Origin of the sequence: Microbispora bryophytorum, assembly GCF_006874465.1 — a bacterium.
Taxonomy (GTDB): domain Bacteria; phylum Actinomycetota; class Actinomycetes; order Streptosporangiales; family Streptosporangiaceae; genus Microbispora; species Microbispora bryophytorum.
This window is the reverse complement of the sequence record NZ_VIRL01000004.1, coordinates 114537-172207: the sequence shown is the minus strand read 5'-3', so window position 1 is coordinate 172207 and position 57671 is coordinate 114537. Positions and strand designations below refer to the sequence as shown.

Genomic DNA, 57671 nt, shown 5'->3' with positions numbered 1-57671 from the left:
ACGCCGAGATGCCCATCCCGCAGCCGTCCGAGCTGGTCACCACCCCCGCGCGGCCGAAAGACAGGAAGCCCTCGCCGGGTCCCTCGGCCCACCGGCCGAACGTGGGGCCGAAGCCGTCGGCCTCCCCCGCGCGCACCCGCCGGGCGCAACCCTCGCCCTCCCACGCGTCGACCCAGGTCAGGCCCACCCACAAGGTCACCACGCCGACGCAGACCACGCCTGCGCCCGCGAAGACCACGCCTGCTCCGGCGAAGACCACCGCGGCGCCCAAGCCCAGCTCCACGGCTAAGGCCACCCCGACGAAGACCGCGGCGCCCAAGCCCAACCCGTACACCGCCGCGGGAGTGTGCGGCGGCGGCTACGCCGTCGTCGACTCGCACTCGTACGGACAGGCGACGACGTACCTGCTCTACAACGCGTCCAACGGCTACAACTGCGTGATCACCATGTCGAAGTACGTCGTGGCCGGGAAGATCAAGATGAGTGCGGTGCTGAAGGTCCAGGGCGGATCGTCTTCGACCGACTCCGGCAGCTACACGACCTACGCCGGTCCGCTCCGGCTGGCGGCCAAGGGCAAGTGCGTCATCTGGGGCGGCGGCTACGGTACCGCCGCCTGGAGCAGCGCGTGGTCGCACTGTGGCTGATCCGCGAGGCGTCGGGGCCGGCTCAGTCGGGGCTGATTGAGTTGGGGTTGTTGAGTTGGGGCGGATTCGGACGGGGCGGAAACCGGTCCGGAGTCCGGCCCCGGCTCGTTGACGTGACGGCGGCTCACCACGGAGGATCATCACGTGACAGAACTCGGTTCGGTGGCGCCATGACGGTGCTCGTGAGCCGGCTGGACGCCTCCAGCGGCGAGTACGGGACGCGGCGCGAGGCCATGCTGGCGAAGCTCGCCGAGCTCGATGCCGAGCAGGCCAAGGCCGTCGCCGGAGGCGGGCCCAAGTACGTCGAGCGGCACCGGGAGCGCGGCAAGCTGCTCCCCCGCGAGCGGATCGAACTGCTCGTCGACCCCGACTCGCCGTTCCTGGAGCTGTCCCCGCTGGCGGCCTGGGGCACCGAGTATCCCGTCGGCGCGAGCGTCGTGACCGGCATCGGGGTGATCGAGGGCGTCCAGTGCGTCGTCACGGCCAGCGACCCGACCGTGCGCGGCGGCGCGTCCAACCCCTGGACGCTGCGCAAGACGCTGCGCGCCGCCGAGATCGCGCTGCGCAACCGCATGCCGTACGTGAACCTGGTGGAGTCGGGCGGCGCGGACCTGCCGTCGCAGAAGGACATCTTCATCCCCGGCGGCCAGGTCTTCCGCGACCTGACCCGGCTGTCGGCCGAAGGCATCCCGACGATCGCGCTGGTCTTCGGCAACGCCACCGCGGGCGGCGCGTACGTGCCGGGCCTGAGCGACCACGTCGTCATGGTGCGGGAGCGGGCCAAGGTGTTCCTCGGCGGCCCGCCCCTGGTGAAGATGGCGACCGGCGAGGAGTCCGACGACGAGTCGCTGGGCGGCGCGGAGATGCACGCGCGGGCCTCGGGGCTGGCCGACCACCTCGCCGTCGACGAGTACGACGCGCTGCGGATCGGCCGCCGCATCGTGCGGCGGCTCAACCGGCGCACGAGCGGGAACGTTCCCGCCTCCGGCTACGCGGCCCCGCTGCACGACGAGGACGAACTGCTGGGGATCGTGCCGGAGGACCTGAAGGTCCCCTTCGACCCCCGCGAGGTCCTGGCCCGGGTGGTGGACGGCAGCGACTTCGACGAGTTCAAGCCGCTCTACGGGCCGAGCCTGGTCACCGGGTGGGCGAGCGTCCACGGCCACCCGGTCGGGGTCCTCGCCAACGCCAGCGGCGTGCTGTTCGGCGCGGAGTCCCAGAAGGCCGCCCAGTTCATCCAGCTCGCCAACCAGTCGCGTACTCCGCTGGTCTTCCTGCAGAACACCACGGGGTACATGGTCGGCAGGGAGTACGAGCAGAGCGGCATCATCAAGCACGGCGCGCTGATGATCAACGCGGTGGCCAACTCGACCGTGCCGCACATCACGATCGTCATGGGCGCCTCCTACGGCGCGGGCAACTACGGCATGTGCGGGCGGGCCTACGACCCCCGCTTCCTGTTCAGCTGGCCGAGCGCCAAGTCGGCCGTCATGGGGCCGGCCCAGCTCGCGGGGGTCATGTCGATCGTGGGCCGGGCCGCCGCCCAGGCGCGGGAGCAGGTCTACGACGAGGAGGCCGACGCGGCGATGCGCGCGGCGGTCGAGGCGCAGATCGAGTCGGAGTCGGCGGCGTTCTTCCTGTCCGGCCGGCTGTACGACGACGGGGTCATCGACCCCCGCGACACCCGTACGGTGCTCGGGCTGTGCCTGTCGGCGGTGGCGGGAGGGCCGGACGCGGGCCGGGCCGGCTACGGCGTCTTCCGGATGTGACCGGGCATGCTCATCGGCAGCGTTTTCATCAGCACCGGTTTCACCGGCACCGTTTTCACGCAGATCGACGGGGATGAGGGGTCATGATCGGGCGGCTGCTGGTCGCGAACCGCGGGGAGATCGCCCGCCGGGTCTTCCGCACCTGCCGGGAGCTGGGAATCCAGACCGTCGCCGTCTTCACCGACGCCGACGCGTCCGCCCCGCACACCGCCGAGGCCGACCAGGCCGTACGGCTGGGCGCCCCCCTGGCGTACCTCGACCCGGAGCGGATCGTCGAGGCGGCCCGCAGGTCGGGAGCCGACGCGGTCCACCCCGGGTACGGCTTCCTGTCGGAGAACGCCGGCTTCGCCCGCGCCGTGCTGGACGACGGGCTGACCTGGATCGGCCCCTCCCCCGAGGCCGTCGCCGCGATGGGCAGGAAGATCGAGGCCAAGGCGCTGATGGCGGAGGCCGGCGTGCCGGTCCTGCCGACCATCCCGCTGTCCCCGGACGGCCCGGTGGAGGTGACGGCCCCCGTGCTGGTCAAGGCGTCGGCGGGCGGCGGCGGGCGCGGCATGCGGGTGGTGCGCGATCCGGCCGATCTGGCCGGGGCCGTCGAGTCGGCCCGGCGGGAGGCGCTGTCGGCCTTCGGCGACGGGACGCTGTTCGCCGAGCCGCTGCTGGAGGGCGCCCGCCACATCGAGGTGCAGATCCTCGCCGACGCCCACGGCACGGTCTGGGCGCTCGGCGAGCGCGAGTGCTCGATCCAGCGCCGCCACCAGAAGGTGATCGAGGAGGCCCCCTCTCCCGCGGTCACCCCCGAGCTGCGGCGCGAGCTGAGCGAGGCGGCGATCCGGGCCGCCCGCGCGATCGGCTACCAGGGCGCGGGCACCGTCGAGTTCCTGCTGTCGGACGAGGGCTTCTTCTTCCTGGAGATGAACACCCGCCTCCAGGTGGAGCACCCGGTCACCGAGTGCGTCTACGGGGTCGACCTGGTCCGGCTGCAGATCGAGGTGGCCGAGGGCGCCCATCTCGCCGCGCTGCCGCCGAGCCCGGTCGGTCACGCGATCGAGGCCCGCCTCTACGCGGAGGACTCCACGGGCCGCCCGCAGAGCGGCGTGCTGCACCGTTTCGAGATCCCCGGCGTGGACGGCGAGTTCGGGCTCGGGGCACGGCTGCGGCTCGACTCGGGAGTGCTCTCCGGCTCGGAGATCGGCGTCCACTACGACCCGATGCTCGCCAAGGTCGTCTCATACGGCCGGGACCGGGCGGAGGCGGCCCGTCGGCTGGCGGACGCGCTCGCGCGGGCGCGCATCCACGGGCTGACGACCAACCGCGACCTGCTCGTGGGAGTGCTGCGGCACCCTGACTTCCTGTCCGGGGCGCTCGACACCGGCTTCCTCGACCGGCATCCCGCACCGGCCCCGCTCGCCGGTCCCGAGGCCGTACGGCTGTCCGCGCTCGCGGCGGCGCTCGCCGGGGCGGCGGCCAACCGCGCGGCCGCCCGGCGCGACGGCGTGCTCGGCGGGCTGCCGAGCGGCTGGCGCAACGTCCCGTCCCAGCCGCAGCGCGCGGTGTTCCACGCCGAGGACGGCGGGCGCCTGGAGATCGCCTACCGGCTGACCAGAGACGGGATGCGGGCCGAGGGCTTCGACGACGTCACGCTTGTGGCGGTGGACCCCGGCCGGGTGGTGCTGGAGACGGCGGGCCTGCGGCACGCCTTCGAAGTGGCCGCCTACCCCGGCGTTCGCCCCGGCGCGGTGCATGTCGATTCCCCGCTCGGTCCGGTGCGGCTCACCCCGGTCGAGCGGCTGCCCGAGCCTGCCGCCCGCGTGACGCCGGGAGCACTTCCCGCCCCGATGCCGGGTACGGTCCTGCGTGTCGAGGTCAAGCCCGGTGACGTGGTCGAGGCCGGGCAGCCGGTGGTCGTGCTGGAGGCGATGAAGATGGAGCACCTGATCGTGTCCCCCGCCTCGGGCACGGTGGCCGCGCTGCACGTGACGCCGGGCGCGCAGGTCGAGGCGGGCGTGCCGCTCGCCGTCATCGAGCCGTCGCCGCCGGGGGAACCGGACGGCGGCCCGCACGCGGACGCCACCGGAACGGCGCCCACGACAGAGCCCACGACAGGGCCCACGACAGGGCCCACGCCCGAGCCCGCGACGGAGCTCGCGACAGGGCCCGCACCGGAGCCGGGTGCCGCAGCCGGCCCGGCGACCGGTGCGGGTTCGGACCCGGATCGCGGCGACCACCCCGGCGCGGACGGCCGCCCGGCAACAACCCCGGAGACAAGCCCGGAGACAAGCCCGGAGACGAGCCGGGAGACGAGCCCGGAGACGAGCGCAGGGATCAGCCCGGAGACCGGCGCAGCGTTCAGCACGGAGATCGGTCCAGAGATCGGCCCAGAGATAGGCGGGGAGATCGGCAGGGAGATCGGCGCGAATCCGGGCGGGGAGGCGACGCAGCCGTGAGCGAGCCCCAGGAGGTGCTGGTACGCCGGGAGCAGGCGGGCGGCGTGGCCACGATCACGCTCGACTCGCCGCACAACCGCAACGCCCTGTCGTCCCGGCTGCTGGGGCAGCTCGACGACGCCCTGTCGTGTGCGCTGGACGAGCCCGCCGTACGGGTCGTCGTGCTGACCGGCACGGGACCGGTGTTCTGCGCGGGCGCCGACCTGAAGGAGCAGCGCGGCGGAGGCGCGCCGGTCACCGCGTCGTTCCCCGACATCATGCTGCGGATCTGGGAGAGCCCGAAGCCGGTCGTGTGCCGCCTGAACGGCACGGCGCGGGCGGGCGGCCTCGGGCTGGTCGCGGCCTGTGACTTCGCCGTCGCCCCGGCGACCGCGTCGTTCGCCTTCACCGAGGTGCGGCTCGGGGTGGTCCCCGCCATGATCGCGGTCACCTGCCTGCGCCGCCTGGAGCCCCGGGCCGCGGCCGAGTATTTCCTCACCGGCGAGGTCTTCACCGCCGAACGCGCCGTGGAGATCGGCCTGCTGACCCGGGCCGTCCCGGAGGAGGACCTCGACGCGACCGTGGCGCACTACACCGGCATGCTGCTGCGCGGCGGCCCCGAGGCGCTGTCGATCACCAAGCGGCTCGTGCGGGAGGTGCCGCTGCTGCCGGTCGAGGAGGCGTTCCGCGCGATGGCCGCGCTGTCGGCCGAGCGCTTCACCTCCGAGGAGGGGCAGGAGGGCATCCGGGCCTTCGCGGAGAAACGGCCCGCTGCCTGGGTTCCCGCCGAGGTCCCGGCCGCGGACACCGTTCACAGGAACGCCGGGCGATGACGGCGGGGGCCGGACGGCCGGGACCGATGCGGGTCGCTAACTGCGGCGGCTTCTACGGCGACCGGCTGTCGGCCGCCGAGGAGATGGTCGAGGGCGGGCCCATCGACGTGCTGACGGGCGACTGGCTGGCCGAGCTCACCATGTCGATCCTCGCCGGCAACCGGCTCAAGGGCCGTCCCGGCTACGCGCGTACGTTCCTCACGCAGATGGAGCAGGTCCTGGGCACCTGCCTCGACCGGGGCATCAAGGTCGTCGCCAACGCGGGCGGCCTCGATCCGGCCGGGTGCGCGGAGGCGGTCTCGGCCCTGGCCGACCGGCTCGGGCTGCGGGCGTCCGTCGCCCACGTCACCGGCGACGACCTCATGCCGCTCGCCGAACCGCCGGTCCACGCGGACACCGGCGAGACCCTGCGGGCGGCCCCGCTCACCGCCAACGCCTACCTGGGCGGCCGGCCGATCGCCGTGGCGCTGGAGCACGGCGCGGACGTCGTCGTGACCGGGCGGGTCACCGACGCCGCCTTGGTCACCGGGCCCGGCATGTGGTGGTTCGGCTGGGATCCGAGCGACCTCGACCCGCTGGCCGGTTCCGTCGTCGCCGGGCATGTGATCGAGTGCGGCTGCCAGGCGACCGGCGGCAACTACGCCTTCTTCGAGGAGGTGCCCGACCTCGCCCACTGCGGCTTCCCCATCGCCGAGCTGTACGCCGACGGGTCGAGCGTGATCACCAAGCACCCCGGCACCGGCGGGCTGGTCTCGACCGGGACCGTGACCGCGCAACTGCTGTACGAGATCGCCTCGCCCCGCTACCTCGGGCCGGACGTGACCGCCCGGTTCGACACCATCCGGCTGGAGCAGGAGGGCCCCGACCGGGTCAGGATCACGGGCGTGCGCGGCGAGCCCCCGCCGGAGACGCTGAAGGTCGCCGTCACCTACCTCGGCGGCCACCGCAACACGATGACGCTCGTGCTGACCGGCCTCGGCATCGCGGCCAAGGCCAGGATCGCGCAGGAGGCGCTCTGGGCCCGTGTCCCCCGCGAGTCGTTCGAGCGGGTCCACGTGGAACTGACCCCGCTCGGCGCGGGTGGCGGCCATGCGGAGGTGAACGGCGGGGACGACGCCGGGACCGCGCTGCTGCGGATCACAGTCATGGACCCCGATCCGCGCAGGGCGGGGCGGGCGTTCTCCTCCGCCGTCGTGGAGACCGGCCTGGCGAGCTACCCCGGCTTCTACGGCCTGACGCCGCCCGGCGACGCCTCCCCCTACGGGGTCTACTGGCCCTCGTCGGTCGACGCGCGGGCCGTGCTCCCGGTGGTGACCGTGGACGGAGTCCGCGTCGAGGTGCCGCACGCGCCGCCGTCCGGTCCGATCCTGGGCGAGCAGGCGGGCGGGCCGCCGCCCGGCGACGCGGCCGGCGACGCGATCCCGCCGTACGCCGGGGATCTCGCGGCCGGGCGGATCGCGCCGCTCGGCACGGTCGCCGGCGCCCGCTCGGGCGACAAGGGCGGCGACGCCAACCTCGGCGTCTGGGTACGCGACCCCGCGCGGTATCCGTGGCTCGCGGCGTTCCTGACCGTGGACCGGCTCAGGGAACTGCTGCCAGAGGTCGGCGACCTCCCGATCGATCGGTTCGCGCTGCCGAACCTGCACGCGCTGAACTTCGTCGTCCGGGGACTGCTGGGCAGAGGCGTGGCGGCCAGCCCGCTCCTGGACGCGCAGGCGAAGGCGCTCGGTGAGCGTCTTCGCGCCGTGGGCGTGCCCGTTCCCCCATGACGAAGGACCGGCCAGCCGTTGCGGCAGGTCGCGGCCCGTGACGGGCCGCGACGTGCCGCCTCACCCGCCTGCGGCCGTCCGTCACTTCCCCAGGGCGGTCTGCAGGTCCATGACATGGTCCTGGGTCTGCTGCAGCAGCGGGCGCAGCGCCTCGGCCACGTCGCCCAAGCCGAGCTCCTGGGCCTGCTCCACGCGCTCGCGGTAGCGGCGCAACTGCTCCTGCTCCAGCTCCAGGTCGAGCCGGAGGGCGTCGGCGCCGTCGGTCGCCACCGGCACCTCGGGAACGCGGACGCTCGGCACGCCGCCGAGGAAGTCGATCTGCTCGGCGAGCGTGCTCGCGTGGGTGAGTTCCTGGCCGAGGTGCTGCTTGAGCTCCTCGATGATCGACAGGTACTCCGCGCCCTTGATCGTCGCCGTGTGCTGCACGTACTGCACGATCGAGCGGTATTCACTCTCCAGGTCCTCGTTGAGCAGGGCGATGAAGCCCTCGGTGTCCATGGGAGTCCTCTCGTCTCGTCGGTCGGAAGGCCCATCACGTACCCGGTGAGGAGGCGGCCGAACGCCGTCCGTCCAGCTTCTGCCGCGAGGACCCGCCACCGTCCGTGCCGCCGTCCGTGCCTCCGTACTCCGCGGCCTCGACCTGCGACCGGCTCCTGCGTGCCGGGGGCGAGGGCCGGCCAGGCCGTCCGCCTATCCCGTCCGCCTATCCCGTCCGGCGCCACCGTAGAGCCAGCGCCACGGCGCATCCCAAGCAGATCACCAGCGAGGCCGCGGACAGTCCGATCGCCCACGAGACCCCCGCGTCCGACCCGGTCCCGGCCGCGGTCGCCGCTCGGGCGGCTGTGGCCGGGGCCGGCGCGACGGCCCCCTTGGCCGTGAGTTCGAGCACCGGCGCGGGCCGCTCCGGCTCCTCGTCGCCGGTGCCCTGCTCCTGGATCCAACGCACCACTTCGCCGTCGCTGTAGTACTGGAGCGTCTTGAACGCCAACTGGTCGGTATCCGGCAGCGGCCCGGCGCTCACCGAGAACTCGTCGTACTCACCCGGCTTGATCGCCGAGTCCTCGCCCGACGCGGTCCAGGTGATCTTGGAGGGGACCTCACCGATCTTCGCGCCGTGCGACTCGATCGGCGTGGCCAGGGTGGTCTTCTCGATCTCGTACGACCAGCCGGGGTGCGGCTTCACCGAGACCGAGGCCAGCGGGAAGTCGCTCGGGAGCCGAACCTCGATCTTGGTGGTGCTCACGTCGTCGTGCTCGTTGGGGATCCGGAATGTCAGCGCGGCGTAGCCGCCCTGGACGGCCGCGTCCGCGGTCACCTTCACGTGCGCGAACGCCGCCGCCGGTAGGACGGCGACCAGGCAGGCCGCCAGCGCCGCGACGACCAGCCCGCGTGCCGCGCGGCGCAACGTGCGCACCCCCCGGGGCGCACCGGACGCCCCGCCGTCCGCCGCTCCGGCCGGATTGAAGCCTGCCGGCACGGCCGCCGCGCCGAGGGTGACCGGGTGCGCGGGACCGGCGCCAGTCGTGGCGGGCGCCACACCCGTCGGAAGTGCTCTGCCGCTCAACGATCCTCCTATCGGCGGGACTCCCACCGCTTCGTTCATCGTGATCTGCCGGGACGTGCTAGCCGAGGCGGGCCAGCGTCGTCGTCATCAGGTCCTTGACCTTCTCCTCGGTGTCGGACCGCTCGCCCACCTTCTTGATCTGGGTGTAGCCGACGTAGAGGACCGCGTTCGCCTTCTGTACCACGACCGTGATCAGGTCGTCATAGGTGTCCGAGCCCAGGCCCGCCGGCGGGGTGTGCACGAGGTGCTGGGCGAACCCCCGCCACCCGTTCAGTTCCAGCGGCCGGCTGCTGGTCTTGTAGTCGCCCACGATGGACGGCGGCCCGCCGAGGATGGTGAACGTCGCCGGGCACTTGGCCGACTCGGCCGTCACGGCGTCCATCGCGTTACCGGCGAGCGTGGTGCTCTCGAAGACCACCGCGCCCTGGGTGACGACCGGGAGGGTCTGCGGCCCCACCTTCGGCGGGGCGACGATGAACCGGCCGGTCGGGTTCCCGCCCACCGGCTCGATCGCCGGTTCCACCGGAACCTTGACGTCGTCGGAACGCTGGACGTACGGGCAGGTGGGAATGCTGTTCGGGGGCGTGTAGATGGTGTGCGAGGCGTGATCGTTGTCCTCGAACGCGGCCGCGCCCTTGCCCAGGTCGGCGGCGCTGACGAAGCCGGAGCGAATGGTTTCGACGGTGTAGGGCGGCTTGGTCGCCGGCTCCGGCGTCCCGCCGGAGCACCCCGCCAGGACAACGGCGGCGATCGCGCCGGCGGCGGCCAGGGCCGCCCGCGGCCCGGGGGCCTTGCGGTCAGCGCCTCGCATATGTGTCACCAGCCTTTCAATGTGCGGTGAACGGGACACGTACGCGTGTCTCGTCGAAGTCAGAAACGCGGATGTCCAGCCGCAGCGCCCACTCCCCGGGGTAGGGGATGGACATCGAGCCCGCGACGTAGTGGCCGGGTTCGGCTGCCGTCACCGTGACGGGCAGAGCCGGTACGGCGCGGTCCCGCGATTCGAGCGCACCGGAGATCTCGGGCACCGGGACCAGCGTGCCGTCCCGCCCGATCAGGTAGATGTCGGCCGTGTTGCCGCCCGGTCTCGCCGGTTCGATCTTCACCTGGATCGACCCGCCGCGCAGTCCGCCGTACGGGCCGGACGCGGTCGCGGCGGCGGGGAACGGGACCGTGGCGTCCACGGGCGGCGCGTAGCTGGTGCGGGCCGGGGCCGTCCCGACCAGGACGGCGGTGATGGACACGACGACGAGCCCGAGCACGACCTCACCGGCGACCGAGCGGCGCAGCCCGCGCAGCGCGGCGCCGGGGTCCCGGGGGGCAGCAGGGGCAGCAGGGGCAGCGGGGGCAGCGGCGGCACGGCGGGCACGGTCGCGCCGCTGTACGAACCGCCGCGCTCCGGAGGCGAGCGCCAGCACGCCGAGCACGACGGCGAGCTTGCCAAGCAGCAGCCGCCCGAAGTCGGTTCCGCCGAGTGCGCCCCACGTCCCCACCTGCCGCCATGACAGGTACAGGCCGGTGCCCGCGATCACCGCGAAGCAGAGCAGCGCGAGCTGGGAGAACCTGGGGAGCGCGGGCTCCAGAGAAAGCAGCGCGGGGCCCCGCTTGGCGGCCGGGGCGAGCACGCAGACCGCAAGTGCGACCAGGCCGCCCAGCCACAGCGCCATGGCGAGCAGGTGCAGGCTGGTCGCCGGGACGGCCAGCCAGATCTGCGTTCCGCTCTGCGCGTGGTCCGCTAGCGTCCAGGTCAGCGTCATGGCGACGGCGCCGGCGGCGGCGACCGCGGGCAGCACGATCCTCCGGGCGGCGCCAGCCGGCTCGGGACCGGCCAATATGGGACCGGCCGGCTCGGGACCGGCGGCGGGCGAGGGGCGGCCCACCGCGATCAGGAAGACCACGCCGAGGACGACCACGAGCACCAGCCGGGCCAGCAGCGCGTAGCCCAGCCGGGTGGACAGCGTCGCGCCCAGTAGGCCGGGGTCGAACACCGTGATCAGCGACCTGCCGTCGGCGTACGGCCCCTGGACGAGCAGCACCACGGCGGTGCCGGCGGCCAGCGCGGCGAACCCCGACCAGACGACCCGCCGGCCGCGCCGGTCGTCGCGGCCGGCGGGCCAGAGCGCGGCCACGAACATCCCGCCGCCGAGGGCGAGGGCCACTCCGAGGTACGCCATGGCGCGGCCGGCCGCGGCGACGACGGGGACCACGGGGTCGGTGTCCTGCTCCACCGGGGCGGCCGTCGCGCTCGGGTGGCCGACGCTGAAGCTGAACGCGCCCGACACCACATGCGAGTCCACGGACGTGACCCGCCAGGACACCACGTAGGTTCCCTCGGCCAGGTTCCGGGGCAGGCTCGCCCGCGCCGTGTCGGTCTTGCCGTCCGCGTACTCCCCGGCGCCGATCGCCAGCTCCTTGCCCGTGGGATCGAGCAACTGGATGGACCGCCCGCCCAGGCTCACCGCCTCGTCGAAGCGGAGCCGGACCTCGGCCGGGGGCGAGGCCAGCACCTGGCCGTCGACCGGCGAGCTCTCCTGGAGGTAGGCGTGCGCGTACGCCGGGGCCGTTTCGGAGAAAAGGCCCACGACCAGGCCGCCGGCCGCCAGGAACACGATCGCCACGAGCCGCGCGACCAGCCGGGCCCGGGGAGGCATCGCACAGGGCACGGCGGCGGGCACGGCGGCGGTCGTCCCCCGCGTGACATGTCGGCGTCGCACCGTCAACCTTCCACTCCGTCAGGGCGGAGCCGGCCCGAGCGGGGACTTCCCGCCCCGGGCCGGCTCCGGCTCCGACGGTTACTTGTCGCAGGAGTTCCAGCAGATCTTGTCGTCCGGCGCGCCCGCGAGCTTGCCGTCGAACCGCAGCACGTCGACGCCCCGGTTGTAGTCCGCGACGTAGACCAGGCCGTTGTGCCAGTAGGCGGCCGACGCCGAGCCGGCGGTCACACCCGTGCCGGACGGAACGCGGAAGTAGCCGACCTGGGTGGGCTTGGTCGGGTCGGACACGTCGAGGAACCGGGTGCCCTGGCCGTACCAGCCGATGGCCACGATGTTGCCGTTCACCGTGAACCAGTGGGCGGAGCAGCTGCCGCTGGTGGCCGACCCCTCCTTGCCCCACGGCGACCAGTGGCTGACCAGGTTGAGCCGGACCGGCTTCTCCGGCGTGGACTTCCAGCCCTCGCCGTCGTAGCTGCCCTTCAACGAAACGATCTTGAACTCGCCCGCCTGCGAGCAGGTGGTGATGTTCTCGTTGGTGACGTAGACCAGCTCGCCCTTGTCGAAGGAGCCGAGCTTCTCCGTGTTGTGGTACGCGTTGTGGTCGAAGTAGTCGAAGAATTCGGTGCCCTGCGGGTTGGTCGGCACGGCCGTGCCACCCGCGTACGGGATCGGGTCGTACGCCGTCGCCACCCGCTTGGTCTTCCGCACCGGGTCGTAGTGGTTGCCCTTGGTCCAGTAACCGCGGACGCCGCCCTCGCCGGAGACCCAGGCGACGCCGTTCTTGTCGACGTCGACACTGTGCACGTAGTCGGTGACGCCGTCGAATCGGCCGAGGTCGAGCGCCAGGTCCAGGGTCTTCGGGTGCTTGGGGTCACGGATGTCGGTCACCCGGATCGGCACGCCCTTCCAGGACGGGTCCTGGCCCGGCGTACCGGTGTTGGCCGGTCCGACCGACCACAGGTAGGAGCAGTCGTTGATGCAGGTGGCCGTGTGTCCGGCCGGGACCGGCTGGAAGACGACGACCTTCGGCTTCCAAGGGTCCTTCACGTCGACGATGTAGACGCCCGACTGGCCGGTCGAGACGGTGCCGCCGAAGCCCCGCGGGTCCCTGCTGAGGAAGACCAGCTTGCGCTTCGGGTCGACGGTCATGTTCTCGCCTTCCCAGAACCTGTCCTGGGTGTCCCCCGGCTGACGGAGCTGGGCCGCCGTGACGGTGGAGACCAGCGCCGGGTGCTCGGGATCCTTCAGCGACCAGACGGCGAGGCCGCCGGTGCCGTTGGCGAACATGAAGTCGTAGCCGTACTTGTCGTAGCCGATGAAGTTGAGCCCTGAATAGCCGCTCACGCCTTTGACGTTGTCCACGAACGTGACGTTGCTCTTGACGGCGGTCGTCGGGACGTTGTGCACGTCATCCAGGATCGGTCCGCCGTGGGCGGAGTTGTCGGACGGGCCCGGAGGGGGCGGCGGGTCGGCGAACGCCGGGCCGGCTCCGGGGATCTGCAGCGCCGCCGCTGTTAACAGGGCGGCAGCGGCCGCTACGAGAGGCTTCACTCTCACAAACCCTCCTTGAGGGGCAGCGAAGCGGACGTAAGCCGCATCGCCGAAGATCGACAGCAAAATGACTCTAATCACTACGAGAGTGGATGTCAGTAGTCAAAGGTTTCAAAAGGGTATCTATCGGAACTCAGTAAATCCCTGGTTTCGGACAGACCGTATCGCCCAATCCATCGAAATTGTCTACACGATGGCAGTCGCGGGACTCGACGTCCACGCCGCCGCCGTCACGGACGTGTCGGCCTGCCCGGCCCTCACCCTGCGCGGCGGCATACGGCCGCAGCTCCACGACCCAGCCCAGGACCGGGGGCCGGACGGGTCAGGCCCCGGGCGGAGCGCAGGGGAGTTCGACCGTGGCGAGCGTCCCGCCGCCCGGCGCGTTCTCGATCGCGACCCGGCCCCCGATGTCCCGTACGGCCCGCTCCACGATCGACAGGCCAAGGCCGGAGCCGGGCAGGCTGCGCGCCGACGGCGAGCGCCAGAACCCCCTCGAAGACACGTGGCAGCTCGTCCTACTCCGTCCCATGGGGCGGGGTGACGGCCCGAGGGCGGGGCCCGCCGGTCAGACGATCGGGGGGCGCCCCGCGCGGGTGAGCCGCGCCACGGTGGCCCAGGACATGGGACGGCGCTGCCCGTGCCCGCCCTTCAGTCCCTCGCGCAGCCCCCGGAACCAGACCGCGAGGTTCGCCCGGGAGCGAATCCGGGCGACGCTGACCACGATCCAGACGGCCAGATAGACGGGAATGAGCGGGGCGGGCAGCCGGCGGTAGGCGAGCCACACGCGGTTGCGCGCGACGAGGCGGTAGAAGGGTGCGTGCCTCGCGGGGTCGGTGGCGGGATGGTGGATGACGACGTCCGGCGCGTAGTAACCGGTGCGTCCGAGGTCCCAGAGCCGCCAGCTCAGGTCGATGCCCTCGTGGAAGAGGAAGAAGTGGCCCGGCCAGCCCCCGGCCTCCTCGTAGTCGGCGCGGCGGATGAGGACGACGCCTTCGGCCATTACGGTGATGGTGCCCGGCCGGGTGGCCGTCCCGGCGCGCAGGCGGGGCACCCATCGGCGCAGCGTGACCCCGGTGCCGGGGTCGGCGATGCGCGGCTGGATGTAGGCCGCCCCCGGGTGACGGCGGGCGACGGCGATGAGCCGGGCGAGGGTGTCGGTGGCAGGCAGGACGGCGTCGTTGTCGAGGAAGAAGACGAACTCGCCGGCGTCCGCCCCGGCGAGGGCGTCAGAGCCGGCGTTCCGCCCGGCGGGAATGCCCTCGTTGACGGGCAGGACCACCGTACGGACCCCGGGGGGCACGTGATCAGGCTGTACGCCGTTGCCGACGATGACCACACGCAGATCGACGTCCCGCTGCGCCAGGAGGGATTCCATCGCCCGTTCGAACGGCTCGGGCCGGTCGTTCATGGTGAGCACCACCACGTCGACGGTGGCCTTCGGGCTGGTCATCCTGTCGCGTCTCCTGGACGGGCTCGGCGCTGATGGAGCGAGCGGGATCTGGTCATCCGCCGTTCCCGTCGCGTTAACCCACCACCCTAGTGGTCGTCACCTGCGGATCCGGGGCCGATCGCGGACGTCCGGGCGGCAACAGCCCCGCCGGACCTCGGCGTCCACGCGTCCGAGTCCGCCCACGCCCCCACGCCGTACGACACCGAGCGCGCTTTCTGAAGCGGCCGGCGATTGTCTGATAGCGCTCTTACGGTGACACACCACGTCACCCCACCTTCCAGGAGCACATCGACAAGCTCCGGTCCTGGGGAGTCGACGTGCTCTCCGGCCCGGACGTCTATCCGCCGCACGAGCCGGGAACCGGCAGCCGCTACCTCCACCTCTCCCCCTGGGAAGGGGCCCTGGACTGCCTCGACCGCCGACAGCTGGTCCTGCCCACTCGGACAAGTCTCCTCGGCGGCCGACTCGTCACCCAAGGCATGATCGTGATGTGCTCACCATTCAGAGAACTCCGACGGCCAGGAGATACGTCTTCTTCGACGTTGACGGCACTCTGATCGATGCCCTGGACAACCAGCGGCGAGTCTGGGCAGCGTGGGCGATGCGGTTCGGCTTGGATCCCGAGGAGGTCTACCGCGTCGCGCTGCGGACGCGCCCGATGGAGACCTTCGCCGTCGTCGCGCCGGACCGGGATCCGCGCGCATGCCTGGCCGTGCTGCACGAGCTGGAGGACCAGGACGTGCGGTCTGGCGTCTACAAGGCTTTCGACGGCGCATCGGAGCTGTTGAACGGCCTGCCGCCGGGCTCATGGGCGCTGGTGACCTCCAACTACGCTCATCGGGTTCGCGGACGCTTCGCCCGCACCCGGCTGCCCGTACCAGCGGTGATTGTGGACGCGGCGGCGGTCGAGCACGGCAAGCCGTCCCCTGCCCCCTATCTGCTGGCCGCCGAGTGCGTCGGCGCCGCACCTGCACAGTGCCTTGTCGTAGAGGACGCTCCTCCCGGCGTACAGGCCGGACTCCGGGCCGGGATGACCGTGTGGAACGTCAACGTGCCCGTCGCGGTCGCTGGCGCGCACCAGCACTTCACGGACCTACGGGATGCGGCAGACGACATTCTGGCCTTCGTCTCCGGTAGTTGACGTAAGCCTCGGCGGCCTCAGTCCATATGAGATTCCCGAACTGCTCGGTGACCGTTCCGCAGAGCGCCACACCTGACACACTCAGTGTCACCGCATGCTCGCATTGTGTACCAATCTCTTGGAATCGTCCAAGTCGGTCATGCAGGTGGGATGCCAGAACTACCGCCTGCATGAAGCGGACCCGCCAGCGATGCCCTACATCGCCGACGGGTCCTTGATCAGGATGGTGGTCCTGACCCATGACACACGATAGGGCTGTCGCCGTCGCCCCTCCGGTGTTCGCCGGGTGGCGGATCATGCGGAGCGACGCCGGGCGGTTGTGGGCGACGCGTGAGCGGCCCTTCCCTGTGGCCGTGGAGGAGGCGGGCGCGCACCGAACGGTCGACGCCGACGACCTGGCGGAGCTGTGCCAGGCGATCGCCGCGCAGGAGAGCATCGCCGAGGGGACGCCCCGATGACGCGTCCGCCGCGGCGCTCGGCGTGTGGGTGGCGGGGAGACCGATCCGGGCGCGCAGCTCGGGATCGTATTCGGCGATAAACCGGGTGATCTTAGCCAGGGAGGCGGGGCAGTGATCAGTTTCGATGTGACCTTCTACACGATCGCAGACCCTCTGTTCCAGATGACCATTCCGGCTTGGGAAGGCTATGAGCCGGACACGGCCGATCAGGTGGACGCCACGATCACCTTTCCCGACGGCTCCCGGCGATACGCGACCTTCATGACCTTGGATGTGGTCCAGAAGATCATGGATAAGGACACGCACCGGAGAGTCCCTTGGCGGAAGGTACTTCTGGTGCTCCGACCTGATCATCATCAGGGACGTCGGCTTCGAGGAGATGGCGGCTGCGATTCGTGACCTGGTGGAGTCAGTGCGCCAGGCCCCGCCGATCGCAATCAACCGAACGACGGCATCGCAACGCACATCGAACGCCTCAGGGTCCCTGTCAGCGCGGTCATGGCAGTACGGCAGCGCCGTGGGTTGACTCAGTATCACGGACACCCGTGATCAGGGGTTCACCCCCGGAAAGCCCCGCCGAAACGAAATCCGACGGGTCTTTCGCAACTTGCCACTGTGCAAGGACGAAGGGCGTGGCAGGAGTACCGAAGTGGCCGATGCGGGCGGGCACCCAGCGGGAGCGCACAGTGGCCGCCGGCCTGGACTGGCCGATTCTTACCAGCCTAATCGCCCCACTTGGATCCGTTCACTAGTCATTATGCCAGCATCATGGAATAACACACAAGAGCCCCTGCGATGAAACCCAGTCCTGGTCGAGGAAACGCCCTGTGATTCTTCCTATAATGATCAGAAATTGCTCCAGGTCCGATACCGGCATCGTGTTGTCGTTTGATGAGTTCGTCCGATAGGCCTCATACTCGGCCTCGTCAAAGATGCTTCTGTACTCGCCGTCGTGGGTGTAGATCGGCTCATCAAGTTCCTCGATTTCGCCGACGTATGAAAGTTCAAACACGCGCTGGCCATGGCGGCTGAGCTCCTCCGCGGACGACGACTGCCCGCCACTGAGGAGAAGGACATGGGACCAGCCGGGTGCATGTGACGTGATCCAAACCCGCTGCGCAGAGCCCACAGGATCGTATGACCTCATAGCGGTTTGAAAGTCGCAGGTTTCTATCGTCTCCGCCGGAAAGTGCAGACGCTGGGCCGCCTCGCGACCATCCTCGATGCTGACCCATTGGGCGCCGAACCAACTGTCGAGCCCGTGCGCCACCAGAAGACGTTGTTGGTTTTCGGCCGGGAAAAGATCCATAAGTTATCCGGTTTCCGTTGCGTGGGAGTCCGAAGGGAGGGTGACGAGAGCGGGCATGATGCCTCTCGTCACCTTTTTGGAACTTCCTTCTCGTCGGATTTCAGGACTCAATGAATGAGCACCCAGAAAGAGTTGCCTTCGTCAACTCGATATTCTGTGTACCATGTTTTAATTCTGGCGCCCTGCAGTCGGTTGTGGTTTTTATCCAGGGCTCGCAAAGAGTAGTTACCCTGGCCAATCGCGCGCTAATTGCATGACGATCAAGAATGTGACCTCGTGGAGGACTACCAGCGAGCGCTGATCGGCCGCATGGTCGGATCGGACCACAGCCACTACCTACGGCCAGAAATCATGCGCTGGCCTTGGCGATCACCCCGGAGCCGGAGCGCCCCCACCAAAGGCTTTATCTATGGCTCCTCGGCTACAGCTGGTGCGGTGACCGCTAACGTTCACGGGGTTCAGTTGTAGCTCGACCAGCCTTCTAGCATTGCCGGATGATCGAGCTTCAAGAGGACAGGGAGATCGCCTGCCCGGCCGCGCTGGTGTGGGCGATCGTCGCTGACTACGGCCAGGATCCACACTGGCGGAAGGGCGTCAAGACGATGGCGCCGCGCCCCGAAGGCATCGTCCAGGTGGGCACGACCACTGCTGAGGTGATGCGGTTCGTGGGCCGGACCTATCGCAACGGCGGCGAGGTCATCCAGGTTGAGCCGGGTCGTTCGTTTGCCTGGCGCACCACCTCGGGGATCGACGCCGAGGGCGGCAGGTTGGTCGAGCCGCTCGGCGAGGACCAGTGCCGCTTCACCTTCCACGTGCGCGTCACCCCGCGCGTGACCTCCGAGAAGTTGCTGGAGCCAGCGCTGAGATGGTTGCTGCGGCGGTCGATCCGCGCCGACATTCGCCGATTGGCTGGCCTTGTGCTTCTTGACCCCGAGGTCACCCGTTGCAGGGCTGCTGGGGACAATCAGCTATTCATGTCGCGTAATCACCCGATCCGGTGAACGTTGCGGTCACCGCACTAGCCGTAGAGATGCTGGCGGACTGTGGTGTCGTTCTCCAGGATGTGATCGATGGTCTCCCAATAGTCGGATAGCCAGGGATGAGCGAGGGCTTCCTCGCGAGTCAGCTTGCGGCCGTAGAACGGTTCATCGGGTGCGACCGCGGCGCCTTTCACCAGAGAGCAGGCTGGGGCGGGCTGCCCTTCCACGGGACCGACGCGACATCCGAAAGTGACGCGGTTTGGGCCAGGGCGGCTGACGGGTTCGTCCGGCGCCCAGGCGTCGTCGATGATGACGTCGATCCAGGCTTCGTGGATTTCGTTGTGGTGGTAACAGGATGCGTAGTAGATCGCATAGGCGCCGTCGTCGTTGTTGATGAACCCGTTTACGCGATCGTAGGGGGTCTGGCAACAGTCGCAGACGCCGGTTCGGATGTTCCTGTCCGGATCGATTCGCAGTTCCACGCTGGCATTATGGGGCGACTTGGAGGGGGTCGCCGGCGGGGTGCTTGGGATCAACAGATGCTGGGCGCGGCCCGAGCTGCTGGCGGCCGGGACCGGTCCCCGGGCCGCATGCCCGGCCGCCGAGCGGGCCCTCACCGCGATCACCGGCCTGGACCATCCCGTCGCCGAGCCGACCCCCGAGCAGTACGCCGCGGCGATGGACCGCTGGAACACGGGGTGCCGTCAAGAAACGGCACCTCATTGATCGACCGGTGCGACCGGGTTTGGCTCTGGGATGCGGCGGACCAAGGAGCCGCGATGGACCACCGGGACCGACAACATCGGTAAATCAGACTCGGCGCGTCCCCGCACGGGCGAAGTTCGGTTCCGCCAGTCGTGGTCCGGCTCCAGCGCCTCGCGGTAGCGCACCGGCCACTTCTCGACGACGCGCTGCCCCCACACCCGGCGCCGCATATCGAACAGGTCGAGGTTCACCGCGTCTCCGTACGTCGCCGCGCGGCCCGGCCGGGCGTCCCGGCTGATGCCGGCTACACCTGTGAAGTTTCAGGATGCGTGCGAGAGCGATGAGGGCGCGGCTCTGGCAGTTCTGACGCTCTCGTCGAGCCACGCGCGGCAGGGACATGCCCTCAGGCGTGCCCCATCAGGTGCGGCCACCCAGGTGCGGCCAGGCGCGGCCACTCAGGTGCGGCCGAGAACGGCCATGGCGGCGTTGTGACCGGGGATGCCGCTGACGCCGCCGCCGCGCCGGGCGCCCGCGCCACACAGCAGCACCCGCTCGTGCGCCGTCTCCACGCCCCACTGAGCAGGCCGCGCCCCGTGACCGCCCTCCTCGCCCTCCTCGCCGTACGGCCAGGACAGGTCGTGGTGGAAGATGTGGCCGCCGGGCAGGCCCGCCTCCCGCTCCAGGTCGAGGGGGGTCTTGGCCTCCAGGCAGGGCTCGCCCGAGGGCGCGCGCAGCAGGCAGTCCTCGATGGGCTCGGCGAGCACGGAATCGATCGAGGCGAGCGTGCGGGCCAGCGCCTCCCGCTTTGCCGACGGGTCCGTGAAAAGGCGCGCCGGCATGTGCAGGCCGAACAGCGTCATCGTGTGCGCCCCCGCCTCCCGCAGCCGCGGGCCGAGGATCGAGGGGTCGGTGAGCGAGTGGCAGTAGACCTCGGCGGGCGGCAGGTCCGGCACCTTCCCCGCGGCGGCCTGCGCGTACGCCGCGGCGAGCTGGTCGCGGCTCTCGTTGATGTGGAAGGTGCCGCTGAACGCCTCGGCGGGGTCCACGGCGGGGTCCGGCAGCCGGGGCAGCCGCGACAGCACCATGTTGATTTTGAGCTGGGCGCCCTCGGGCCGCTCGGGCGTCTCCCCGAGCAGCCGGGCGAGCACGGCGGGCGGCAGGTTGGCCAGCACCTTCCCCGCGGTCACCGCGTGCTGCGCGCCGTCGTCGAACGTGACCTCTCCCGTGTCCGGGTCGACGGCCAGGACCTCGGCGCCGGTGCGGATCTCGGCGCCGTGCCGCCGCGCGGCCTCGGCGAGCTCGGCCGTCACCGCGCCCATGCCCCCGACCGGGACGTTCCAGTCGCCCGTGCCGTCGCCGATCACGTGGTAGAGGAAACACCGGTTGGCCAGCAGGTCGGTGGCCGTGTCGGCGAAGGTGCCGATCAGGGCGTCGGTGAGGACGACCCCGCGAACCGTGTCGTCGGCGAACCGCTCGTCCACGACCTCGCCGATCGGCCGTTCGAACAGGTCGCGCCACGCCTCGTCGTCCCCCACGACCTCGCGCAGGGCCGTACGGCCGCGCAGCGGTTCGAGCAGCGTCGGCGCGACCTGCCGGGCCACGTGGGCGGTCATCCCGTAGAACCGCTCCCAGGCCGCCAGGTCGTGCCGTCCCCCCGTCACCGCCTCGAAGGACGCGGCGGTGCGCGCGGCGTCCTCGTTGTCCACGAGCAGGCCGGTGTCGCCGGCCGGGGTGTAGGAGGCGAAGCGGCGGCGGCGCAGGTCGAGGCGCAGCCCCAGATCCTTCACGATCTTCGTGGGCAGCAGGCTGACCAGGTAGGAGTAGCGCGACAGCCGCGCGTCCACGCCGGGGAACGCGCGAGCCGACACCGCGAGGCCGCCGACGTGGCCGAGGCGTTCCAGGACCAGCACGCTGCGCCCCGCCCGGGCGAGGTAGGCCGCGGCGACGAGGCCGTTGTGCCCGGCGCCGGCGATGACGACGTCGTAGTGCGAGCGTGGCATGGCGCGTTCTCCCGGGTCGTACGTAGCGTCGGTGTCGCAGTCGTGTGCGGGCCGGACACGGGTCGCGGCGGCGGGCGTGGGAGGGTCTCAGAGCGGGTGACGGGAGGAATGACGGCGGGCGTGCCTGGGCGGACGCCCGCAACTTATCGCAAGATGCCCCGCAAGACTCGGGCAGAATATGCCGAAGCGGACAATCTTCCGCTGGTACGAAAGTAGTCGAGCGATCCGGAGGAGCGCGCCGCCGAGCTGGACTGAGGAGCGAGCGGGGAGCATGGGACGAGCGACCCCGAGCGACCCCAAGCGACGAGGGAAGCCCTGATGGCGCACCTTGGGCACGCCCAGGCGGATGTGAGCGCCCCGACGGTGAGCGGGAAACAGGAGAGACATGCGCGTTTCCGATGAGGTCGCCGAGGCGCTGGCCACCGGCCGTCCGGTCGTCGCCCTGGAGTCCACCATCATCTCCCACGGGCTCCCCCAGCCCCGCAACCTCCAGGTCGCTCTCGAACTGGAGGACATCGTCCGGCAGGCGGGGGCCGTGCCGGCGACGGTGGCGGTGCTGGACGGCGTCCCCCGGGTGGGCCTGGACAAGGAAGAGCTGGAGCGCATCGCGACCGAGCAGGGCCTGCGCAAGCTCGGCTTCCGCGACCTCGCCCCGGCCGCCGCGCTCGGGCTGAGCGGCGCCACGACCGTCTCGGGCACCTCGTTCCTGGCCGCCCGCGCGGGCGTGCGGGTGTTCGCCACCGGGGGTCTCGGCGGCGTCCACCGCGGCTGGACCACGGTGCAGGACGAGTCGGCCGACATCGACACCCTCAGCCGCACCAGGATCACGGTCGTGTGCGCCGGGGTGAAGTCGATCCTCGACGTGCCCGCGACGCTCCAGCGGCTGGAGACCAAGCAGGTCACCGTCGTCGGCTACCGGACCGACGAGTTCCCCGGCTTCTACCTGCACAGCTCCGGTGAGCCGGTTGACTGGCGCGTCGAGACGCCGCGGGAGGCCGCCGGCATCATGCGGGCGCAGGACGCGCTCGGCGGGCTGGACACCGCGCTGATCGTGGCGAACCCGCTTCCGGCCGATCTCCAGCTCGACCCCGACCTGCACGACCGGGTGCTCGCGGAGGGCCTGCGCGCCGCCGAGGAGCGCGGGGTCACCGGGCAGGCCATCACCCCGTTCCTGCTGGAATACCTCGTCGAGGGCACGGGTGGCGCGTCGCTGGAGGCCAACCTCGCGGCCGTACGCGGCAACACCCGCCTGGCCGGGGAGATCGCGGCCGCCTGGGCGGCCGGATGAGCGGTCTGCTGGTGATCGGCGACGTGGTCACCGACGTCGTCGCGCTGCACGACGGTCCCGCGGCCACCGGCACCGACACGCCCGCCGACATCGCGTTGCGTCCGGGCGGCTCGGGGGCGAACACCGCCTCCTGGGCCGCCCGGCTCGGCGCCGACACCCGCCTGCTCGCGCGGGCGGGGTACGACACCGGCGAGTGGCACGTGGCCCAGCTGGCCAAAGCCGGGGTCCGGCCGCACCTGAGGATCGACCCGGAACGGCCCTCGGCCGTCGTGATCGCCATGGTCGACTCCACCGGGGAGCGGTCCATGCTCACCAACCGCGGGGCGAGCGGTCACATCGGAGTCGGCGACTGGACACCCGATCTGCTCGACGGGGTCGGGCACCTGCACCTGTCGGCGTACACGATGTTCGCCGAGCCGGGGCTGGAGCTCGCGCGGCTCGCCATGCGCGAGGCCGCCGAGCGCGATATCCCCATCAGCGTCGATCCGGCCTCCTGCGGGCCGCTGCGCGCCTTCGGCACCGAGCGGTTCCTCCGTGAGACCGCCCCGGCGAGCGTCGTGATCCCCAACCTGGACGAGGCGCTGCTGCTCGCGGACGCCGCGGATCCCGATGCCTCGGCCCGCACGCTCAGCGCCCACTACGGCACGGCGGTGGTCAAGCTGGGGGCCGGCGGTGCCCTGCTGGCCCGCGATGGCCGTATAGTCGCCAGAGCGGCCGCGCCCCCGGTGGATGTGGTCGACTCGACGGGCGCGGGAGACGCGTTCGCCGCGGGGTTCCTGGTCGCCTGGATGGCCGGGAGCACCCCCGAGGAAGCCCTCCGCAAGGGGTGTGAGGCGGGCATGGCGGCGGTCGCGCAGGTCGGCGCCCGGCCGGACCCTGGGAACTTTACCCTATTGACACCAATTGCTGGTTTGCGGCGTAAGCTGCACCATTAGCAACATGCGTCACTCTCGGGAGGGTGCGGTCATACCGATGGACGCCGAGTCAACGATCTGCCTGAGCGACCTGGTCCCGGCCCTGCGCTGGAGCCGTCCTCAGCAGGTGGCCGAGATGCTGGCCGACCCGCGCCTGCCCGGCGGCTGGTGGGCATCCGTCGGGATCGGCCGCGCGATACGGGCGACCGGCGTTGACTGGCTCTGCGAGCGGCTCGCCCGCCTCGCCGTCGGCCGTTGGGATCACCTGCCCCTCACCGACCTGCTCCCGGCGCTCCAGGTGCACACCGTGGACCCGGCCATGCCCGGCTGGCCCGATCCCGTACGCGCGGTGGTCAACCACCTCGGCGGGTGGTATCGGCTGCGCCGTCTGACGCCGTGCGATCTCCAGGCTCCGGCCGCCCCCGCCTCGCCCGAGGTCCTCCTGACCACGGTGTTCCGGGAGGTGTTCGGCCGCCTGGAAAGCCAGCTGGCGTCCGGGCTGTCCGCTCCGGCCCTCGCGGGAGGAGAGGCGGCGCCCCAACCACAGGTCCAGCCACAGGCACAGGTCCCGGCGCAGGCCGGGCCGGCCTCCGGGCCTGCATCGCAGGCCGCGCCGGGGACGACGTCGCGGCCGTTCCCCCAGGCCGCGCCCGGAACGGCATCACAGCCGTTCCCGCAGCCCGCCGCCCCCGGAACCACCTCGCAGCCCTTCCCCCAGGCCGGACCCTCCTCTCAGCCGTTCCCCCAGGCCGCCGCCCCCGGAACCACCTCGCAGCCGTTCGCCCGGCCGACCGCACCGTCCGCACCGCCGGCCGCACCGCCGACCACACCGCCGACCACACCGCCGGCCGCACCGCCGCCCGGGCAGGCCGCTCAGGCACCCGCCACGCAGGGGCAGGCGCCCGGCCGGCCGGGGCAGGGCACACCGGCCCAGGCACCGTCTCCGGCACCGGCACCGTCGCCCGCCGCGCCGGCGCCTGTCTCGGGGCCGGTCAAACCCGCCACCCAGCCCTTCACCCGGCAGTCCGGGACCTCGCCCTCGCAGCCCGCGGCCGCCCCCGCCCAGCCGGCGCCCGAGGCGGCACGGGAACGGCCGCCGACCGACCTCAGCGCGCACCCGATGGTCGCGGTGGTCGAAGGCCTGTTCCGCGGCTGGGATCCGCTCGTCAGGGCGGTCGCCGCCGAGCGGCTCTTCGCCGCCGAGCCGGTGAGCCTTCGCACGCTGGCCCACAACCTCAACGTGGACCGCGAGCTACTCTCCCAGGCCCAGCGCACGGCCGAGGAGCGGGTGCTGCTGTGGCTGCGCTCCCCCGACTCCGCGCCGCTCACCGGCCATCTGTTCGGGCTCACCGAGTGGCTGGGCGCCGCGGCCACCCAGGAACAGCTCATCGCGGCGGACCCGTCCCACCCCGTCGAGGTCCCGGCCCTCGACACGCCGCTGTGGCGGGTGCTGGTGACGCTCATGCCCGACCGCCGCCTGCAGGACGGCTGGCTCGTGGTCGGCGACCTGGCGGGGCTGCGGGAGAAGACCCGCCAACTGCTGGCGAGCAAGCCCGCGGACGCCGACGTCGTGGAGCTGCTCGGCCAACTCGGCATCCGCGCCCACTCCGCCAAGGCATGGCTGGACTCCATGCCGCGGCCGGGTTCCCCGTCCGAACCCGGCTCCCTGCCCACCCGGCACGGCCCCGACCCGACGGCGAAGCCCGCACCGCTCCCCCGCCGTACGCCGGGCGCGAACGGGCACCATCACGGCCGCGGCGGGATCCCGATCCCCTCGCAGGCCAACAACGGGCCCGACGCCGCCACCGCGCTCGCCGCGCTCACCGCGCTCACGAGCGGCAACGTGAACGGCACCCCGAACGGGAATCCCAACGGAAACCCGGGCGGCAACCTGAACGGCACCGCGAACGGGAACCTGGCGGGCGGCAGCTTCTCGGGGGGCGTGCCCCGGCCGCATCTGGTGCCGAACCCCCGCCCGACGTCCAGCCCTGCCTCCGACCCGCGCCGCTGGCAGCGGATCGACGTCACCAGCGGCCATCTGCGCGGCGAGCCTGTGGCGGTCCCCGAGGGGTACGCCGCCCAGCTCGGCATGCGCCCCGGGACGCTGCTGTCGGTCACCGGCCCGGGCGACAACGCCGTCGTGCTGGTGTGGCGCGACCGGCAGCCGGTGTTCGACTCGCTCCAGCCGGTTCTGATGCGGCTGAACGCGCGGCCCGGCGACTCGGTCTACGTGACCGTGGACGGCTACCGCCTGGACGCCCAGCTCACCTCGGCCGTCTGACGGCACCGCGCGCGAGCGGCCGACGGCGGGGCGGGCGCGGGATCTCGTCCAGCCCGCGAGGGCGGGGGTCCCCCGCCCTCAGTTCAGGCCGCGGGCACAGGTCACATCTTCGGTCTGAGCATCTTGCGGTAGTAGGTGGCCGACACCTCGTAGCCGAGGGCGCCGTAGAACTCGGCGGCCCGCCGGGTCGCCAACGCGACGTATCCGGCCTGCCGTGAGCGCGCCCACGTCTCGAACTCCTCCAGCAGCCGCCGCCCGATGCCGTGGCGGCGGTAGCCGCCCTCGATCATCGCCTCCTCGACCCACGCGACCCTGCCGTTGGCGAACAGCGTGAGGTGGGTGAAGCCCAGCAGGTAGCCGCGTACGATCCCGTCGACCGTGGCGACGAGGAGGAAGGCGTCCTCGTTCTCCAGGAGTTGCGGCAGCGCGGCGTCGAACGGCGCACGCTCGGGCCGGAACGTCACCGCGAACTCACGGGCGAGTGCGAAGATCTCGTCCGCGTCGGTCTTCTCGGCCCTTCTGAGCTGGAGATCACCAGACGTCATGAAAGGGACTCTAGGAGTGTCCGGGCACATACGTCCAATCCAAGCTCACCCCGCGAACCCGGCGGCAGGCGGGAGCCGGTTCTCAGCCGGCGGTGACGGCGAAGGACCGCCGGGCATGCCGCACGAACTCGCGTACGGCCGGGCCCTGCCCCCCGCGCCACACCAGCGCGAGCAGGGCGGGCGCCCCGGCGTCCTCGATGGTGAGCGCGGTGAGCCGGTCGCGGTGGGCCGCGGCCATCGACTCGCTGAGGACGGCCACGCCGAGCCCCCGGGCCGCGAGGCCGGCGACGGCGTCGGCCGCCCCGGCCTGCAGCGCGATCACCGGCTGTACGCCCCGGGCCGCGCAGGCCCGGTCGAACACCGTGCGCAGGCCGGTGCCGTACGGCATGCAGACGATCGGGTGCGAGCCGAGGTCGCCCAGGGTGACCCCGTCCCGGCCCGCGAGGGGGTGGTCCGCGGGGACGGCGGCGACGAGCCGCTCGCTGATGACCGTCAGCGTCTCCAGGCCGTCCGGGGCCTCGGCGAGCCCGGCGAGCGCCAGGTCGAGGGCTCCGGAGCGCACATCTTCGACGAGCCGGTCGGAGTTGTCCTCCAGCAGGGAGATCTCGACCCCCGGATGGGCCCGGTGGAAGGCGGCCAGGGCGTCGAACAGCGGCGTGACGGTGCAGCCGACGATCATTCCGACGGTGAGCCGGCCCCGGATGAGGCCGGCCACCTCGCCCACCGCCTGTCCCAGCGCCCCGGCCGCGGCGAGCGCGGCGCGGGCGTGGTCGAACGCGGCCTTGCCCGCGACGGTCAGCGTGACGCTCCGCGCGGACCGGTCGAACAGCTCGGCGCCGAGTTCGCGTTCGAGCTGCCGGATCTGGGCGCTGACACCCGACTGGCTGATGTGCACCCGCTCGGCGGCGCGGGTGAAGTTGCGCTCCTCGGCGACCGCGACGAAATACTCCAGCTGGCGCAGTTCCATAACTGCTGATTCTAGTTGCCATCCGATTCATCTGTTGGACTTCTGCCGGGCGCCTCGGCAGGCTGGAGGCCGTACGAGAGTTTCGGGAGGAACCCATGCCGGAGTACGAGAAGGCCATGCGGCCGGAGGACATCACCCGCCTGTTCGTCGAGCGGTCCAACGCCGGGGACGCGGCCGGAGTGGCGGCGCTGTACGAGGAGAACGCGGTGCTGGCCTACCCGCCGGGCGGCGTGACGGTCGGCCGGGAGGCGATCCGCGCCCTGTGGGAGAAGGTGCTGGCGAACCGTCCCCGTTTCGAGCCCGAGGAACCGCTGCCGACCCTGGTCAGCGGCGACATCGCGCTGACCTCGACCCCGCCGGGGGACGGCGCCGGCGCGCGGGCCCAGGTCGTACGGCGCCAGCCTGACGGGAGCTGGCTGCGGGTGCTCGACCAGCCGGAGTTCCAGCCGCCCGCCCGCTGATCCAGAAACCCGCCGGGCGTGTGCCACGAGGCGGGAACGCCAGGCGGGACGGTTCACGCGGGTGCTCGCGGGATGAGTTCAGGCGGAACCAGTTCAGGCGGGCAGGCCGAGTTCGCGGGCGATGAGCATGCGCTGCACCTCGCTGGTGCCCTCGCCGATCTCCAGGATCTTCGCGTCCCGGTAGAAGCGGCCGACGGGGAACTCGTTCATGAAGCCGTAGCCGCCGAAGACCTGCGTGGCGTCCCGGGCGTTGTCCATCGCGGCGTTGGACGAGACGAGCTTGGCGATGGCGGCCTCCTTCTTGAACGGCAGACCGGCCAGCATGCGCTCGGCGGCGTGGTAGTAGGCCAGGCGGGCCGTGTGCACCCTGGCCTCCATGTCGGCGATCTTGAACTGCATGGACTGATAGCGGCCGATCTCCTGGCCGAAGGCCCGGCGCTCACGCACGTACCGGAGGGACTCGTCCACGCAGCCCTGGGCGAGACCCACCGACAGCGCGGCGATGGCCACCCGGCCCTCGTCCAGCGTCTGGAGGAACTGTGCGTAGCCCCGGCCGCGCTCGCCCAGCAGGTTCTCCTCCGGCACCCGGCAGCCGGTGAACGACAGTTCCCGGGTGTCCGAGGCCGACCAGCCGACCTTGGAGTACTTCTCCGACACGGTGAGGCCGGGCGTGCCCGAGGGCACGAGGATCGTGGAGATCTCCGGCCTGCCGTCCTGCCTGCGGCCGGTGATCGCCGCCACGGCGACGACACCGGTGATGTCGGTGCCCGAGTTGGTGATGAACGCCTTCGAGCCGTTGATCACCCATTCGCCGCCGTCGAGGACGGCCGTGGTGCGCATGCCGCCCGGCACGTCGGACCCGCCGCCGGGCTCGGTCAGCCCGAACGCCCCGAGGATCTCCCCCGCCGCCATCTTCGGCAGCCACCGCTGCTTCTGGGCGTCCGTGCCGAACCGCAGGATGGGCATCTCGCCCAGCGAGACCGCCGCCTCCAGGGTGATCGCCACCGAGGAGTCGACCCTGGCCAGCTCCTCCAACGCCAGGCACAGGACGAAGTAGTCGCCGCCCATGCCGCCGTACTCCTCCGGGACGGGCAGGCCGAACAGGCCCATCGCGCCCATCTTGCGGACGATGTCGTAGGGGAACTCGCACCGCTCGTAGTAGTCCCCGATGACGGGGGCCACCACCTCACGGGCGAACTCCTCGACCGACTTGCGCAGTTCGACGTGCTCGTCATTGAGCATCTCAACTCTCCTCCGGTCGTTTCCCTTGGATCTTTCGCCTACTGCGGTCGCCCAGGCGGCGCCTCGCTTCGTTGTCGTCGTCGCCCATGGCTCCGCTATGGGCTCCTCCTCCGCCTTGCGATACATCCGCCCGGTCGATCCTCGCTACGGCGAGATCCGCGGGAAACTCCCTGCCCAGAGCCTGGACGACGCGGGAGGGGCTCGGCCGGCCCAGCATCTCGGCGAGCCAGAGGCTGGTGGCCGTCAGCGACCCGACGTCCACCCCGGTCTCGACACCGAGACCGTCGAGCATCCAGACCAGGTCCTCGGTCGCGAGGTTGCCGGTGGCGCTCTTGGCGTACGGGCAGCCGCCGATGCCGCCGGCGGAGGAGTCCACGACCGTGATCCCCCGCTTGATCGCGGTGAACGTGTTGGCGAGGGCCTGGCCGTAGGTGTCGTGGAAGTGGACGGCCAGCCGGTCGGGCCCGACCCCGGCCTCGGCGAAGGCGTCGAGCAGCGCCTCGACGTGCCGGGGTGTGCCGACGCCGATCGTGTCGCCGAGCGACAGCTCGTAGCAGCCCAGGTCGAGCAGCCTGCGCCCGACCCGGGCGACCTGCTCGGGCGCGACCGGTCCCTCCCAGGGGTCGGCGAAGCACATCGACACATACGCCCTGACCCGCATGCCGTGGGCGAGGGCCCGTTCCACCACGGGGGCGAACATCTCGAACTGCGACTCGACGGTCCGGTTCAGGTTGCGCCGGGCGAACGACTCGGTGGCGCTCCCGAAGATCGCGATGTCGGTCACCCCCTGCTCCAGCGCGCGGTCGAGACCCCGCTCGTTCGGAACGAGCACCGGGTAGCGGACTCCCGGCACCCGCGGCAGGCTCTCCAGCAGTTCCGCGGCGTCCGCGAGCTGGGGCACCCACGTGGGGTGGACGAAGCTCGTCGCCTCGATGGTCGTCAGCCCGGCCGCGGCGAGCCGGCCGATGAACTCGCGCTTGACCTCGACGGGCACGACGGCGGACTCGTTCTGCAGGCCGTCGCGCGGGCCGACCTCGTAGATCGTCACTCGCACGGCGTCACCCTCGCCACGACCGCGTCCAGCTCCACCGTCTGCCCCGGCCGGGCCCGCAGCTCGGCGAGCACGCCGTCGGCCGGCGCCGTCAGGGTGTGTTCCATCTTCATCGCCTCCACGACGACCAGCGGCTGTCCCGCGGTGACCCGGTCGCCCTCCGCCGCCTTCACGAGCAGCACCGTTCCCGGCATCGGGCTGCGCACGACCCCGTCGCCGGCGAGCGCCCCGCCCTGCCGGTCCGTCGGGTCGCCGGGATCGTGCCGGGTGACGGGCCATGCGCGGCCGCCCTCGCCGAGCCACACCGTGTCGCGGTTCCGGGCCACCGCGTACCTCCGGGTGACGCCGCCGAGGGTGACCGCCACCTCATCGGTGCCGGTCCACTCCAGCCGCGCCCGGCCGAGTGAACGCTCGTTAACTTCGATCTCCGCGTCGCCTGCGGCGCCCCGCACCCGTACGGGCACGCCGAGCCGATGCACGGTCCAGGCGGGCTCTCCGACGCGCCACCCGTCCGCCACGTCCCACGGGTCGTCCGTCGCCCGCCCCCGGCCGTGGGGCCCGGCGTGGAAGACGAGCGCGGCGGCGGCGAGAACCTCGTCCGGCACCTCGCCGGACACGAGGTCGCCGAGCCGCCGCTCGACCAGCCCGGTGTCCAGCCGCCCGGCCGCGACCTCGGGGTCGGCCAGCAGCGCGCGCAGGAACCCGATGTTCGTGGTGACCCCGAGGATCACGGTCGAGGCCAGCGCGCGGCCGAGGGCCGCGAGCGCGCCCGCCCGGTCGGGGGCCCAGGCGACCGCCTTGGCCAGCATGGGGTCGTAGTCGCTGCCCACGGCCGTCCCGCCGCTCAGCCCGGAATCAAACCGCACGCCCTCGCCCGCGGGCTCGCGCAGGGCCAGGATCCGGCCGCCGGTCGGCAGGAAGTCGCGGGCCGGGTCCTCGGCGTAGACGCGGGCCTCGACGGCGTGGCCGCGCAGGCGCACCTCGTCCTGCCCGAACGGCAGCAACTCCCCCGCGGCGATCCGCAGTTGCAGTTCGACCAGGTCGAGACCCGTGACCATCTCGGTGACCGGGTGCTCGACCTGCAGCCGCGTGTTCATCTCCATGAAGAAGAAGTCGCCGGGACGGGAGCCGGGGACGATGAACTCGACCGTCCCCGCGCCGACGTAGCCGACCGACCGGGCGGCCCGCACCGCCGCCGCCCCCATGCGGGCCCGCGTCTCGTCGTCGAGCAGCGGCGAGGGCGCCTCCTCGACGATCTTCTGGTGGCGCCGCTGCAGGCTGCACTCGCGCTCGCCGAGGTGCACGACGTTCCCGTGGCCGTCGGCCATGATCTGGATCTCGATGTGCCGCGGCCGGTCCACGAACCGCTCGATCAGCAGGGTGCCGTCCCCGAAGGCCGCCGTCGCCGTACGGCGGGCCGACTCGACGGCCGCGGCCAGGCCGTCGGCGGACTCGACCCGCAGCATGCCCTTGCCGCCCCCGCCCGCGGACGGCTTGATCAACACGGGGAAGCCGATGCGCCCGGCGACCTCGGCCAGGTCGTCGTGTGGTTCCGCGCCCCCGGGCACGACCGGCACACCCGCGCGGGCGACGGTCTCCTTGGCCCGGATCTTGTCGCCCATGGCCTCGATGGCCCCGGCCGGCGGGCCGACGAACACCAGGCTCTCGGCCGCGCAGCGCTGGGCGAACTCGGCGTTCTCGGCGAGGAAGCCGTACCCGGGGTGGACGGCCTCGGCGCCGCCCACCCGGGCGGCCTCGACGATCGCGTCGATGTCGAGGTAACCGCGCGGGAGCCGTACGGCGAGGTCGGCCTCGCGCACGTGGCGCGCGTCACGGTCGGCGTCGCTGTGGACGGCGACGGCCCGCACGCCCAGGGCGCGCAGCGTGCGGATGATCCGGACGGCGATCTCGCCCCGGTTGGCGATCAGGACACTGGAGAACATCACGACCGCACCCCGTGACGGGTCAGCCGCCCAAGGAGCGGACGAGGAGCCGGTGAACGCGTCATGTCGCTGCCTCACATCCGGAAGACGCCGTAGCCGACGGGTTCGAGGGGGGCGTTCGCGGCGGCGCCGAGCGCCAGGCCGAGGACGGTCCTGGTGTCCGCCGGGTCGATCACTCCGTCGTCCCACAGGCGCGCGGTCGAGTAGTAGGGGTTGCCCTGGTGCTCGTACTGGGCCCGGATCTCCTCGGCGTCGGCGTCGCCGACCATGGTGAGCACGGTGGCGGCCTGCTCGCCGCCCATGACCGAGATGCGGGCGTTCGGCCACATCCACAGGAAGCGAGGCGAGTAGGCGCGGCCCGCCATCGCGTAGTTGCCCGCGCCGAACGAACCGCCGATGATCACGGTGAACTTCGGCACCCGGGCGCAGGCGACCGCCGTCACCATCTTCGCGCCGTGCTTGGCGATGCCCCCGGCCTCGTACGCCTTGCCGACCATGAAGCCGCTGATGTTCTGCAGGAACACGAGCGGGATCGACCGTCGGTCGCACAGCTCGATGAAGTGCGCCCCCTTGAGCGCCGACTCGCCGAACAGGACACCGTTGTTGGCCACGATCCCCACGGGGTGCCCGTGGATCCGGGCGAACCCGGTGACCAGGGTGGGGCCGTACTCGGCCTTGAACTCCAGGAACCGGCTGCCGTCGACGATGCGGGCGATCACCTCGCGCACGTCGTACGGCCGGCGCGTGTCCTGGGGGACGATGCCGTACAGGTCGTGCGGGTCGTGGAGCGGCGGCTCCGCGGGGCCCACCTCCCACGGACGAGGACTTCTCGGGCCGAGCGACGCGACGATGTCCCGCACGATCTTCAGGGCGTGCGCGTCGTCCTCGGCGAGGTGGTCGGTGACGCCGCTGACGCGGGCGTGGACCTCGCCGCCGCCCAGTTCCTCCGCGGTGACGGTCTCGCCGGTGGCGGCCTTGACCAGCGGCGGCCCGCCCAGGAAGATCGTGCCCTGGTTGCGGACGATCACGGCCTCGTCGCTCATCGCCGGGACGTACGCGCCGCCCGCGGTGCAGGAGCCGAGCACGGCCGCGATCTGCGGGATGCCCCGCGCCGACATGGTGGCCTGGTTGTAGAAGATGCGGCCGAAGTGCTCGCGGTCGGGGAAGACCTCGTCCTGTTTCGGCAGGAAGGCGCCACCCGAGTCGACCAGGTACACGCACGGCAGGTTGTTGTGGAGGGCGACCTCCTGGGCGCGCAGGTGCTTCTTGACCGTGATCGGGTAGTACGTGCCGCCCTTGACGGTGGCGTCGTTGACCACGACCACGACCTCGCGTCCGCTCACCCGCCCCACGCCGGTGATGATCCCGGCGGCCGGGGCCTGGTCGTCGTACATGCCGGTGGCCGCGAGCGGGGACAGCTCCAGGAAGCGCCCGCCGGGGTCGAGGAGCGTGTCGACGCGGTCCCTGGGCAGCAGCTTGCCGCGCTGGACGTGCCTGGCCCGGGCCCGCTCGGACCCACCGCGCGCCGCCGCCGCGAGCCGGTCCCGCAGGTCCGCCACCAGGCGTTCGTTCGCCTCCGCGTTGCGCTTGTACGGCTCGCCACCCGGGTCGCACCGGCTCTCCAGCACCGGCCAGTCACTCGTGCTCATACTCGGATGTTAATCATCATTAACAAACTCCGTCTACCATGGTGCCGTGACGACCGAGAGGACCGTGAAGACCCCTACCCGCAATCGGCGGGCCGAGATCCTCGAAGCGGCCGCGGGCCTCTTCGCCGCGCGCGGCTTTCACGGCGTGTCCATCGAGGACATCGGCGCGGCCGTGGGCGTCTCGGGGCCGGCGCTGTACCGGCACTTCAGCGGCAAGGAGGCCCTGCTCACCGAGATGCTGCTGGACATCAGCGAACGGCTGCGCGAGCAGGGGGCACGGCTGGCCACCACCGCCGACCCCGACACCGCGGACGCGGCGCTCGACGCGCTGCTGTCCGGGCACATCGAGTTCGCGCTGACCCACCCCGCGCTCATCCGCGTCCACGAGCGCGAGCTCGACAACGTGCCGGAGCAGGCCCGCCGGGCCGTCCGGCGCCTGCAGCGGCTCTACGTCGAGGAGTGGGTGACGGTGCTGTCCGAACTGCACCCCGCGTGCCCGCCCGCGCGGCTGCGCGCCGCCACGCACGCCGTCTTCGGCCTGCTCAACTCCACCCCGCGCAGCGCAGGGGAGCTCACCCCCGAGGCGATGGCCGATCTGCTCGGCGCCATGGCCCGCGCCGCCCTCTCCCCCTTGGGGGTGATCTTGTAGTTTGTCGCAGAGAGGTGGTGCGACCCGCACTCCCCCCGTGCGTGATCTTGCAGTTTGTCGCACGCCGGCCCCTGACCTGCCGAGCCCCTTCCCGTGATCTTGCAGCCCTCGGCGCCCACCCCCACCTGCCAGCGCGTACGCCTTCCGTGATCTTGCAACTGCAAGATCACGGAGCAGGAAGGCCCAGCTCACAAGTCATAGGCCGGATTTTTTGCAAGATCATGAAACAGAGACAGGCAGGTCAGGAGCCGTACGTGCGGCAAACTACAAGATCACGCCCTGAGGAGTTTGCGGGCGGCGCGTTCGATGTCGGACTCCGACAGCAGGACGGTGTCGGCGGCCGGGCCGAGCGGCACGAAGCTGTCCTGTGAGGTCACCCGAGCGATCGGGCCGCGGAAGCCGTTGTCGACGAGCGCCGCGATCACGCTCTCGGAGACGCCGCCGCTGTGGCGGGTCTCGTCGGCGATCAGCACGCGCCCGGTCAGTTCGGCCGCGCGCATGAGGTCGTCGACCGGCAGCGGCGACAGCCACCGCAGATCGAGCACCCGGCAGCCCATGTCCTCCGCCGTGAGCTTGACCGCCGCCCGCAGGCTCATCCGCAGGCCGTTGCCGTACGTGACGATGGTCAGGTCGCGGCCGTCGCCGTAGGCGCGGGCGCGGCCGACCGGAACGTGCGTCTCGGCCCAGCGCGCCGGTGGCACGTACGGCGCGAGCCAGCCGCCGTCGTCCTCCTCGTAGAGATCGCGTGTGTGGTACAGCGCGATGGGTTCGAGGAACACGCAGACGCTGCCGTCCGCCCGGGCGGCGGCCAGGCAGGTGCGCAGCATCGCGGCGGCGTCGTCGGGCCGCGCCGGAGACGCGACGATCACGCCGGGAATATCGCGCAATGCGGCAATTGAGTTGTCATTATGAAAATGTCCCCCAAAGCCCTTTTGGTAGGCATATGAGGCGACTCGTACAACCAGGGGATTGCGATACGCGCCCTGGGAGAAGAACTGCATGGTCGACGCCTCGCCGCGAATCTGGTCGAGCGCGTTGTGCAGGTAGGCCAGGTACTGGATCTCCGGCACCGGCAGCAGCCCCGACACCCCCGCCCCGAGTGCGAGCCCGAGGATCGCCTGCTCGTCCAGGAGCATGTCGAAGACCCGCTCGGCCCCGAACCTGCGCAGCAGCCCGCGCGTCACGCCGTACACCCCGCCCTTGCGGGCCACGTCCTCCCCGAACACCAGGACCCCGGGGTCCAGCGCCATCGCGTCGGCCAGCGCGCGGTTGACCGCCTGGGCGACCGTCAGCCTGCCCTCCTGCTCCGGGAGGGTGGCGAAGGCGCGCTCGCGCGCCTCGACGGGCGCGGACCGCAGGGCCTCGGCGGCCACCGCCTCGGGACGGCGCGGCGCGAGCGGGGCCATCACCTCCGCCGCCGTCGTGAGCCGGGGTCGCCGCTCACACTCCGACGCCAGCTTCAGCACGTGGTCGCGCTCGGCCTCGTAGCGTGCGAGCAGCTCGTCGGGCGCGGCCAGGCCCGCCTCCACGAGCAGCCGTGCCGTACGGACGAGGGGGTCGCGGTCCAGGTCGGCGGCGATCTCCCGGCGGGTGCGGTAGCCGATCTCCACGTCGGACCCCGCGTGGCCCATCAGGCGGACGGTGCGCAGGTGCAGGAACGCCGGGGCGCGGTTGACGCGCACGTGCTCGACGGCGCGCAGCGCCGCGTCGTAGGTCTCGGCCAGGTCGCAGCCGTCGGCCTGGAAGTACTCCAGCAGGGGGTGCCTGGCCTGCGCGACCCACTCCGGCGGCGTCTTCACGCTGATGCCGAGGCCGTTGTCCTCGCACACGAAGAGCACCGGGATCTGCAGCCCGCGGAAGCGGCCGTACGCGGCGGTGTTCAGCCCGGTCAGCGCGGAGGCGTGGTTCATCGACGCGTCGCCGAAGCTGCAGACGGCGACGGCGTCCCCCGGCCAGGGCGAGGGCAGCCCGAGCATGCGTGCCCGCTCGATCGCGAAGCCGACGCCGACCGCGCGCGGCAGGTGACTGGCGATCGTGGAGGTCTGCGGGACGACGGCGAGGCCGGGGTGGCCGAAGACCTTGTGCCGGCCGCCCGCGATCGGCTCCTCGGCCGACGCCGCGATCCCCAGCAGCACGTCGCGCAGCCCCTCCTCGGCCAGCCGCCCGGCCTGAGCCGAACGGGTCAGGTAGAAGGCGCCGGACCGGTAGTGCAGGAGCGCGGGGTCGTCCACGCGGAGCGCGGCCGCCACGGCGGCGTTGCCCTCGTGCCCCGACGACCCGATCGTGTAGAAGCCCTCGTCGCGCTCGCGCATGAGGCGGGCGGCGACGTCGAGGAGCCGGCTGCCGAGCTGCACGGCGAACAGCTCTCGGCACCGCGCCCCTGTCAGGCCCGTGCCCGGCCGCACCGGCAGGCCCGGATCCCGGGGGGGTCCGGGGGTCAGCGCCCCGACGGCATCGGCGAAATGGGTCTCCACAGCGTCCCGCACCACACGGCCGATTATGTCGCACGATGCACGCTCCGTCCCGCACAGCGACAACTCCGTACGGCAGCGCTTATGGATCACACGCTTTGACACGAATCGATGACGATAAGTCAGAGCGTTAAACCGTCACGGGCATTCGCCCGTCTACTCGTTATGAATGACGTGGCACCCTCATGCCGCGTTCAACCACCGGGAAGGATGGTTACCGGAATGTTGAAACGCATTCACGCCGTGATCGCGGCAGTGGCTCTGGGAGGGGCGGCCCTCGTCGCGCTCCCGGCCACCGCCGGCGCGACGACGACGGCAGGTCCCAGCGACCTGACCGTCTCCCCCAGTCCCGTCGTCGTCTCCGCCGGCGCGGGCACGACGGCGACCTTCACCTACAAGGCGTCCGAGAAGGGCGCGGCAAGGCTCGTCGACCGCGACGGCCGCACCGTCACCCTGCACCCCGGCCCCGCGGGCTACGGCGCCTACACGGCCAAGCACGACTTCACCTTCAGCAACGAGCCGGGCACCTGGAAGCTCCAGGTGTGGGCCGGCGGCCGCACCGCGAGCAAGGAGTTCCAGGTCCACTGGACCACCGATCTCGACTTCGACGCGGCGCCGGACGTCGTCGACCGGGGCGACCGGATCAGGCTCACCGGCGCGCTGACCTACCGGGACGGCGGCGGCCGGCAGGTGTACGACGGGCAGCGGGTGTACATCGCCTTCAAGCCGGTCGGCGGCTCCTACAGCCGGGTCGGCTCGGTGACGACCGACCGGCACGGCCGCTTCTCGGTCGACCGCAACGCGGACAGGAGCGGCTGGTGGCGCGCCGAGTTCGAAGGCGCCTCCGACGCCGAGCCCGCGACGAGCGACAGCGACCGGGTCGACGTCAGGGCCCAGGCCAGCCGCACCCGGATCACCGGATTCGACGCCTCCCCCGAGCCCGTCGACGCCGGTAAGACCCTGCACCTGCGCGGCCGGCTGGAGATCTCCGGCTTCGCCGGCTGGAGCGGCTACCCGGGCCGGCAGGTGAAGATCCTGTTCAAGCCGGCCGGCGGTTACCACTGGCAGTACGTCACCTCCGACCGGACCGACTCCTACGGCCGCTTCTCGGTGGACGTCACGGCCAGGACCTCCGGCTCGTGGCGGGCCGAGTTCGAGGGCGCCGGCGGAGCGGGCTACTCGGCGAGCGCGACCGACGACGTGACGGTCCGCGTGCCCCGGCCGACGCCTCCGGCCAAGGCCCACACCCGGGTCGTCCAGTTCAACGCCGCGCCGGAGCCGGTCAGGTATCACCGGTACCTCACCTTCCGGGGCGCGCTCCAGGCCTGGGACCACGGCTGGGAGGGCTACGGCCACCAGAGGGTGACCGTGTGGTTCAAGAAGGCCGGCGGCTCCTGGCACTACGTCAAGACGCTGTGGACGAACAGCACCGGCAAGTTCTGGGGCAAGACCACGGCCTCGGCGTCCGGCTACTGGAAGGTCGTCTTCGCCGGGAACGGCGAGACCGATCGCTCCACCAGCCGGATCGACTGGGTGCGCGTGAAGCGCTAGAAGATCATTGAGCCCGCCCGGGGCGTGCCCACGCCCCGGGCCGGTTCACGTCCTTGATCGTCTGTCGGCCGGGGCGGTTAAAGTTTCGCCGATCACCGTGAACACTGCGAGCACTGCATCGGGGGCGACGGTTGGACGCGCTGATATTGATCGCCTTCGCAGTGACGGCCGTCGTGATGGTCGCGGCCTTCGCCCTGGCCGCCCGGCGGCTTCTCGGCCTGCGCTTCGGGACGGTCCGCACACTGCTCGGCGCCGCCCTCGCCGTCCTCCTGGTCGGCCCGGTCTCGCAGGCCCTGGTCGGCCCGGTGGTGGGGAACCAGGCCGGAATCACCCCGCTGTGGTTCATCATTCTCGCGTTCGCCTGCTCATTGCTGGCCTCGATGGTGTTCCTGGCGATCGCCGAGGCCCTGGTGCCGACGGGATCGATCCCGAGCCCCTTGGAGGCGGTGGCGGGCATCCGGCGGCGAGCAGGACGATCACGGCGCTATCTGCGCATCACCCGCATCCTCATCCGCCACGGCCTCGGCCCGTATCTGCGCGGCCGCGACCCCGACCTGGGCGCCCCCTCCAGCCGCTTACGGCTGGCCCGCTCGCTGCGCGAGCGCTCGACGAGGGCGGGGTCACGTTCGTGAAGCTGGGGCAGATCCTGTCCACCCGCGGCGACCTGCTGCCGCCCGAGTTCATCGGGGAACTGCGCCTGCTGCAGGACCGGGTCGAGCCCGCACCCTGGGAGGAGATCGAGCGCGTCGTCACCGGAGAACTAAGCGGGCCGGTGGAGGAGGTCTTCGCCTCGTTCGAGCGGAAGCCGCTGGCGGCGGCGTCTCCGCCGTCGCCGCGACGTCGAAGGACGCGGCCGTACGGTCCCCAGTGCCCCATCCGCGGCTGGGCGGCCGCCGCCTCCTCGTGATGGAGCGGCTGGACGGTGTTCCGCTCGCCACCGGCCAGGCCGGCCTCGGCCCCGCCGAGCGCGAGGAGGCCGCCAGGGCCGTGCTGCAGGCGCTGCTGGAGCAGATCCTGCTGAACGGGGTGTTCCACGCCGACCCTCATCCGGGGAACATCATGCTGCTGTCCGGCGGGGGCGTCGCCCTGCTGGACTACGGGTCCGTCGGGCGTCTCGACGGCGCTCTGCGGGCCGCGCTCCAGCGCCTGCTCGCCGCGCTGGACCTGGCCGACCCCGCGGGCGTCGGCGACGCCCTGCTGGAGCTGGTGCCCCGGCCGGACGAGATCGACGAGCGTGAGCTGGAGCGCGAGATCGGCCGCTTCATGGCCCGCCACCTGGTGCCCGGCATCGTCCCGGACTCCCGGATGTTCGCCGACCTGTTCCGCCTGGTCTTCGCCCACAAGCTGTCGGTGCCGCCGGAGGTGGCGGCGGTGTTCCGGGCGCTCGGGACGATCGAGGGTACGCTCACCGGCCTCGCGCCCGGATTCGACATCGTGAAGGAGGCGCGGGAGTTCGCCGGCCGCCGCCTGTCCCCGCCCGGCGGCCGGGAGGAGATCCGCACCGCGGTGGCCCAGGAGGCGGTGCGCCTGCTGCCCCTGCTGCGGCGGCTGCCCCGCAGCGTGGACCGCATCGTCGGAGCGGCGGAGAGCGGCAGGTTCAGCGTCAACGTGCGGCTGTTCGCCGACGCCCGGGACCGGCGGCACATGACCGGCCTGCTGCACCAGGCACTCCTGACGGTGCTGGCGGCCACCGCGGGGATCATGGCCGTGCTGCTGCTCGACTCGGAGCGCGGGCCGCGGGTGACCCCCACCGTCACTCTCTATCAGCTCATCGGCTACAACCTGCTGGTGGTGAGCGCCGTCCTCGCGCTGCGTCTGCTCGTGGCGATCTTCCGTGAGCGCCGGGAGGAGTGAACCGCGCTCTTCGTGAATCCGCGGCGCCGGGGGGCTCAGAGCCAGTCACGGCGCTTGAAGACCAGGTAGAGCGTGAGACAGACGACGCCCATGAGCATGATCGCCACGGGATATCCGAGCACCCAGTGCAGCTCGGGCATGTGGTCGAAGTTCATCCCGTAGATCGTGCCGACCAGCGTCGGGGCGAACAGGATGGCCGCCCACGCCGAGATCTTCTTGACCTCGTTGCCCTGGGCGATGCTCGCCGCCGTGAGCTTCGTCATCTCCTCGTTCTGCTGCTGGCTGACGAGTGTGGAGTTGACGACGAGGATGTCCTGGAGCATCTGCCGGAAGCCGGCCACCCGCTCGGTGACCGTGATGGCGTGGTCGGACACGTCACGCAGGTAGCGCTGCAGCTCCTCGTTCACGCCGTATTTGGGAGAGCCCGCGATGAAGCCGTCGAGCATCGGGACCAGCGGGCTGGTCGCCCGCTGGAACTCGATGACCTCCCGCGACAGGCTGTAGATGCGCCGGGGCGCGGCCGGGTCGCCGCCGAAGACCTGCACCTCGATCTCGTCGATGTCGTTCTGCAGCCCGGCGACCACCGGCGCGTAGCCGTCCACGACCGCGTCGAGGATCGCGTACAGCACGGCCTGCGGCCCCTGGCGGAGCAGGTCGGGATCCGACTCCATGCGCCGGCGCACCTTGGACAGGTCGGGCGCCTCGCTGTGCCGCACGGTCAGCACGAAGTCGGGGCCGACGAAGACGTGCAGCTCGCCGAAGGCGACCTTCTCGGGCTTGTCGAGGTACTGCGCCGCCCGCAGCACCACGAAGAGCGTGTCGCCGTACCGATCGGCCTTGGGCCGCTGGTGGGCGACGATGGCGTCCTCGATGGCGAGCTCGTGCAGGCCGAACTCCTCCGCCGCCTTGATCAGCTCGGTCTCCTCCGGCCGGTAGAGGCCGATCCACGCCATCGCCCTCGGCCGCGAGCGCAGCGAGGCGATCGCGTCGCCCAGCGACAGCGGCGAGTCCACGCGCTCGCCGTCGACGTACACCGCGTTGTCGATCACGCTCTGCTTGAACGTCTCCCCCTCGTTCGCACGGGGGTCCATGGAGTGCTCGGGAGCATGCTCCGGTTTCGCCCTCATCAGCCCACTCAATCCGCGCAGTCCACGCATACGCCGCTCAGCCACACGTAGAAGGTAACCACCATCGTCACCCTTACTCGGGCGTGGACCGTACGGATCGGGGACGGAAGTACGGAAGCACGGGGAGCAGGGGGAGCACAGGAACGCAGAGAGCACGGGCCGGTGCGCCGGGCCGTACGATTCCGGGGGTGAACCCCCTGAAGCCCCTGTGGAACCATCTGAGCGCCATCCAGATCGCGCCCCCGCTCTGGCTTGTCGTCATATCCGGGTTCGCCGCTCTCGGCGTCGTCGCCTACCCGGCGTCGTGGCACATCTCCCGGGGCCTGATCACGATCGCGCACGAGGGGGGTCACGCGCTGGTCGCGGTGCTGACCCGGCGCAAGCTGCGGGGCATCCGCCTGCACTCGGACACCTCGGGCGTGACGCTGACCAAGGGCAGGCCGACGGGCCCCGGCATGATCGCCACGGCCGCGGCGGGGTACGTCGCGCCCTCCCTGATCGGGCTTGGATCGGCCTGGCTGGTCTCCGGCGGGCGGATCACGATGCTGCTGTGGGCCGTGCTCGCGCTGCTGACGTGCATGCTGCTGATGATCAGGAACTTCTTCGGCGCCGTGTCGGTGCTCGCCGTGGGCGGCGCGGTCTTCGCGCTGTCGTGGTTCGCCCCACCCCACGTCCAGTCGGCCTGCGCGTACGCCGCCGCGTGGTTCCTGCTGCTCGGCGGTGTGCGGCCGATCCTGGAGCTGCAGACCAAGCGCCGCCTCGGCCGCGCCCCGGACTCCGACGCCGACCAGCTCGCCCGGCTGACCCGCGTGCCCGGCACGTTCTGGGTGCTGCTGTTCCTGCTCGTCTCCGCCGCCGCGCTCGTCTACGGCGGCTATCTCCTCACCGCCCGCTGGCTGCCTCTTGTGAGCCGTTGACCTTGACGCGACGTCAACGTCTCTAATGAGGGCATGCAGATCGGAGAACTCGCCGCGCTGGCCGGGGTGTCCACCCGTACCGTGCGGCACTACCACCACCAGGGCGTGCTGCCCGAGCCGCCGAGGCGGGTCAACGGCTACCGCGAGTACGGCCTGCGCGACGCGCTCCGCCTCGCCCGGGCCCGCAGGATGACCGAGCTGGGCCTGTCGCTGGACGAGGTGCGCGACGTGCTGGCCGGCGACTCCGCCCGGGAGCTGCGGGAGATCCTGCTGGAGCTGGACGCCGACCTCGCCCGGCAGGAGGCGGCGATCCGGGTCAGGCGCGAGCGGCTCGCCGTGCTGCTGAGCGAGGAGTCGCCGTCGCCGGACGGAGCCGTCTCACCGCAGATGGCCGAGTTCCTGCGGTGCCTGGAGCCCGTGCGCGACTCGCCGTTCGCGGCGGCCGACGCCGAGCTGCTCGCCCTCCTCGACACCGCGGCGGAGCCGGAGGACCGGGACCGCCTGCTGGAACTGATGCGGCCCATGACCACGCCGGAGGCGCTGGCCCGGGCCGAGGCGTTGTATCGGAGGCTGGCGGAGCTGGACCGCGCCGACCCCGCCGATCCCCGCGTCGGCGCCCTCGCCGCCGACTTCGCCGCCCACCTGCCCCCCGAGCTCGCCGCCGCACTGGCCCGCGCGATGCCCGGCGCCGACGACCCGTTCGCCCAGGCGTTCCTCGCCGATCTGTCCCCCGCGCAGGCCGAGGTCGTACGGCAGGCCACGGCGCTGCTGACGGACGGACAGTCGTCGTGAGGCACGCCGTGGGGTACAGCCGGGAGCAGACGCCGACAATGGCGGCGATGCTGTTCGTGCTGGTCCTGGAGACCGTGGCCATGGACCTGCTGCTGCGCCGGTTCGGGCTGCCGGACGTGCCGCGCCTGGTGATCCTGGCACTCGACGCGTCGTCGGTCCTCGGCGTTCTCGGCATCATGGTGAGCTGCGCCCGCCGGCCGCACACGGTGACGCCGGACGGGCTGCGCCTGCGGTACGGCCGGCTGTTCGGTCTGGACATCCCGGCGGAGCTCGTCGCGTCGGCGCGGATCGACCGCCGCTACGACGAGAAGAGACTCGTGCGCCTGTCGGACGGCGAGCTCGCCCTCGCGGTCTCGTCCCAGACGAACATCGTGGTCGAGTTACGCGAACCGATCGAGGTGCCCCGCCCGCGCCGCCCTTGGACGACGGCCGTAGGTTCGGCGGCGGCCGTTCGGCGGGTGCGGTTCTTCGCCGACGACCCGGCGGCGGCGGTGCGGGCCGTCGCCGCGCTCACCACGACGACCACGGGCGAGCGCGCTCCCTGACCGCCTCCCCGACCGCCTCGGTGACCTGCTCGGTGAGACTGGACGTGGCAGGCGTCCCGGTCTGTGCCCTCAAGACCCCGCTCATGGCCCCGCGAGTGAAAGGCCCAACGATCGTGATCGTGCCGAGCAACCCCGAGTCCGTCTTCACGTACGGCGCGCCCGCCCTGAAGTTCGGCCCCGGCGCGTCCGCCGAGATCGGCTTCGACCTCGGGCAGTACGGCGTGCGCCGCGTGCTGGTGGTGACCGACGCCGGAGTGGCGGCCACCGGCGCCCCGGCGCGGATCGCCGAGCAGATCGCCGGGTTCGGCATGCACGCGGAGGTGTACGACGGCGTGCACGTCGAGCCCACCGACGAGAGCCTGCTCGCGGCGATCGGGCACGCCCGCGCGAGCGGCCCGTGGGACGCCTTCGTCGCCGTCGGCGGCGGGTCGAGCATCGACACGGCCAAGGCCGTCAACCTGCTGACGACGAATCCGGGCGAGCTGATGGACTACGTCAACGCGCCGATCGGCGCCGGGCGTGCCCCTTCCCGGCCGCTCAAGCCGCTGGTCGCGGTGCCCACGACCACGGGCACCGGCTCGGAGAGCACCACGATCTGCGTGCTCGACGTGCTCGGCCTGAAGGTCAAGACGGGGATCAGCCACGCCCGCCTCCGTCCCGTGCTGGCCGTCGTGGACCCGGACCTCACGATGACGCAACCACCCGAGGTGACCGCCGCGGCGGGGATGGACGTCCTCTGTCACGCCCTGGAGAGCTACACCGCCCGGCCGTACACCTCCTACGAGCGCAGGCGGCCGGAGGAGCGCGTGCCCTACTGCGGGTCGAACCCGGTGGCGGACATGTGGTCGGAGCAGGCGATCCGGCTGCTCGCGGGCTCGTTCCGCACCGCCGTACGGCACGGCGACGACGCGGAGGCGAGGGGCGCGATGGCGCTGGCGGCGACGTTCGCGGGGCTCGGGTTCGGCAACGCGGGCGTGCACATCCCGCACGCCAACGCCTATCCGATCGCGGGCCGGGTGAAGGACTTCCACCCGAGCGGCTATCCCGGCGGCGAGCCGATGGTGCCGCACGGCATGGCCGTGGCGCTGACCGCTCCGGAGGCGTTCCGGTTCACCTTCGAGGCGGACCCGGCGCGGCACCTGCGCGCGGCCGCGTTGCTCGATCCCGCGGCGGCTGTGCCGGACGAGCCGGCGGAGTTCCTGCCCGGCGTGCTGACCGCGCTGATGCGCGACATCGGCATCCCGAACGGCACCGGCGGCGTGGGATACGCGCAGGCCGACGTGCCGGCGCTGGTGGAGGGGGCGATGAAGCAGCAGCGGCTGCTCACCACCTCCCCCAGACCCGTCCGGGAGGAGGACCTCGCCGGCATCCTGACCCGTTCGCTGTCCCTCTGGTGAGCGGCGCGCGTGTCCGTCCGGCCGATGGGGCGACGCGAGAATCCTTCACGGTTGACCCCTCTGACCTGCGCATAGACCATGAGGGCCCATAGGACGACACATGGCGGTGTCTTATGACCGACCAGCCCCTTACGTCCCTTCCGAGCCGGGTCCGGTTTCCCGGTGGCCGCATGATCAAGGGCCAATCGCTGTCGGGTGCGCCCGTCGAGCTGACGGTGTCGGAGATCATCGTCGTGGACAAGCCGAAACCGGGCTGCGTACGAGTGGTCAAGCAGGACTGGGCCGCGGCGGGAACCACGGTCCAGCTCGCCGACGAGGACCTCGTCGCGCTGCTCAAGGAGGGCATCCCCGAGCCCATGGTCGCCGAGACCGAGACCATGGCCAGCGGCTTCCTGCCGCTGGCGAACGCGCCCTTCTCCGGAACACCACTCCCCTCCGACGTCAACCAGGGGCTGATCGGCGACTGCCGGGTCATCTCCGCCCTGCAGGCGATCGCCGTCGCCCAGCCGGCCCTGCTGACCTCGGCGCTCTCCGGCGGCCCCGACACGTACGGGGTCGCGCTGAAGCGCGCTCCCGCTCCCGACAAGGCGCCGGCGTCGAGCCAGAGACCGGAGGTGTTCCGGGTCTCCGGCGCCCTGCCGGTGAACCGGTTGTCGAAGGAATCCGAGCTGCTGTACTGCCTGCGGGGCAACGACACGAAGGACACCTCGTTCCCCGTCTGGCCCGCGATCTTCGAGAAGGCCTTCGCCGTCATGTGGGGCGGTTACGGGAAGCTCGCCGGAGCCCTGGAGGAGCCGGTGATGCTGGCCCTGGGCCTTACCGCGCCCCTGTCCAGCAAGATCCAGCTGCTGAACAACGCGAAACCGGATCCTGCGGCGTGGCGGGAGAAGATGATGCGTTTCCATGCCGAGAACATGCCGATGACGACCACGATCCAGGACAAGAGGCACAACTACGCCATCATCCGCGTCAGCGAGGACGGCGTCGTCGTCAGCGATCCCAACACCCGCCGCACCGGTGACTTCCTCGCCCGATGGGCCACGCCCCGCCACGTCTCGACCGCCCCCGGCTTCGTCGCCGACAGCGAGGTCTGGCCCCTGTTCTTCCCCTGGGACACGTTCTTCGGCAAGTTCATGTGGGTGTACGCCTACAGCCTCCCCACCTGACGTACGTTCCGCCCTCCCACGTCCCGGGACGTCCTCCGCCGTCCCGGGGCGTCCTCCGCCCTCCCGAGCACCGTCGCGCGGGAGATGACGAGCGCGGCCGGGCGCCGTCCGAACGGCGGGGCTCCGGCGGGCCCCGGCGGCGGCGGCTCCGGCGGCTGAGCTCAGCGGTGCGACAGGGTGGAACCGGAACGGCCCTTCACCACCCGAAGCTGGGCGGGGATGCGCACCCGAAGCTCGGCGACGTGGCTGACCACGCCGACGGCCCGGCCGCCCTCGCGCAGGCCGTCGAGGATGTCGAGCACGTCGTCGAGCGTCTCGTCGTCGAGGGTGCCGAAGCCCTCGTCCACGAAGAGGCTGCCGATCTCCGCACCGCCCGCCTCGGCGGTCACCACGTCGGCCAGGCCCAGCGCCAGGGCGAGCGAGGTGATGAAGCTCTCCCCGCCGGAGAGCGTGGCGGGGTCGCGTTCGACGCCGGTCCAGGCGTCGAGCACCCGCAGCCCCAGCCCGCCGCCCGACCGGCCCCGGTCGCCCGCGGACCGGTTCAGGTCGTGCCGCAGCAGGTAGCGCCCGCTCGACATGCGGTCGAGGCGCTCGTTCGCCGCGTCGACGACCTGGCGGAGGCGCTCGCCCAGCACGTACGCCGACAGCCTCATGTGCCACCGGTTGTCGCCGGACGTGCCGGTCGCCAGCTCGGCGAGCCGGCGCGCCAGGCGGTGCCGTTCCTCCGCGGGCCGGTAGGCGCGCAGCGCGGCGTCCAGTTCGCCGGCCAGCCCGGTGAGCTGGTCGAGCCTGCCCTTCGCCCGGTCGCGCGCCGAGGTGCGGGCGGTGTGGTCCCGCTCGACCCGCTCGTGGCCGGTTTCCAGCTCCGGCAGGTCCGCGGCGGGCTCGGCCGCCGCGGCGACCAGTTCGGGATCGGCGATCAGCCCCTCGACCGTGGCCCGCTCGGCGTCCAGGTGTCCCAGTCGCTCGGACATCGCCTCCCGGTCCTCTGGTGTGCGCACGGCGGCCGCCGCGTGCTCCACGCTCGCGAACCCCTCCCCGCCGGCGGCCCTGGCCGCCTCGGCCAGCGCCGTCTCGCTCTCCCGGTCGGCGGCGGCGGCCGAGGTCGCCGCCTCGGCCGCCTCCCTGAGCAGGTCCGCCTCCTCGCCCAGCCGGTCGAGGCGGGCGGCGAGCGAGGGGTCCTCGCCACGGGCCGCGTCGATCACCTCGGCCAGCCTGCGCTGGTCGGCCTCCAGCGCGTCCCTGTGCGCGCGCGCCTCGGCCAGGGCCGCACCGGTGCGCGCGGCGCGCGCACCCAGATCCTCCAGCTCGGCGGCGAGCCGGGCGGCGCGGGCGGTCAGTTCCTCCTCGGCCGCGGCCAGGGACCGGGCGTGTTCCAGGTCGGCCTCCGCCGTCGCGAGGTCGCCCTCCAGACCGGCGGCGAGCCGCCTCCCCTCCGCGAGCAGGGCCTCCCGCCTGGTCCTGGTCTCGGTCAGCAGCCCGGTCAGCTCCGCGGCCCGCTCGCGGGCCGACTCCAGCTCCACCGCGAGCCGCCCGGCCTCCGCCTCTCCCGCCGCGACCGCCGTCTCGGCCGCGCGCAGCCGCGCCAGCTCCTCGCGCGCGTCGGCGAGGGCGGCGGACGCGTCCTCCTGGGACAGGCCGGCGGCGCGCGCCGCCGCGTCGCCGAGCCGCGACGAGAGGGCGGCGACGCTCGCCTCCGCCTCCTCGCGGGCCCGCTGCGCGGCCTCGAACGCCTCCTGCGCCGCCAGTTCGTCGTCCGCGGTCGCGGCCCGTCCGGCGGGCGCGGCAGGACGGGGGTGTTCGGTGGCGCCGCAGACGGCGCAGGGCGCCCCGGCCACGAGACCGGCCGCCAGTTCGGCGGCCATCCCGTCGATCCTCGCCTGGCGGACCTCCTGAAGCCGGTCGCGATGCTCCTGTGCCAGGTCGACGGCGGCGCGCCGGTCGTGCTCGGCCTGCTCCAGATCGGCCGTGAAGGTGTCGCGCGACCGCGCGGCATCCAGCCGCTCCTGCGCCATATGAGCCGCGGCCTCCAGCGCGGGGACGCGCGCGGCCATGTCGCGTAAGCCCCTGAGCCGCTCCTCGGCGCCGGCCAGCAACTCCGGCAGTTCGGCCCGCGCGGCCAGCGCCCGCGCCTCGTCCTCGGCGAGCCGTGCCAGTTCGGCGTCCAGCAGCTCGGCCTGCCCGGTGACCTCCCACAGCCGGAGCGCGGCGTCCCTGGCGGCCGTCAGGCCCGGCAGGCTCGCCGCCGCCGTACGCGACCGGGCGAGCCGTTCCTCGGCGTCGAGCCGCTCGGCGGGCAGGGCCGCCAGCCGCCGCGTCAGCTCCGCCTCCTCCTCGGTCAGCTCCGCCAGCCCGCGTTCGGCGTCCGCGTGCTCGGTTCGCACCTGCCGCAGGCGGGCCTCCTCCGGGAGGATCTGGCGCACCCGGGCGACCTCGTCGCGCCGCTCCCGTTCCAGCACGGCCAGCCGCTCCGGGTCCGGCCGCTCCGTGTCGATCCGCTCTGTGTTTATCCGCCCGTCTACCCGCCCCAGGTCGATCCGCTCTGTGTCGATCTGCTCCGGGTCCGGCCGCTCTGTATCCGGCCGCTCCACGCCCGAGTCTCCGTGGCGCCCCAGCCCGCGGCCGGGAAGTGCGCGGAGCACGGCGTCGGCGGCCACCCGCCGCGCCTTGGCGGCGGCCTCCGCCCGCTGGGCGGCCTGCCGGATCAGCGGCGCCACCCGATCGGCCCGGGCGGCCTCGTCGAGCATCGCCTCCAGGTCCGACCGCTCGTCCGCCGCCGCGTCGAGCTCCTGCCGCCGGGCGAGGGCGGCGGCGTGCCTGCGCTGCCGGTCGGCCAGCGCCCGGCCCTCCTCCAGACGGGCGCGGGCCGCCAGCAGCGCCTCCTGGCTCGCCCCACGGGCCGCGACCGCGTCGGCGAGGGCGCCGCGGGCGAGGCCGAGCACCTCCCCCGCCCAGGCGGCGGGGTCGTCGGCGTCCCCGGGCAGCGACAGGTCGTCGCCCGCCGCGCCGCGCATGCGGTCGAGCACCGACTCGACCCGCTGGCCCCGCTCCTGCGCCTCCCGCCACGTGCGTGTGCGATGGTCGGCCAGCCACCGCTCCACGTCGCCGAACACCCGCACGGAGAACAGCCGCTCCAGCAGCTCCCGCCGTTCCTCGCCGCCGGCCCGCAGGAACTTCGCGAACTCGCCCTGCGGCAGCATCGCGACCTGGCAGAACTGGGCCGCGGTCATGCCCGTCAGCGTGTTCACGAAGTCGCCGGCCTCGTCGCTGCGGGTGCTGCGCACGATCCACTGCCCGCCCGGCTCGCTCAGCTCCTCGATCCGGGCCTTGGCCTTCTCCTCGACCAGGCCGGAGCCCCGCAGCTTCGGCCGCATCCAGGAGGGCGACCGGGTGATGCGCAGGCGCCTGCCCCGGATCGTCAGCTCCAGCGTGACCGACGGCCCGCGATCGGGCGGCGCGTGGTCGCAGCGCAGGCTCCTGGCGCTCTCCCGCTGGCCGGGCACCCTGCCGTACAGGGCGTAGCAGACGGCGTCGAGCACCGTCGTCTTGCCGGCGCCGGTCGGCCCGTGGATCAGGAACAGGCCCGCCTCGCCGAGCGCGTCGAAGTCGACCTCCTCCGTCCCGGGGAACGACCCGAACGCGACCAGGCGCAGCCGATGCAGCCTCACCGGCCCTCCTCACTCGTCCGCCGGCCGGGCGGGCGGCTCACGCGTTCTCCTTGATACGGCATGCCTCGACCGCCTCCTGCAGCAGACGCCGTTCGTCGTCGTCCGCGGGCTCACCACGCACCTCGCGGACGAAGTCGAGCGCCACCTCGATCTCGGCCCGGCCGTCGGTCCTCGCCCGGCCCGCCGGTCCGTCCACCACGCCGTCCGGCTGGAAGGCGAGCGCCAGCGTGTGCGGGAAGCGCCGGCGCAGGCGCTCCATCGCCTCGCGCGGCCGCACCGGGTCGGTCAGCGTCACCTGCAGCCAGTGGTCCTCATACCGCTCGAAACGGCCGTCGGTCAGCAGGTCGTCGATGCGGCCCCGCACCGTGCTCACCGGCCGGGGCACGGGGGCGGGGACGAACTCCGTCCGGCCGGTGTCGAGGTCGGCCAGCCAGGAGCCCTTGGTGTGGCCGGCCTCGGAGAAGGAGTAGGCGATGGGCGAGCCGCTGTAGCGGACCTTCTCGCTCATCACCTGACGGCCGTGCAGGTGCCCCAGCGCCACGTAGTCGACCCCGGAGAACGCGCTCAACGGCACGTGCGACACCCCGCCGACGCTGATGTCCCGCTCGCTGTCGCTGGCCTCTCCCCCGGTGACGAACGCGTGGGCGAGCACGACCCTGCGCGCCGCCGGATGCGCACGCACACGGTCCATCGCGTACGTGACGGCGGCGGTGTGGCTGCGCTCGGCCAGCTCCCACGGCCCCCTGACCAGCTCGGGCTCAAGGTAGGGGATGCCGAAGAACGCCACGTCGCCGATCATGATCGGCTCCCAGGCCCTGCCGGGGTCGGTGCGCAGGTGCACCCGCTCCATGAGGTCGGCGCCGAAGCCCAGCCGTACGGCGGAGTCGTGGTTGCCGCTGATCAGCACGGCGTGCACGCCGAGGGCCTTGAGCCTGGCCAGCGCCTCGTTGCACAGCGCGACCGCGTCGACCGGCGGCAGGGCACGGTCGTAGACGTCGCCGGAGACCACCACGACGTCCACGCGCTCGGCCCGCACGGTCTCGACCAGGTGGTCGACGAACGCGGCCTGGGCGCCGAGCAGGCTCTCGCGGTGGAACGACCGGCCGAGATGCCAGTCGGAGCTGTGCAGGACACGCATGTCGCAGGAAGCTAACAGGTCCCGCCGACAAACGCGGCCTCAACCGCCCCTCTGGTGCATGACGCAAACAAGGAGTAATGACTTAGCCTGGATTCGGTATCACGAGTACGCATGGGGGAGCGGCCTCATGAACGTCGGCCGGGGCACTCTCGGGGTGATCGCCGGTGTGCTGATGGTGGTGCTCGCCACCGTCGGCCACGTGCTCTCCCCGCCGGCCTTCGATCCCCCACCTATGTCCGCTTCGCCCCAGTTTCGTGACTTACCTCCTCAGCCCGCCGCCGAGGCGCGGCCGGTCACCCGCACCGACCGGTTCCGTACCGAGACACTGCTCGTTCCGGCGCAGAACGAGACGCTGAAGGCGACGATCAGGACGCCCCTGTCCCCCGGGCGCCACCCCGCGATGGTGTTCGTGCAGGGCTCGGGGTCGGGCGACGGCGGTGAGTTCACCCAGCAGGCCGAGTGGCTGGCCCGGGCGGGCGTCGTGACGCTGGCCTACGACAAGCGGACGGTGGGCTACTCCTTCCGCAGCCGCGACTTCGGCCTGCTCGCCGACGACGCCCTGCGCATGCTGAAGGTGCTGCGCGGGCGGCCCGACGTCGACCCGGCGCGAGCCGGCCTGTGGGGCGTCAGCGAGGGCGGCTGGGTCGTCCCGATCGCCGCCGAGCGCGATCCGCAGGCCGCGTTCGTCGTCCTGGTCTCCTCTCCGAACGTCTCACCGCTGCGCCAGGTCGCCTGGGCGCTGAACGAGCAACTGCTGCGCCTGCACGCCCCGACCGGCGTACGCGACCTGCTCACCCGGGCGATGGGCGGGGTCGGCTTCGACTTCCTGCGCTACGACGGGGCGCCGGCCCTGCGCGGGATCACCCAGCCCGTCCTCGCGCTGTACGGCACCGACGACCCGTCCATCCCGTTCGTGGAGAGCACCGAGGCGCTCACCGGCGCCCTGGCCGAGGGCGGCAACACCGACTACACGATCCGCTTCCTCGCCGGGGCCGACCACGCCATGCGGATCCGCGGCGGGCGGTTCGCGGCGGACTACCTGCCCACGCTGGTCAACTGGATGAAGGACCTGCCGCGCACGGCGAGGCCCCCGGTGGCGATCGCGGGGGCGACGCCGGTGCAGCGCTTCGAGGCGGCCGACGTGCCGGCCGCGCCGTGGTGGGGGGACAGCACGTTCCTGTGGCTCGCGCTGTGCCTGGCCGCGGTGGGCTACGTCGCGGCGCCGGTGACCGAGATGGTCGTCCGGCTGCGCGGGCGCGACCTGCGGCTGCAGGCCAGGGTGGAGGTCAACGTGCAGCTGTGGCCGGCCATCCGGCGGCGGCTGCGCCGGATGGCCTGGACCGGCCTCGGGGAGCTCGCCGCCGTCCTGGCGTTCATCACGCTCATCGTGCTGTTCTCGGTCAACCAGGCCGGTGCGTGGCCCGCCGTGCAGGCCGGATGGCTGGTCGTGCGCCTGCTCGCCATCCTGATGCTCGTGCAGACGGTCACGACGTTCGCGGCGGTGATCGGCGGCCTGCGGGACGGCTGGGAGCCGACGCTCTGGCAGAGGAGCGTGCTCGCCGGCGTGCTCGGCGGGACCGCGCTGCTGCTGCTGACCGCCGCCTACTACGGCCTGTTCGCCTTCCCCTGGTAGGTCATGCCCTCGGTCGAGCCTCGGTCAAATCCGGGTATGAACTGCTCCGGCTCGGGGCGGTCACGAGTTTTCCGCGGCCGGTGTCGCTTCAATTGACGCGTGGTCACCCCTGATCTGGCGCCTCGGAACGGTGCCCCGCCGGCGACGCGTCGCAGCGGGCCGGTGTTCGGAGCCGCCGCGCTCATCGGCTGGGTGGCGCTGTCGGCGGTGCTGCCCGGCGCGGCGCACCTGCGGGCGGGCCGGTGGCGCACCGGGCTGCTCCTGCTCGGCGGCTACCTGACCGGAGTCGTCGCCATCGCGTGCGTGGCCGTCGGCGCGGACGCGGGCCTCGCCGGGCGCGCGCTGGGCTGGCTGGGCCAGATCTCACTGGTGTTCGCGGCCTGTGCCGTCGCCTGGTTCTGGCTGGTCGTCCGCTCGTACGTCGTCCTGCGTCCCGGACGGCTGCCCCGCAAGGGGCAGATCATCACCGGGCTGGTCGCGGGCGTGCTCGCGGTCGTCGTCGCGGCGCCGTTCGCGGTCGCCGCCCGGTATGTCCGCGTGTCCGAGCAGACCATCGACGCGATGTTCGCCGCGCCGGGCGGGACCGCCCAAGCAGGCGGCGCCGTACGCCGGGACGACCCGTGGGCGGGCCGCGACCGGGTCAACGTGCTCCTGCTCGGCGGCGACTGGGGCGACAACCGGATCGGGATGCGCACCGACAGCATCAACGTCGCCAGCGTGGACGTGCGGACCGGCAACACCGTGCTGCTCGGCCTGCCGCGCAACCTGGAGCACGTCCGCTTTCCCCCGGGCAGCGCCATGGCCGCCCGGTTCCCCTTCGGTTTCCAGCTTCCGGAGTATCGCCCCGGCTGGCGCGAGGACCTGCTGTTCTCGGTGTGGCAGTACGCCGACGACCATCCCGAGCTGTTCGGCGGGCGGCGGCACATGGGCGCCGAGGTCCTCAAGGAGACGGTCGGCCACATTCTGGGCCTGCGGATCGACTGGTACGCCCTGGTCAACATCTGGGGCTTCGCGAAGATGATCGACGCCCTCGGCGGGCTCGTGGTGGCGGTGGACCGCGACATCGTGTACGGCCTGCACAACGAGGGCACCGTCAGGGCGGGCATCCGGCGGTTGAACGGCGACGAGGCGTTGTGGTACGCCCGCTCCCGCACCTTCAGCGACGACTTCGACCGGATGCACCGGCAGCGCTGTGTCCTCGGGGCCCTGCTCTCCCAGGCCGACCCGGCCACGGTGCTGACGCGGTTCACCGAGATCGCGGCGGCCACGCGCAGGATGATCAGCACCGACGTGCCCCGGCCCATGCTGGAGCACCTGGTGCCGCTGGCCTGGAAGGTGAAGCACGCTCCGATCACCAGCCTGCAGTTCGTGCCGCCCCTGATCAACACCGCCTATCCCGACTGGGACCGGATCCGGCTGCTCACGGCCAAGGCGATCCGCGCCTCGGTCCACGCCTCGGCTGACGCGTCTGGCAACGCGTCGGGCAACGCCCAGGCCGGCCCTTCCGGCACGCCGTCCGGCTCCTCGCCCGCGCCCTCGACTGCTCTGCGGCCGCACCGGCACCGGCACTCCCTGCCGTCGCCGTCCCCCACGCCGGTGCTCTCGCCGGGGACGCCCAGCCCGATCGACGACGGCTGCGGGGCGCCGCACACGGCGATGGCGCGCTGAGCCCGTCTACTCTCGCCGGCGCCGGTGACCGCGCGAGTCCCGGTGACCGTACGAGTGCCGGTGACCGCGCGCGAGTGCCGACTGCGGACGCCGGGCCGGCCTGCGCCGGGAGGCTCGGCTACGTCACCGCTGTCAGACGCGGAACGACTCGCGGGCCATGCGGCGCACCCGGTCCTCGTCCACCGTGTGCCCGAGACCGGGCTGGGTGAGCGGCACGGCGACGACCCCGCCGGACGCGCCGACCGGCGGCAGCACCACCTGGGCGCTTCGCGGCGGCTCGGCCACGTCGCTGGGCAGGGAGCAGCCGGGCAGGCTGGCGACGGCGACCGTCGCGGCCCGGGCCAGCCCCGCGCCGAGGCCGCCCGCGCAGACGATGTCCCACCCGGCCTCCACCGCGCGGTCGTGCGCGAGCCGTACGGCGCCGAGCGAGCCGAACTTCGCGGGACGCAGCAGCAGTGCCCGGCCCGCCTTGAGGCTCACCGCCTCGTCGAGCTCGGACACGGAGGTCACCTCGACCGCGACCGAGGCCGACACCCGGTCCTGCAGGTCGGCGCTGGTCAGCAGGTCCTTGAAGGGGCGTTCGATCGCCACCACCCCGTAGGCGTCCAGCGCCTCCAGCTGCGCGATCTCCGTGTAGGCGCCGCGCCCGTCCACCGCGATGGCCAGGCCGGGATAGGCGGCGCGCACGGCGCGCAGCGGCTCGACGTCCCAGCCGGGATGGACGTCGAGCGTGACGTGGCCGTAGCCCGCGCACACGTGCCGGTTCACCCGGGCGACCATGCTCTCAAGCGAGCGGTCAGCCGTCAGCCTGACGGTCGCGATCAGCGACGTGCGGCTGCCGCCGAGGGCGTGGGAGAGCGGGACGCCGTTCATGCGACCCCACAGGTCCCAGCACGCCATGTCGCCGGCCGCGCCACCGGGGATCTCCCCCAGCTCCGAGGGGTGCTCCCAGTCGAGGCCGATGAGCGCGGGCACGCCCCGCTCCAGCGGGCCGGCCTCGGCCGGATCGACGGCCTCGCCCCAGCCGACCATGCCGCCGTAGTCCGTGATCTTTATCAGGACGGTCTCCGGACGCCTGCCGTACGGCAGGGTCATCCGGAAGACCTCCAGCTCTCGGACACGCGGCACTCGGATCCCCTCGTCTCTTCCCCCGGATCCCGCCGAAGGCCGTCCCGGCGGCGCCTCGGGTGCGCTGCGTCCGGCCGGCCTGGTCCACGGCGGGATCTCCGGGATTTCCTAGACCTCCATGGTGCCCGCTTCGCGGCGGTGCTCGAAACGGCCGCCCACGACAGTGGCCATGCCCGCCATGACGACGAGCAGACCCAGGCACGTCACGTAGACCCACGGCCGGCCCCCGTACGCGGCGAACACGGCCCCCGTGACCGCGACGGCGACGACGGAGAAGACCGACTCCCCGATGCTCAGCGACGCGCTGTTGCGGCCCTCCTCCCCCGGCGCGGACAGCTCCAGGACCAGCACCGACAACGTCGGGAAGACCATTCCGATGCCCAGGCCCGCCACCACCCAGCCCGCGAAGACCACGACGGCCGGCGTGGCCGGAATGACGATCAGAGCGGTGACGCAGATGCCGGTGGCGATCAGCGTCGCGCCGACGCGGATGGTCAGCGCACGCGCGTGGGGCCTGCGGCCCTGAATCCACGAGCCGAGCGACCAGGCGAGGGCCCCTCCGGTGAGCGCGAGCCCGGCCTCGGCCGTGTTCAGGTCCCGCTCCTGCACCAGCATCAGCGGGACGAACACCTCGGCGGCAAAGAACGATCCGGCCGCCAGGCCGCGCAGCGCGATGACGGTGGGCAGCCCGCGGGCCGCGCGCAGCGTCCCCTTGGGCAGCAGTCTCGGCAGCGCCAGCGCGAGGATCACCACGCCGGCGACCGCCAGGACGATCCCCGCACCCGCCGCGCCGCTGCCGTACTGCAGCAGGGCCGCGCCGATCGCGGCGCACACGCCCCAGGCGAACCGGGGCAGGAAGGCCCGGCCCATCGCCTCTCTCGGCTGCCCGGTCATGGCGGGCAGTCCCCGCCACATGATCAGCGCGGCGGGGACCGACAGCACCGCCACGCCCAGGAAGATCAAGCGCCAGTTCCAGGTCTCCGCCACGAAGCCGGTGACGGCCGGGCCGACCACGGACGGCAGCACCCACGCCGCGGCCAGCGCGGAGAACACCCGCGGGTGCATGGCGGAGGGGTACGCCTGGGCGACGAGGACGTACAGGGCCACGTTGAACATGCCGCCGCCGAGGCCCTGGAGGAAGCGCCCGACGAGGAAGACCTCCATGTCGGGCGCGAACCCGGAGACGGCCAGCCCGGCGACGAATCCCGCCACTCCCGTCCACAGGGCGGGGAACGGCCCCCGTGCGTCGCTCCAGCGCCCGCCGACCACCGTGGCGATGATGGTGGCCGCCATGCCGCCGCTGAACGCGAGGCCGTACAGGTGGTAGCCGTTCAGCTCCCGGCCGATCAGGGGCATCGCGGTGGCCACCGCCAGATACTCGAACGCCACGAGCATCACCAGGGCCACGATCCCGACGCTCAGGGCACGGTAACGCTGGCTGAAGACGGCTGGAGCGGTCATTACCGAAGACATATTGCGGACATTACAAATCACCGTCCTGGCGTGTAAACGCGACCTTGGTCGTAGGTCCGGCGCTCGATGGCGGCGGCCATCAGGTCGGGAAAGGCGTCCGGTGTGCAGGCGAAGGCCGGCACGCCCATCGCGGCCAGCGCCGCCGCGTTGTCGTGGTCGTACTGCGGCGTCCCCTCGTCCGACAGCGCGAGCAGCACGATCACCTGGACCCCGGCGGCGGTCATCGTGGCGATCCTGCGCAGCATCTGCTCCCGCGGCCCGCCCTCGTAGAGGTCGCTGACCAGCAGGAAGATCGTGTCGGCCGGCCGGGTGACGAGGTTCTGGCAGTAGGCCACCGCCCGGTTGACGTCGGTGCCGCCGCCGAGCTGGGTGCCGAACAGCACATCGACGGGGTCGCCCAGCCGGTCGGTCAGATCGGCCACGGCCGTGTCGAACGCCACGAACGAGGTCCTGAGCGAGCGCATCGAGGCGAGCACCGCGGCGAAGACGCCCGCGTACACCACCGAGGCGGCCATCGAACCGCTCTGGTCGACGGCCAGCACGACCTCCCGCTGGACGGCCCGCTGCCCCCGCGCGTACCCGACCAGCCGAGACGGCACGACGGTCTTCCGCTCGGGGAGGTAGTTGCGCAGGTTCGCCCGGATCGTACGGTTCCAGTCGACCTCGGCCGCCCTCCTCGGCCGGTGGGTCCTCGCCGAGCGGTCGAGCGCGCCGCTTACGGCCGTCAGGGTGCGCCGCGTGAGCCGCGCCTCCAGCTCCCGCACGACCGTGCGGACGACGGCCCTGGCCGACTCGCGGGCCCGCTCCGGCAGCAGCCTGCCCAACGACAGCAGCGTCCCC

At 72.2% G+C, this 57671-nt stretch carries 50 protein-coding genes (2 of these 50 cut by a window edge); 26 read left to right on the top strand and 24 right to left on the bottom strand.

The genetic code is table 11. The annotated features are described in order from the left end of the window. From FLX07_RS36985 to FLX07_RS10980, 5 genes are all read left to right on the top strand, one after another. Positions 1 to 644: the 3' end of a serine/threonine-protein kinase gene (locus FLX07_RS36985; RefSeq protein WP_208762157.1), read on the top strand. 1258 nt of this gene lie to the left of the window's left edge; only the last 644 of its 1902 coding nucleotides appear in the window; the start codon falls outside the window, past its left edge; it ends in the stop codon at positions 642 to 644. 170 nt (positions 645 to 814) lie between these two features. Beyond that, complete coding sequence (locus FLX07_RS10995) at positions 815 to 2413, top strand: acyl-CoA carboxylase subunit beta (protein WP_142570284.1); 1599 nt, start codon at positions 815 to 817, stop codon at positions 2411 to 2413. Positions 2414 to 2496: 83 nt separating this feature from the next. Next, positions 2497 to 4860: an ATP-binding protein gene (locus FLX07_RS10990; RefSeq protein WP_142570282.1), complete on the top strand. Its 2364-nt coding sequence runs from the start codon at positions 2497 to 2499 to the stop codon at positions 4858 to 4860. Then, positions 4857 to 5672, top strand: a complete 816-nt coding sequence (locus FLX07_RS10985; protein ID WP_208762156.1) for an enoyl-CoA hydratase-related protein — start codon at positions 4857 to 4859, stop codon at positions 5670 to 5672. Before FLX07_RS10990 ends, FLX07_RS10985 begins: the two co-directional genes overlap by 4 nt. Positions 5673 to 5698: 26 nt before the next feature. Then, complete coding sequence (locus FLX07_RS10980) at positions 5699 to 7441, top strand: acyclic terpene utilization AtuA family protein (RefSeq protein WP_223853264.1); 1743 nt, start codon at positions 5699 to 5701, stop codon at positions 7439 to 7441. A gap of 81 nt (positions 7442 to 7522) precedes the next feature. Here FLX07_RS10980 and FLX07_RS10975 read toward each other — a convergent pair whose 3' ends face one another. The 7 genes from FLX07_RS10975 to FLX07_RS10945 all read right to left on the bottom strand — a co-directional run bounded on the left by FLX07_RS10975 (position 7523) and on the right by FLX07_RS10945 (position 14720). Next, positions 7523 to 7939, bottom strand: a complete 417-nt coding sequence (locus tag FLX07_RS10975) for a ferritin-like domain-containing protein (protein WP_142570278.1) — start codon at positions 7937 to 7939, stop codon at positions 7523 to 7525. Between the two features lie 205 nt (positions 7940 to 8144). Continuing rightward, complete coding sequence (locus FLX07_RS10970) at positions 8145 to 9005, bottom strand: YcnI family copper-binding membrane protein (protein WP_167748198.1); 861 nt, start codon at positions 9003 to 9005, stop codon at positions 8145 to 8147. 58 nt (positions 9006 to 9063) lie between these two features. Next, the gene (locus tag FLX07_RS10965) at positions 9064 to 9816 is read right to left on the bottom strand and encodes a hypothetical protein (protein ID WP_142570273.1); all 753 of its coding nucleotides are present in this window, start codon (positions 9814 to 9816) and stop codon (positions 9064 to 9066) included. Between the two features lie 16 nt (positions 9817 to 9832). After that, entirely contained in the window at positions 9833 to 11719 is a 1887-nt protein-coding gene (locus FLX07_RS10960) for a copper resistance CopC/CopD family protein (RefSeq protein ID WP_142570270.1), read from the bottom strand. Positions 11720 to 11797: 78 nt separating this feature from the next. Continuing rightward, positions 11798 to 13270: an LVIVD repeat-containing protein gene (locus tag FLX07_RS10955; RefSeq protein WP_142570268.1), complete on the bottom strand. Its 1473-nt coding sequence runs from the start codon at positions 13268 to 13270 to the stop codon at positions 11798 to 11800. Positions 13271 to 13592: 322 nt separating this feature from the next. Then, positions 13593 to 13772, bottom strand: coding sequence for an ATP-binding protein (locus FLX07_RS38350; protein ID WP_280116549.1), 180 nt, complete (start codon positions 13770 to 13772; stop codon positions 13593 to 13595). Between the two features lie 63 nt (positions 13773 to 13835). Then, positions 13836 to 14720, bottom strand: a complete 885-nt coding sequence (locus tag FLX07_RS10945; protein WP_142570264.1) for a glycosyltransferase family 2 protein — start codon at positions 14718 to 14720, stop codon at positions 13836 to 13838. A 490-nt stretch (positions 14721 to 15210) separates the two neighbouring features. Here FLX07_RS10945 and FLX07_RS10940 point away from each other — a divergent pair, with 490 nt between their 5' ends. The 3 genes from FLX07_RS10940 (at position 15211) to FLX07_RS10930 (ending at position 16718) form a co-directional block, all read left to right on the top strand. Continuing rightward, on the top strand, positions 15211 to 15861 hold the full coding sequence (locus FLX07_RS10940; RefSeq protein WP_142570262.1) for an HAD family hydrolase: 651 nt from the start codon (positions 15211 to 15213) through the stop codon (positions 15859 to 15861). A 239-nt stretch (positions 15862 to 16100) separates the two neighbouring features. Further along, complete coding sequence (locus FLX07_RS10935; RefSeq protein ID WP_142570260.1) at positions 16101 to 16319, top strand: hypothetical protein; 219 nt, start codon at positions 16101 to 16103, stop codon at positions 16317 to 16319. A gap of 111 nt (positions 16320 to 16430) precedes the next feature. After that, the gene (locus FLX07_RS10930; protein WP_142570258.1) at positions 16431 to 16718 is read left to right on the top strand and encodes a hypothetical protein; all 288 of its coding nucleotides are present in this window, start codon (positions 16431 to 16433) and stop codon (positions 16716 to 16718) included. A gap of 367 nt (positions 16719 to 17085) precedes the next feature. Here FLX07_RS10930 and FLX07_RS10925 read toward each other — a convergent pair whose 3' ends face one another. Next, a complete protein-coding gene (locus FLX07_RS10925) occupies positions 17086 to 17628 on the bottom strand; it encodes a hypothetical protein (RefSeq protein WP_142570256.1) in 543 nt (180 codons plus the stop codon). Between the two features lie 494 nt (positions 17629 to 18122). Here FLX07_RS10925 and FLX07_RS10915 point away from each other — a divergent pair, with 494 nt between their 5' ends. Then, positions 18123 to 18629, top strand: a complete 507-nt coding sequence (locus FLX07_RS10915; RefSeq protein WP_142570254.1) for an SRPBCC family protein — start codon at positions 18123 to 18125, stop codon at positions 18627 to 18629. Between the two features lie 17 nt (positions 18630 to 18646). Here FLX07_RS10915 and FLX07_RS10910 read toward each other — a convergent pair whose 3' ends face one another. Continuing rightward, positions 18647 to 19090, bottom strand: a complete 444-nt coding sequence (locus tag FLX07_RS10910; protein WP_142570252.1) for a hypothetical protein — start codon at positions 19088 to 19090, stop codon at positions 18647 to 18649. A 19-nt stretch (positions 19091 to 19109) separates the two neighbouring features. Between FLX07_RS10910 and FLX07_RS10905 the strand changes: the two genes are divergently transcribed. Further along, positions 19110 to 19334, top strand: coding sequence for a hypothetical protein (locus FLX07_RS10905; RefSeq protein WP_142570250.1), 225 nt, complete (start codon positions 19110 to 19112; stop codon positions 19332 to 19334). On the opposite strand, the gene FLX07_RS36980 is transcribed toward FLX07_RS10905, so the two are convergent. Further along, entirely contained in the window at positions 19328 to 19564 is a 237-nt protein-coding gene (locus FLX07_RS36980) for a hypothetical protein (protein WP_208762155.1), read from the bottom strand. The two genes, FLX07_RS10905 and FLX07_RS36980, sit on opposite strands and share 7 nt — an antisense overlap. Positions 19565 to 19768: 204 nt before the next feature. Beyond that, positions 19769 to 21313: a phytoene desaturase family protein gene (locus tag FLX07_RS10895; RefSeq protein ID WP_142570248.1), complete on the bottom strand. Its 1545-nt coding sequence runs from the start codon at positions 21311 to 21313 to the stop codon at positions 19769 to 19771. A 385-nt stretch (positions 21314 to 21698) separates the two neighbouring features. On the opposite strand from FLX07_RS10895, the gene FLX07_RS10890 reads away from it, so the two are divergent. From FLX07_RS10890 to FLX07_RS10880, 3 genes are read left to right on the top strand one after another with little or no spacing between them, the layout of a single operon-like run. Then, a complete protein-coding gene (locus tag FLX07_RS10890) occupies positions 21699 to 22601 on the top strand; it encodes a pseudouridine-5'-phosphate glycosidase (RefSeq protein ID WP_142570245.1) in 903 nt (300 codons plus the stop codon). Next, complete coding sequence (locus FLX07_RS10885; RefSeq protein WP_142570243.1) at positions 22598 to 23536, top strand: carbohydrate kinase family protein; 939 nt, start codon at positions 22598 to 22600, stop codon at positions 23534 to 23536. Before FLX07_RS10890 ends, FLX07_RS10885 begins: the two co-directional genes overlap by 4 nt. 37 nt (positions 23537 to 23573) lie before the next feature. Then, positions 23574 to 25796, top strand: coding sequence for a hypothetical protein (locus FLX07_RS10880; protein WP_142570241.1), 2223 nt, complete (start codon positions 23574 to 23576; stop codon positions 25794 to 25796). A 101-nt stretch (positions 25797 to 25897) separates the two neighbouring features. Here FLX07_RS10880 and FLX07_RS10875 read toward each other — a convergent pair whose 3' ends face one another. Continuing rightward, a complete protein-coding gene (locus FLX07_RS10875; protein WP_142570238.1) occupies positions 25898 to 26341 on the bottom strand; it encodes a GNAT family N-acetyltransferase in 444 nt (147 codons plus the stop codon). Between the two features lie 82 nt (positions 26342 to 26423). Beyond that, entirely contained in the window at positions 26424 to 27308 is an 885-nt protein-coding gene (locus FLX07_RS10870) for a LysR family transcriptional regulator (RefSeq protein WP_142570236.1), read from the bottom strand. Between the two features lie 95 nt (positions 27309 to 27403). Between FLX07_RS10870 and FLX07_RS10865 the strand changes: the two genes are divergently transcribed. Beyond that, a complete protein-coding gene (locus FLX07_RS10865; protein WP_142570234.1) occupies positions 27404 to 27769 on the top strand; it encodes a YybH family protein in 366 nt (121 codons plus the stop codon). Positions 27770 to 27862: 93 nt separating this feature from the next. On the opposite strand, the gene FLX07_RS10860 is transcribed toward FLX07_RS10865, so the two are convergent. The 4 genes from FLX07_RS10860 to FLX07_RS10845 all read right to left on the bottom strand — a co-directional run bounded on the left by FLX07_RS10860 (position 27863) and on the right by FLX07_RS10845 (position 33654). Then, positions 27863 to 29011, bottom strand: a complete 1149-nt coding sequence (locus tag FLX07_RS10860) for an acyl-CoA dehydrogenase family protein (protein WP_142570232.1) — start codon at positions 29009 to 29011, stop codon at positions 27863 to 27865. A gap of 1 nt (position 29012) precedes the next feature. Further along, positions 29013 to 30065, bottom strand: a complete 1053-nt coding sequence (locus FLX07_RS10855) for a hydroxymethylglutaryl-CoA lyase (RefSeq protein WP_142570231.1) — start codon at positions 30063 to 30065, stop codon at positions 29013 to 29015. Beyond that, positions 30056 to 32005 (bottom strand): acetyl/propionyl/methylcrotonyl-CoA carboxylase subunit alpha, encoded by a 1950-nt coding sequence (locus FLX07_RS10850; protein ID WP_142570229.1) that lies wholly within the window; start codon positions 32003 to 32005, stop codon positions 30056 to 30058. Before FLX07_RS10850 ends, FLX07_RS10855 begins: the two co-directional genes overlap by 10 nt. A 74-nt stretch (positions 32006 to 32079) precedes the next feature. Next, entirely contained in the window at positions 32080 to 33654 is a 1575-nt protein-coding gene (locus tag FLX07_RS10845; RefSeq protein ID WP_142570227.1) for a carboxyl transferase domain-containing protein, read from the bottom strand. Between the two features lie 46 nt (positions 33655 to 33700). Here FLX07_RS10845 and FLX07_RS10840 point away from each other — a divergent pair, with 46 nt between their 5' ends. Next, positions 33701 to 34303, top strand: coding sequence for an SACE_7040 family transcriptional regulator (locus tag FLX07_RS10840; RefSeq protein ID WP_229689672.1), 603 nt, complete (start codon positions 33701 to 33703; stop codon positions 34301 to 34303). A gap of 272 nt (positions 34304 to 34575) precedes the next feature. Here FLX07_RS10840 and FLX07_RS10835 read toward each other — a convergent pair whose 3' ends face one another. Next, positions 34576 to 36792, bottom strand: a complete 2217-nt coding sequence (locus FLX07_RS10835; RefSeq protein ID WP_142570225.1) for a thiamine pyrophosphate-dependent enzyme — start codon at positions 36790 to 36792, stop codon at positions 34576 to 34578. A gap of 204 nt (positions 36793 to 36996) precedes the next feature. On the opposite strand from FLX07_RS10835, the gene FLX07_RS10830 reads away from it, so the two are divergent. From FLX07_RS10830 to FLX07_RS10815, 4 genes are all read left to right on the top strand, one after another. Further along, positions 36997 to 38325 (top strand): hypothetical protein, encoded by a 1329-nt coding sequence (locus FLX07_RS10830; protein ID WP_142570223.1) that lies wholly within the window; start codon positions 36997 to 36999, stop codon positions 38323 to 38325. A 161-nt stretch (positions 38326 to 38486) separates the two neighbouring features. Continuing rightward, positions 38487 to 38957, top strand: coding sequence for a hypothetical protein (locus FLX07_RS10825; RefSeq protein WP_142570221.1), 471 nt, complete (start codon positions 38487 to 38489; stop codon positions 38955 to 38957). After that, positions 38954 to 39232: an AarF/UbiB family protein gene (locus FLX07_RS10820; RefSeq protein WP_142570219.1), complete on the top strand. Its 279-nt coding sequence runs from the start codon at positions 38954 to 38956 to the stop codon at positions 39230 to 39232. Before FLX07_RS10825 ends, FLX07_RS10820 begins: the two co-directional genes overlap by 4 nt. After that, positions 39193 to 40179, top strand: coding sequence for an AarF/UbiB family protein (locus FLX07_RS10815; RefSeq protein ID WP_229689671.1), 987 nt, complete (start codon positions 39193 to 39195; stop codon positions 40177 to 40179). Before FLX07_RS10820 ends, FLX07_RS10815 begins: the two co-directional genes overlap by 40 nt. Positions 40180 to 40214: 35 nt before the next feature. Here the strand turns inward: FLX07_RS10815 and FLX07_RS10810 are convergent, their stop codons facing one another. Continuing rightward, entirely contained in the window at positions 40215 to 41306 is a 1092-nt protein-coding gene (locus FLX07_RS10810) for a magnesium and cobalt transport protein CorA (RefSeq protein ID WP_223853263.1), read from the bottom strand. Positions 41307 to 41494: 188 nt separating this feature from the next. Here FLX07_RS10810 and FLX07_RS10805 point away from each other — a divergent pair, with 188 nt between their 5' ends. The 5 genes from FLX07_RS10805 to FLX07_RS10785 all read left to right on the top strand — a co-directional run bounded on the left by FLX07_RS10805 (position 41495) and on the right by FLX07_RS10785 (position 46123). Next, positions 41495 to 42223 carry a M50 family metallopeptidase gene (locus FLX07_RS10805; RefSeq protein WP_373292523.1) on the top strand — a complete coding sequence of 243 codons (729 nt, stop codon included), beginning with the start codon at positions 41495 to 41497 and terminating at the stop codon, positions 42221 to 42223. Between the two features lie 33 nt (positions 42224 to 42256). Continuing rightward, the gene (locus FLX07_RS10800; RefSeq protein WP_142570215.1) at positions 42257 to 43015 is read left to right on the top strand and encodes a MerR family transcriptional regulator; all 759 of its coding nucleotides are present in this window, start codon (positions 42257 to 42259) and stop codon (positions 43013 to 43015) included. After that, positions 43012 to 43560 carry a hypothetical protein gene (locus tag FLX07_RS10795; protein ID WP_142570213.1) on the top strand — a complete coding sequence of 183 codons (549 nt, stop codon included), beginning with the start codon at positions 43012 to 43014 and terminating at the stop codon, positions 43558 to 43560. Before FLX07_RS10800 ends, FLX07_RS10795 begins: the two co-directional genes overlap by 4 nt. Positions 43561 to 43655: 95 nt before the next feature. Further along, positions 43656 to 44957, top strand: a complete 1302-nt coding sequence (locus FLX07_RS10790; protein WP_229689670.1) for a hydroxyacid-oxoacid transhydrogenase — start codon at positions 43656 to 43658, stop codon at positions 44955 to 44957. Between the two features lie 170 nt (positions 44958 to 45127). Further along, complete coding sequence (locus tag FLX07_RS10785) at positions 45128 to 46123, top strand: calpain family cysteine peptidase (RefSeq protein ID WP_142570211.1); 996 nt, start codon at positions 45128 to 45130, stop codon at positions 46121 to 46123. Positions 46124 to 46284: 161 nt separating this feature from the next. On the opposite strand, the gene FLX07_RS10780 is transcribed toward FLX07_RS10785, so the two are convergent. Both FLX07_RS10780 and FLX07_RS10775 read right to left on the bottom strand, forming a co-directional pair. Further along, positions 46285 to 49791 (bottom strand): AAA family ATPase, encoded by a 3507-nt coding sequence (locus tag FLX07_RS10780; protein ID WP_142570209.1) that lies wholly within the window; start codon positions 49789 to 49791, stop codon positions 46285 to 46287. A 37-nt stretch (positions 49792 to 49828) separates the two neighbouring features. After that, a complete protein-coding gene (locus tag FLX07_RS10775) occupies positions 49829 to 50929 on the bottom strand; it encodes an exonuclease SbcCD subunit D (RefSeq protein ID WP_142570207.1) in 1101 nt (366 codons plus the stop codon). Positions 50930 to 51056: 127 nt separating this feature from the next. Here FLX07_RS10775 and FLX07_RS10770 point away from each other — a divergent pair, with 127 nt between their 5' ends. Then, entirely contained in the window at positions 51057 to 52562 is a 1506-nt protein-coding gene (locus FLX07_RS10770) for an alpha/beta hydrolase family protein (RefSeq protein WP_142570205.1), read from the top strand. A 99-nt stretch (positions 52563 to 52661) separates the two neighbouring features. After that, complete coding sequence (locus tag FLX07_RS10765) at positions 52662 to 54230, top strand: LCP family glycopolymer transferase (protein ID WP_142570203.1); 1569 nt, start codon at positions 52662 to 52664, stop codon at positions 54228 to 54230. Positions 54231 to 54362: 132 nt separating this feature from the next. On the opposite strand, the gene FLX07_RS10760 is transcribed toward FLX07_RS10765, so the two are convergent. From FLX07_RS10760 to FLX07_RS10750, 3 genes are all read right to left on the bottom strand, one after another. Beyond that, positions 54363 to 55358 carry an enolase C-terminal domain-like protein gene (locus FLX07_RS10760; protein ID WP_142570201.1) on the bottom strand — a complete coding sequence of 332 codons (996 nt, stop codon included), beginning with the start codon at positions 55356 to 55358 and terminating at the stop codon, positions 54363 to 54365. Between the two features lie 108 nt (positions 55359 to 55466). Further along, positions 55467 to 56819, bottom strand: a complete 1353-nt coding sequence (locus FLX07_RS10755; protein WP_223853262.1) for an MFS transporter — start codon at positions 56817 to 56819, stop codon at positions 55467 to 55469. 29 nt (positions 56820 to 56848) lie between these two features. After that, on the bottom strand, positions 56849 to 57671 hold the 3' portion of the coding sequence (locus FLX07_RS10750) for a VWA domain-containing protein (RefSeq protein WP_142570197.1). The gene runs 311 nt beyond the window's last position; the window shows 823 of its 1134 coding nt (coding positions 312-1134); the start codon falls outside the window, past its right edge; it ends in the stop codon at positions 56849 to 56851.

Coding starts and splice junctions, on each gene's coding strand:
- FLX07_RS10845 (WP_142570227.1), bottom strand. CDS start 33,654: ATGAGCACGAGTGACTGGCCGGTGCTGGAGAGCCGGTGCGACCCGGGT.
- FLX07_RS10945 (WP_142570264.1), bottom strand. CDS start 14,720: ATGACCAGCCCGAAGGCCACCGTCGACGTGGTGGTGCTCACCATGAAC.
- FLX07_RS10925 (WP_142570256.1), bottom strand. CDS start 17,628: ATGGATCTTTTCCCGGCCGAAAACCAACAACGTCTTCTGGTGGCGCAC.
- FLX07_RS10895 (WP_142570248.1), bottom strand. CDS start 21,313: ATGCCACGCTCGCACTACGACGTCGTCATCGCCGGCGCCGGGCACAAC.
- FLX07_RS10965 (WP_142570273.1), bottom strand. CDS start 9,816: ATGCGAGGCGCTGACCGCAAGGCCCCCGGGCCGCGGGCGGCCCTGGCC.
- FLX07_RS10885 (WP_142570243.1), top strand. CDS start 22,598: ATGAGCGGTCTGCTGGTGATCGGCGACGTGGTCACCGACGTCGTCGCG.
- FLX07_RS10975 (WP_142570278.1), bottom strand. CDS start 7,939: ATGGACACCGAGGGCTTCATCGCCCTGCTCAACGAGGACCTGGAGAGT.
- FLX07_RS10800 (WP_142570215.1), top strand. CDS start 42,257: ATGCAGATCGGAGAACTCGCCGCGCTGGCCGGGGTGTCCACCCGTACC.
- FLX07_RS10810 (WP_223853263.1), bottom strand. CDS start 41,306: ATGAGGGCGAAACCGGAGCATGCTCCCGAGCACTCCATGGACCCCCGT.
- FLX07_RS10880 (WP_142570241.1), top strand. CDS start 23,574: ATGGACGCCGAGTCAACGATCTGCCTGAGCGACCTGGTCCCGGCCCTG.
- FLX07_RS10755 (WP_223853262.1), bottom strand. CDS start 56,819: ATGACCGCTCCAGCCGTCTTCAGCCAGCGTTACCGTGCCCTGAGCGTC.
- FLX07_RS10870 (WP_142570236.1), bottom strand. CDS start 27,308: ATGGAACTGCGCCAGCTGGAGTATTTCGTCGCGGTCGCCGAGGAGCGC.
- FLX07_RS10995 (WP_142570284.1), top strand. CDS start 815: ATGACGGTGCTCGTGAGCCGGCTGGACGCCTCCAGCGGCGAGTACGGG.
- FLX07_RS10875 (WP_142570238.1), bottom strand. CDS start 26,341: ATGACGTCTGGTGATCTCCAGCTCAGAAGGGCCGAGAAGACCGACGCG.
- FLX07_RS10890 (WP_142570245.1), top strand. CDS start 21,699: ATGCGCGTTTCCGATGAGGTCGCCGAGGCGCTGGCCACCGGCCGTCCG.
- FLX07_RS10775 (WP_142570207.1), bottom strand. CDS start 50,929: ATGCGTGTCCTGCACAGCTCCGACTGGCATCTCGGCCGGTCGTTCCAC.
- FLX07_RS10935 (WP_142570260.1), top strand. CDS start 16,101: ATGACACACGATAGGGCTGTCGCCGTCGCCCCTCCGGTGTTCGCCGGG.
- FLX07_RS10785 (WP_142570211.1), top strand. CDS start 45,128: ATGATCAAGGGCCAATCGCTGTCGGGTGCGCCCGTCGAGCTGACGGTG.
- FLX07_RS10980 (WP_223853264.1), top strand. CDS start 5,699: ATGCGGGTCGCTAACTGCGGCGGCTTCTACGGCGACCGGCTGTCGGCC.
- FLX07_RS10770 (WP_142570205.1), top strand. CDS start 51,057: ATGAACGTCGGCCGGGGCACTCTCGGGGTGATCGCCGGTGTGCTGATG.
- FLX07_RS10865 (WP_142570234.1), top strand. CDS start 27,404: ATGCCGGAGTACGAGAAGGCCATGCGGCCGGAGGACATCACCCGCCTG.
- FLX07_RS10915 (WP_142570254.1), top strand. CDS start 18,123: ATGATCGAGCTTCAAGAGGACAGGGAGATCGCCTGCCCGGCCGCGCTG.
- FLX07_RS10850 (WP_142570229.1), bottom strand. CDS start 32,005: ATGTTCTCCAGTGTCCTGATCGCCAACCGGGGCGAGATCGCCGTCCGG.
- FLX07_RS10860 (WP_142570232.1), bottom strand. CDS start 29,011: ATGCTCAATGACGAGCACGTCGAACTGCGCAAGTCGGTCGAGGAGTTC.
- FLX07_RS10990 (WP_142570282.1), top strand. CDS start 2,497: ATGATCGGGCGGCTGCTGGTCGCGAACCGCGGGGAGATCGCCCGCCGG.
- FLX07_RS10830 (WP_142570223.1), top strand. CDS start 36,997: ATGTTGAAACGCATTCACGCCGTGATCGCGGCAGTGGCTCTGGGAGGG.